The sequence below is a fragment of the Bradyrhizobium sp. CSS354 genome, from assembly GCF_029051725.1.
Classification (GTDB): domain Bacteria; phylum Pseudomonadota; class Alphaproteobacteria; order Rhizobiales; family Xanthobacteraceae; genus Bradyrhizobium.
Window position 1 is genome coordinate 113415 of sequence record NZ_JAACFU010000007.1, and the last position, 56596, is coordinate 170010.

Here is a 56596-nt window from a genome sequence, read left to right on the forward strand (position 1 = left end):
TGTCGTGCTTGCGCCCCTGAAGGAATCTCGCCGACGCGACGCCGATCGAGACGATGACGTCAATCGACCGGTGCGCGTATTTGGTCTTGAGATGACCGACCAGGCTCTCCTCGTAGTCCGGTCCCGGGAAGCGGGCGAGATCCAGGCTTTCGCCGTAGATCACGGTATGGATCTGTCCATTTTCCTTCGCCGCGGTGCGGATACCGGAAAAAATCTCCGAATAGAACGGCGAACGAAAGTCGGCGTCTTCCAGCACCAGGATCGAGCGCTGCCCCGGACCGTCGGCTGCAGGGCAATCATGTGCCAGGGTTGCGAACAGGCAGACGATCAGGAGCCGCTTGATCGCTATGACCATCCGCATTGCTGGACTCTGTGCCTGCCTGTGTCTGCAACGGGCGCCTCCTCAATGAGGACGCATCCGAGCATACCTGCCGGTTCCGAAGTTTCAACGAAAGGATTTGATCCGGCTGTGCCGCGCAGGCGGCAGTTCGCCTCGCCCGCCTCCAGAGCGAAGAAGGGTCGCTACTTGAACGGATCCTGGATCGACGGCGCCGACTGCCTGATACGACGCACGCTCACGGGCGTGCCGTCGGAAACGAACAGCAGTTCGTAGCTGCGGCCCTCGCTGTCGGTGGCAGAGCAGGTGACGTCAGTCACCTTCTTGGCGGCGAAATTGCCGGTCTGGCGGCAGAGGCCGGTGGAGGTCTGCTCGGCCGGCACCGGCAGGCCGTCGACCTTGGGGCGGTCCTTGGAATTGAGCAGCATGCGGTCGATCGGCAGCTCGTAGGAGTTGTCGTCGGCGCGCTTGCCGTTCTCGCCGGAGAACGACACGACGTGATTGTCATCGGCGGGATCGTCGACCGCGACCGCGAAATTGACCCGGCCCTTGTCACCATGGGCGTAGGCGACCGTCTTGCAGGCGAAGGTACGCCCGGCGACCTTCAGCGTCTTGCAGTGGCCGGACATCAGCGCCAGCAGGTCGACGTAAGAGTTTGGGGCCTGAGGGTTGTTGACGGGAATCGACAAGGAAGACTCGGCAAAACAAGGGCTTGCCAAGGCCATGAGGGCGGCGGTGAAGACTGGTCGGCAGAGGCGCATCGGAAGGCTCACATGCCAGGGAACCCCGGAAAAGTTCCGTCCGATAACCAGCGAACCGCAAATTGGTTGCGATCCCGTTTGTTCTGCCGAATCCGTCTGAAATACCACCGCGCCACCCCCAACGGCGATTCGTCCATATCGCCCAACCTATTCCCGACCGGCAATTGCCGCCCGGCCGGTGTTTTTTTCGTGGCGGAGCTAGCCCATCGTCGCCCGCCAGCGCGTATCGCGCAGGGAGGGACGGCGGTGCAGGCGCGCGTCGAGCAGCGCGCGGGCGCGCCGCAGGTCGCCGCCCCGCATGAGGGCAACGACAAAAGTGTCCTCGATCAACTCGCGCTGGGCGTGGCTGCCGCCGACGCGCACGACCTCACCGAGAACCGGCGCGAGCAGTTGCACGCATGCCGCGTAATCCTCGTCCGCAAAGGCTGCCAGCGCGCGGCAGACCGCGGGCACCACGGGACCGGCCGGAAGCTTGCCATCGGCGAGCCGCTGCTCGATCGCGGCAAGACGTGTGGCGAGTGCCTCGCGATTTTGCGTCGCTGCCGCGAACAGCGCCATGTGGATATCGGCGAAGGGCAGGCTCGATTTCGGAAACAGCTTTTGCGCGGTGGCATCGCCTTCGACCCAGAGCGCTCTCGGCACGGCGTGGCCGTAAGCCGAAAGGCGCCAGAGCAGTGACGCGCTGTCGGTGACGGCATTCAGCGGCGGCGCCTGTGTCGCCTTCGGCTGCAGCACATCGGCATAGATCGCGAGCGCCCGCGCGGCATCGCCATGCTCCAGTGCGCCGAGCGCCTGATGCCAGCGGATGTGGCCGTGCAAGATGCCGGCGCGGTCGTAACTGGGGATCCAGTCGTCGACGAGCCGGTCAGCCGCTTCGATCGAACCGTCCTCGAACATCGCATGCAGCACGGCGTGCGCGGCATGGGCATTCTGCCGGCGCAGGTCGAAGCCGCGCTCGGTGACGCCGCGGCCGCGACCGACATTGCCGTTCTCGGTCATTGCCCAGCCGTACATGGTGAGGAACCACCAATCCTCGCCATAGTGATGCGCGACGCGCTCGCACAGCTCTTGCCGCGCGCGGTCGTGATCGGCCATGCCGGAAAACGCGAACAGGCCGAAGGCGCCGAGCGGCAGCGACAGCACCAATGCATCGCGCGGCCACGCCTCGACGTGCTTCATCGTCGCCGCGATCGCCTCGGGCAGCCGGCCCTCGATTGCGAGCGCCAGCGTCTCGACATGCGAACGCTCGCGTTCCGTGCCGCGTGTCGCCACGAGCTCACGCGCGAGTGCCGCCTTCTGCCGTGCCAGATCGCCTTGCTGATAGAAGCCATGCAGGCGGGCGCGGGCGATATGGGCCAGCGCAAAATCCGGATGGGCCGCAATCGCGCGCTCCAGCATCTCTGCCGTGCCGGTCCAGCCCGCGAGCATGAGGTCGATGCCCTCGCGATAAGCGGATGCCGCCTCAGGCGAAGAGGTGGTGATCGGCAGGCCGTAGCGATCTTCGAGGGCCATTCCTGTCTCCGTCTCAAGCCGTTCGCGCGCGACGTCCTTCGATCGGATAGGCCGGGTCGTTGTAGCCCGGCGTCGACGGATGACCCGGCACGACCAGTCTGTCGATCAGCGCCTCGTCCTCCGCAGTGAAGCGATAGTCGAGCGCGCCGGTGTAGCCGTCCCATTGCTCCTCGGTGCGCGGGCCGGCAACGATCGAGGAGACAAAGGCGGAGTTCAGCACCCAGGCGACCGCGAACTGGCCGGCGGTGATGCCTTTCTTCTCGGCGTGCGTCTTGATCTCCTGCGCCAGCTGGAGCGATTCCGGCCGCCATTCGGTCTGCATCATGCGGGTGTCGTTACGGCCTGCGCGCGACTCCTTATCAGGAGCTGCGTCGGGCTTGTATTTGCCCGTCAGCACGCCGCGCGCCAGCGGGCTATAGGGCACGATGCCGAGGCCGTAATAGGAGCAGGCCGGAAAGTGCTCGACCTCGGGCATGCGGTTCATGGCGTTGTAATAGGGCTGGCTCACCGCGGGCCGGTCGATGCCGAGCCGGTCGCAGATGTTGCAGATTTCGGCGACACGCCAGGCGCGGTAGTTGGAGACGCCGAAATAGCGCACCTTGCCGGCGCGGATCAGATCGCCCATCGCGCGCACCGTCTCCTCCAGCGGAGTCGTGTGGTCTTCCTTGTGCAAATAATAGATGTCGATGTGATCGGTGCCGAGCCGCTTGAGGCTCTCATCCGCTGCCTGCAATACCCAGCGCCGCGACAGGCCGACACGGTTGGGATCGGTGCCCATCGGGTTCGCAAGTTTGGTGGCGAGCACCCAGGCGTGACGGTTGTTGCCGATCGCGCGTCCCACGACCTCTTCGGATGCGCCCTTCGAATAGGCATCCGCGGTGTCGATGAAATTGATCCCGGCCTCATGCGCCTTCGCGATGATCCGCTTCGATGCCGCCTCATCGGTCGGCCCGCCGAACATCATGGTGCCCAGACAGATCGGCGATACTTTCAGGCCGCTGCGGCCGAGCTGGCGATATTGCATAGGGCGCGTCCTTGCTGCTTCTTGTGGCATCAGCATAGCGGCCCAGTGCTGTCATTGCGAGCGCAGCGAAGCAATCCAGAAATGCGTATACGGAAAGATTCTGGATTGCTTCGCTGCGCTCGCAATGACGAGCTTGGGAGCACGTCGCTCGTCAACGTCGACCTGGACAAGCGGAGCGCCGATCCAGGACCCATTACCCCGAGAGGAGATTTGACGAAGATTCGCGGTGAGCTGCTCGCGGCACGACGTCTCCCTGGGGTAATGGGTCCTGGCTTTCGCCAGGACGACAGTGGACCCTACCCCGGCCCCTTCAAAATCTTGAACACACCATTGGCCATCACCACGCAACGGCCGTCCACGCTGACCTCCGTGCTCATGAAGATCAGGCTGCGCGTCGCGCGCACCACGCGCGGGCGGGAGATCAGGATATCGCCGATCTGGCCGGCTTCGACGAAATGGGTGTCGAGCTGCACCGTTGCCATGAACTCTTTGCCGGAGACGTAGCGGGCGGTCATGCCGCAGGTACGGTCCGCGAACGTCATCATCACGCCGCCCTGGACCATGCCGCGTCGATTGTGATGCTTGTCTTCTGTCGCCAGCGCGAATTCGTGTTGGCCGTCGACCTTGCGCTCCCACAGAGGGCCGATCAGATGCATGAAGCCCGTGGTCTCCAGGATGGTCCAGCCGTCTGCTTTCAGCCGTGCGGCTGTCTTATTGGTCATGTCGTCCATTCCTGAAAGGGTCTTGCGAACTCATTTCATCGGGGCCGGACGTGGTGTAGTCAAGCATCATGAGACCGTTCGACGATGCCACACGGCGGAATATCGCGGCTGCCTGCGCGGCCTTCACGCGACTGCCGGAGGACGAGCAGCCGGCGGCGTTGAAGCGTGCTGCGGTGGTGATTGCGCTGACCGCGGCCAGCGAGGGCGATGACACGGCGTTGCTGCTCACGCTGCGCGCATCGCATCTGCGCGCCCATCGTGGTCAATGGGCTCTGCCCGGCGGACGCTGCGATGCCGGCGAGACGCCGGTCGAGGCGGCGCTGCGCGAACTCGACGAAGAGCTTGGCCTGCGCCTCACCGGCGCGGAGGTGCTCGGCACGCTCGACGATTATCCGACCCGCTCCGGCTATCTGATCACGCCGGTCGTGGTTTGGGCCGCTGATAGTGCCGCGATCAAACCAAACCCGGACGAGGTCGCGTCCGTCCATCGCATCGCGCTTGGGGCGGTCGAGCGCGAAGATGCGTTCGATTTCGTCGCGATCCCCGAGAGCACGCGCCGTGTGATCCGCTTCCATCATCAGTCGAGCTTGATCCACGCACCGACGGCGGCCCTGATCTACCAGTTCCGCGAAGTGGTGGCAGGACGGCACACCCGCGTCACCGAGCTGGAGCAGCCGGTGTTCGCCTGGAAATGATGCAAGGGGCGAAAAAGAGGTAAACGGCGTGTTAACGTGACGGTTACCGGATGCCTGCTAAGAGGGCAGCATGCATCGATCGATTCGAAATGCCGTGGGACTGGTTCCACTCGCGCTCGTCCTGCTCGCGCCTGCCGCGCGCGGTGGCGAATCCGACGCGCTGCCGCCGGCCGTCCGCAATGCCAAAGCCCAACTGTTGTCGCAGTTTTTCGCGCAAGGCGGCGCGTCGCCCGCCGTGCTCGAATATCGCCGCAAGCTGCAGGAGTATCAGGCGGCGCGTGCAGCCTTCGACGAGGAGGCCGGCGCCTATTGGAGCCAGATCTCCGAGAAGCGGAAAGGTCGCAACGCCAAGCGGCGCAACGGTCAGCAGGTCACGCTCGACGACTACGTGCTGGAGCATCCGCCGCTTTATAACGGGCCGAAACGGCCGGTGAATCCGGAGCCGGAGGAAACCCCGGACCGCCCGACGAAAAAGCCGATCCCCGTGGTCGCCGATCTGCTGCGCGCGGCGCAGGAACTCTATCAGTTCACGCCGCAGCGGCCGGCCAGCGAAGTCGAATTCAAGCGCGTCTATGCACGCTACGCGCTGGCCTCGGGGCTGACGCGCGAGCAGGCGGTGCGGGTCTATGCGTTCGAGACCGGCGGCACCGGAAGTTACGACGTGCAGGCGGGAATCGAGCATGGCGGCAAGCGCGCCATTTCGACCGCGATGGGCTACAACCAGCTGCTGACGACCAACAGCGTCGAGCTGCTGGCCGAGCAAGGCCATGAATTCATCCGCGCGCTCTCTGATAAGGTGGCGAGGACCTCGGGCCCGGCGCGCCAGTCGCTCGAGCACAAGCTCACCGTTCTGAAAAAAATGGTGGCGCACGCCAAGTCGGTGCCCGATACCTGGTCGGAGCACGAGAAGATCGGCAATACCGCGCAGGGCTGGGCCATGCATGCCATGGTGCTCGACATCGATATCGGGCCGATGCTGCAGACCCACAAGCTGCTCACCTCGGTGCTGTTCGCGCGCGCCAAGGGCTATAGCCGCCCGCTCAGCGCGGCCGAACTCGAGATGATGAACCTCACCGGCGACGGCACCGGCCTCGACATGGTGACGATGCCGCAGGCCATGCGCGAGCAGGTGCCGACCTCGAACTTCTTCCAGCGCGGCGGCTACGAGCGCAACCCGGTCGCGATCCGCCACAACACGGTGGCGAAGCTGCTGGCGGTGACGGATACGAGGATGGACAGCAACAGCAACAACGCCGGCGCGCGGGAGCTGGCGGGGGCGTTTTAGACGGCGTCGTCCCGGCGAAGGCCGGGACCCATCACCACAGGGCGTGGTTTGCGAGGACAGTCGTTCGGTACTGCGACCGTCCGCAATCGAGGGATCACGCGGTATGGGTCCCGGCCTTCGCCGGGACGACAGCAATGCGTGGCGTCGCCGCGACCCGCCCTACTGATCCGACCCGAACTTGAACTTGCCGTCGCCTTCCAGGTACGGGCCGCTGCGCATGTAGAGCTGACCGTTGTGGCCGAGGAAGAACAGCGTGCCCTTCGGCACCTTCTTGGCGCCTTTCAGGAGTTCGCCGGCATTGCTGGTGCCCATCTTGTAGGAAAGGGTCTTGCCGTCCTTGTCATAGGCGTAGCCGGTGTCGGGCTTGAGCTCCCAAGGTGTTGCAGCGGTCTGCGCCAAAGCGGGTGTAGCGAACGCGCCGAGCACGGCCGTCACCAAAAAAATCCTTGTCGAAAATGCCATCACCCTATCCTCCCCATCGAGGCTCCCGGCTTGAACAAATCACGAACGGCGTTTCCAGGTCAATTTGCGAAAGCGCCGCAGCGCATCACGTCTTGCCGAGCAGTTTGTGATTTTCCCTTCGTCCCCGCGCGACTATGTTCCGCTTTCCGTCTAGAACGCAATTCGACAAAAACATTGGGTAGGGGATGATTCGAAATGAACCTCGTCATTAAAGCTTGCTGGGCCGCCGGCCTGTTGCTGACGGCACTCGCGCCGGCCGCCCGGGCCGATGATTACCAGCTCAGCCACAACCAGAGGATTTCGTGCAGCCGCGGCCTGGCCCCGGGCAAGCTGAACACCGCGACCTGCAAGTCCTACACCTATCTCTTCAACACCAAGACCTCGGAATATTTCCGCTGCCAGGTCTCGCTGGCGCTGACCCGCGACAACAAGGAAGTCATCAACGTCCAGACCGACGGCGCCTGCACCAAGAAGCCGCGCATCTTCGAGACCGACGGCCATTACGATTTCGACGCCACCGAGACCGAGCCGCCGAACACCAATTCCTTCTTCGGCCCCGGCGGCTACTCGGTCTGGGCCGCCGACGTCAGCGCGCAGAAGGTGCGCGGCTGCATCATCATCTCCTCCGGCCTCGGCTCCGACATCTCCAAATGCCTGGACATGGCCTTCCAGTGAGGGGCTGACCAGACCTGACTGCGCCACCTCGCCGCACCCGCCGAGTTCCCCAAAAATCGAGCCAGGACAGCCATTTACCGCAGTCCTGTTTTGACTTTTGGATGGGTTGACCCGCACCCCTCATCCGGCCAACTTCCCGGCCGGTTTGGGGAGTAGAAAGATCATGAAACGGACGATTTTCGGCGTGGCCACGGCTCTTGCTCTGGCGGCGTCGGCACCTTGCGCGCAGGCGCAATCCTTCATCAACGTGCTGACCGGCGGCACCTCCGGCGTCTACTATCCGCTCGGGGTCGCGATCGGGAAGATCTACGGCGACAAGATTCCGAACGTGAAGACGCAGGTGCAGGCCACCAAGGCGTCGGTCGAGAATCTGATCCTGCTCCAGCAGGGCCGCGGCGAACTGGCGTTCACGCTGGGCGACTCACTGAAAGCCGCCTGGGACGGTGAGGAGGAGGCGGGCTTCAAGACCAAGCTCGACAAGCTCAGGACCATCGGCGCGATCTATCCGAACTACATCCAGATCGTCGCGACCGCCGAGAGCGGCATCAAGACGCTGGCGGACCTCAAGGGCAAGAGCCTGTCGGTCGGCGCGCCGAAATCTGGTACGGAGCTGAATTCGCGCGCGATCCTGGCGGCGGCCGGCATGAGCTACAAGGATCTCGGCAAGGTGGAGTATCTGCCGTTTGCCGAATCCGTCGATCTCATGAAAAACCGCCAGCTCGGCGCGACGCTGCAATCGGCCGGCCTTGGCGTGGCCTCGCTGAAGGATCTGTCGACCTCGAGCCCGATCGTTGTCGTGTCGGTGCCGAAGGAGACCGTCGACAAGATCGGCCTGCCGTTCGTCGCGGCGACCATTCCCGCCAACACCTACAGCGGGCAGGACAAGGACGTGCCGACCGCGGCGGTGATCAACTATCTCGTCACCAGCTCGGCGGTGTCGGACGATCTCGCCTACCAGATGACAAAACTGGTCTACGAGTCGCTGCCCGAGCTCGCCAACGCGCATGCGGCCGGCAAGGAGATCAAGCTCGAGACGGCGGCCAGCGGCAGCCCGGTTCCGCTGCACCCCGGCGCGATCCGCTATTACAAGGAAAAAGGGCTGATCAAGTAATCAGCTCTCGTTATCGGACGTCATGGCCGGGCTTGTCCCGGCCATCCACGTTCTAAGAGCAGGCGAGAAAGTCCGTGGATGCCCGGGACAAGCCCGGGCATGACGGTCTGGAGGCGCTGTGCAATGTTATAAGCGCCACGGCGATCGGCGCGGGGACATATCGATGTTGCAAGCAGAGGGCAGCGAAGCGCCCATCAAGGTCGAGTTCGACAATTTCGAGCACGGTTTTCCGGAAGGCTTTGGCCCGGGCTGGTGGGGCGCTCTTGCGTACTGGATCGGCATCGCCTTCGCGACCTTCCAGCTTTATGTCGCGGCCTTCAACTATCTGCCGAGCCAGGTGGTGCGCGGCGTCCACGTCGGTTTCCTCATTCTCCTCACCTTCGGCCTGATCGGCAACTTCACCGCCAAAAGCGATTTCGGCCGCGCGATCGGCTGGTTGATTGGCGGCGCCGGCTTTCTGTGCGGGCTCTATCAGTGGATCTTCTATGCGGATCTCATCGCGCGTGACGGCGATCCGACGCGCCTCGATCTCGTGGTCGGCACGCTGCTCGCCGTCCTGATCTTCGAGGGGACGCGGCGGCTGATGGGCGCGGCGCTCCCGCTGATGTGCGGCGCCTGCCTCATCTACTGGTTCTTCGGCCAGTATCTGCCGTCGCCGCTCAACCATCGCGGTTATGATTTCGACCAGATCGTCACGCATCTGTCGTTCGGCACCGAGGGCTTCTACGGCGTGCCGATCTACGTCTCGGCGACCTATATCTTCCTCTTCATCCTGTTCGGCTCGTTCCTGGAGCGCGCCGGCATGATCCAGCTCTTCACCGACGTTTCTCTTGGGTTATTCGGCAGGACCCGCGGCGGCCCGGCCAAGGTCGCGGTGTTCGCCTCGGGCATGATGGGCACGATCTCCGGCTCCGGCGTTGCCAACGTCGTCACCGTCGGCCAGTTCACCATTCCGCTGATGATCAGGTTCGGCTATCGCCGCGCGTTCGCGGCCGGCGTCGAGGCGACGGCCTCAATGGGCGGGCAGATCATGCCGCCGGTGATGGGCGCGGTTGCCTTCATCATGGCGGAGACGCTCGGTGTCCAGTACTCGGAGGTCGTGAAAGCGGCCGCGATTCCCGCGATGCTCTATTTCGCCTCCGCCTTCTGGATGGTGCATCTGGAAGCCGGCAAGCACGGCCTCACGGGCATGAAGAAGTCGGAGACCCCGAGCGCCTGGAAGGCGCTGGTGAAGGGTTGGTACCTCGTGTTGCCGCTCGCAGCCCTCGTCTACATGCTGTTCGAAGGCTTTACGCCACTCTATGCCGGTAGCATGGGCCTCGCGCTCACAGTGGGGCTGATCCTTGGCACCGCCATCACGACGGGCGCGTCTTCGATGGCGATCCGCTACATTTTCTGGATCGGGCTCGCGCTCGTCGTTGCCGCGCTGTCGCGCGACGGCCTTCAGATCGTGCCGGTCGCCTGCGTCGTCGTCGCATTGATCGTGATCACCGCGTTCGTGCGTGGCGGATTTTCCGCCTTGCGCGCCTGCCGCGATGCGCTGGCCGAAAGCGCGAAATCCGCCATCACCGTCGGCATGGCCTGCGCCATCGTCGGCGTCATTATTGGCATGATGTCGCAGACCGGCGTCGGCACTATCTTCGGCGGCTGGGTGATCGGCCTCGGCGAGAAGAGCCTGTTCCTGGCGCTGATCATGACCATGCTGCTGTCGATCCTGCTCGGCACCGGCATCCCGACCATCCCGACCTACATCATCACGGCAGCGCTCGCGGCGCCCGCGCTGGCGAAACTCGGCGTGCCCCTGATCGCGAGCCACATGTTCGCGTTCTATTACGGCATCATGGCCGACCTCTCGCCGCCGGTGGCGTTGGCGGCGTTAGCCGCAGCACCGATCGCGAAGGAAAATCCGGACAAGATCGGCTGGGAGGCGATGCGCATCGCGCTCGCCGGCTACGTCATCCCCTTCATCTTCGTCTATTCGCCGGCGCTGATGCTGCAGGCCGGCGATCCCATGGCTGCCAAGCTCGGCTTCTACGGCGCGGTGGCATTGGCGGCCTTGAAAGCCCTGGTGGCGATCGCGCTGTTCGGTATGGTCGCGATCGGATTCCTGTTCACGCGCCTGACATTCCTCGAGCGTTTGGTCGCGCTAGGTGCCGCGCTGTGCCTGCTCGGCGACTTCCCGTTCAGCGATACCGCGGGTTTCCTGCTCGCCGCGGCGATCGTGCTGTGGCAGTGGCGGCGGCGTCCGCCGGCGCCGGTCGAGGCGGTGTGAGCCTCTGCTTCGTCACAGCCTCAGGCGTGAAGGCGCTGGCGCTGTCCGCGTTCACGCTGGTGTGGACGCATTCGATCGCGAAGGTCGACTGGCAGGAAGACTGGCGCGTCACCCCCGCCGGGCTCGAACTGACGCAGGCCCGCGTCAAGGGCACCGGCCCCGGCATGGAGCCGCCGCCCGAGGCGCGGCTGGTCGGCGGCTGGTTTCAGTGGAGGCCCGCGCGGGCGCCGATGCCGGAGGTGGTGCTGGGCAATTCGGGCGCGGCTGGCGAATGGCGGCTATGCCATGACGGCAAGTGCCGGACGTTGTCCGAGATTGTCGGTCATCCCATTGGTGCTAACGTCACAAAGATGAGCGTCTGCAAAGATCCGTAGCCCGGATGGTGCGCAGCGCAATCTGGGGAAAGCGACCCCGGATTGCGCTGCGCTCCATCCGGGCTGCAAGAACAACAACACGGGAGGAACGCGATGGATCGGCTCAAGGGCAAGGTTGCAATGGTGGTGGGCGCCGGCTCGATCGGACCCGGTTGGGGCAACGGCAAGGCCACCGCGGTGACCTTTGCACGCGAGGGCGCGCAGGTGTTTTGCGTCGATCGCAACGGCGCGGCCGCCGAGGAGACCGCGAAGATCATCACGGACGAAGGCGGCAAGGCGAGAGCGTTCACAGCCGACGTCTCGCATGCGCGCGAGGTCGAGGCGATGGTCGCAGCGTGCCTGAAGGCCTACGGCCGCATCGACGTACTCGACAATAATGTCGGCATCGCCGAGATGGGCAGCGTCGTCGAAGTGACCGAGGAGAGCTGGGACCGCGTCTTCAGCGTCAACCTCAAGAGCGCCTATTTCGCCATGAAGCACGTCATCCCTTTGATGGTGAAACAGGGCGGCGGCTCCATCATCAACATCTCCTCGATCGCCTCGATCCGCCACATGGGCATCTCCTACGTCACCTACGGCACCTCGAAGGCGGCGATGAACCAGATGACGCGCACCACCGCGATCGAATTCGCGCGTCACCATGTCCGCGTCAACGCGATCCTGCCCGGCCTGATGAAGACGCCGATGGTGGAGCATTCGGCAGGCCTTGCGAACAGCTATGCGAAGGGCGACGTCGAAGCGATGTGGCGCGCCCGCGACGCGCAAGTGCCGATGGGCCATATGGGCGACGCCTTCGACGTCGCTAACGCCGCGCTGTTCCTGGCCTCAGACGAAGCGAAATATGTGACGGGGATCGAGTTCGTGGTCGACGGCGGGATCACGTGCAAGGCGGGGGCTTAAAGTACTTCAGTCAGTTCCGTCATCCTGAGGCGCGAGCCATGGGGCGCAACGCGCGCCATGGGGAGCCTCGAAGGATGAGCGGCCACGATGCAGCCGGGCCGTCGCCCTTCGAGGGCCGCTGAAGAAGCGGCCGCCTCAGGGTGACGGGTACGTGGGCTTCTTTACTGCGCCAGCGCCAGAATCCCGCCGGCGAATGCATGCCACACTGCAGTTGCGCTGACCGGCCAGTTCAGCACCTTCACCGCCAGCAGCGCGAGCGTGCCGGTGATGTAGACCGGGTGCACGCGGCCCCCGGTGCGCCAGTCGCGCACCATGGCGACGACGAGCAGCAGCGAGGCGACCACGGCCGGCGCGATCGTGACCGGCACCGGCGGCGGCCCGGGCGGTCCGGGAGGTGCGAAGAAGGTGAGAAACCAGCGCGCGATCGCGGCATCAAGGATAGAGACCGCCGCGAGCAGCATCAGACGTTTGTGAATCTCAGGCTTTCGCGTGTTCATGATCGCGAGCACGAATACACCAGCGAAGAACGCGATCCCGCTCATCGGCACGATCGAGAAGGCGATGCCGGCCTCTTTCTGTCCGAGCGCCGCGGAATGCTGCATCACATGCACGGAGGCAAGGAAACCGAAGATCGTCATCGCGGTCGCGAGCGAAACGCCGGCGATGCCGAGCGCACGGTGATTGACCACGCGACCTGAGGCGGCGAGCCAGGTCTGGATCACGAAATAGAGAGACCAGGTGAAGAACAAGAGACCGTGAAAATGAATAACGGGGCTTGCGGACAGTGTCCGTTGCGCGAGCGGCACAAAATAGGTCGGTGCGAAGCCGAGAAAAGCGGTGGCCGCGCAGGCCATTGCCATGTGGAGATAGAAATATCGTGCGGGCGACGCATCTCGCGCGCGCACACGACGGTCGTCGATCAGGGTCGTCATCTGGAGTGTGTCTGAAGAGATGGCGTTTGGTTCAAGCCCCTAACCACCTGTGCAGGGCGCTGGTCGTGTCCAACAGGATTTTAACCGCCGGCGCTCAATTCTGCGCGATCGAGCTCTTCCTCAATCCGATGGAACGCATCGTCGCCGATCACTTCCTTGGCGCGAAGGTCGAAGATCGACTTTCTCGCGGCCGCGATGCCACGACGGCGCAGCGGGTCGGCGGGCAGTTCGCCGTTCGTGATGCCGCCATGGGGATCGTCGTCGGCCTGCATCAGGATGGCGCGATATTCGAGCCGCAGGATTTCCGCTTCCTCCGACGGATCGTCCTCGATCGCGTCGAGCGCCGCGCGATAGGCGACGGCGCGGGCGCGCGCGACCTCGATGCCGACGGGATCGTCGTCCTTGAGGCCGAACGCCAGGATCAGCGGCCGCAGCGTCAGGCCCTGCACGATTAGCGTGCCGAGCACGACGGCAAACGCCGAGAAGACGATGAAGTCACGATGCGGAAAGCTTTCCGGCAAGGCAAAGGCGGTGGCGAGGGTGACGAGGCCGCGCATGCCACACCAGGAGATGATGAGGCCGCCCTTGGCCGAGGCGACCTGCTTCGGATCCTTGGCGTGATAGATCCCGTGCGCGATCAGCGCGCGCAGCGTCGTGCGGTAGAATGTGATCCAGGCCAGGCGCACCAGGACCACCGTGAGCAGGATCCAGGCCGCGGCCACGCAATACTCCCAGCGCACGTCCGCATCGAGCCGTGTCCAGATCGGCCGCATCTGCATGCCGATCAGCATGAAGGCGAGCACGTTGAGCACGAACACCATGGTCTCCCACACCGCATAGGAAGGTACACGCAGCCGCGCAGGCATGCGTGCCCCCGCCGTGCGCGCGATGGTGATGCCGTAGACTACGATGGTGAGGATGCCGGAGAGCCCGAGATGTTCGGCGGCAATCCAGACCATGAAGGTGGTGGCGAACTGCACGATGATCGCGCTCGGCGCTTCCTTCACGCGTTCCATGAAAAGCGGGATGATGCGGCCTGCGACCAGGCCCGCGACGACGCTGCCGACCAGCGCCAGCGCCATGGTCGGCGCGATCTGGCTCCATGCCAGATGCTCGGTGGCGACCGCGCCGACCGCGATGCGATAGATCAGGAGCGCGGTCGCGTCGTTGAGCAGGCTCTCGCCCTCCAGAACCTTGACCATGCGGTGAGGCAGCTTGACCTGGCTCAGGATCGCGACCGCGGCGGCCGCGTCTGGCGGGGCCACGATGGCGCCGAGCGCAACCGCGGCGGCCCAGGGCATGTCAGGCATCAGCCGGTGCGCGACGTAGGCCACAGCGGCCGTGGTCAGGCCGACGGCGGCGACGACCAGGGTGGCGACCGGAACCCAATTGTTGCGGAGATCGCGCAGCGAGGTGTCGAAGGCGGCATCGAGCAGGACCGGTGCGACAAAAAGAGCCAGTGCTAGGTCGGGCTCCAGCGTCCAGGACGGGCTCGACGGCACAAACGCAATCAGCGCGCCCCCAATCGCGAGAAAGGTCGGGTAGGGGACCTTGATCCGCCGCGCCAGCGCCGATAATGCAACGGCGCCGAGCAGAAGCACAATGATCCATTCGAATGTCGACACGTTGATCCCCGAAACCGATTTGAGCGGCGCCACAAGCTAGCACCAATCCGGCCGTATGATGGATAGTGCGAAGGCAAGACCTCAACCCGGACCTTAACTCAAGACTTTCCAACTGTGGCGAGCATGCGTTCTCTCATTCAATGGTCCGGCGTCGGGTTGCTCTTCGCGCTCTCGTTCGCTGCTGCTCATGCTGCGACCGGCGGCGAACCGGCCGCGGTCCCGCAGGTCGACATCGCGCCATGCCTCGCGGCTGCCGCAGCCGACGACATCGACAAGGCCGCCACGGCCTGCGCAGCCGTGATCGACAACGAGAAGATGGCGAAAGGCGACCTGATCAAGGCGCTAACCGCGCGTGGCGGGCTTTATGCGCGGCACGACCAGGTCGACCGCGCGATAGCCGATGACAGCCGCGCCCTGGAGCTCGATTCCGGTCTCGCCGATGTCTTCAACGCGCGGGGCGAGCTCTGGCTGAGGAAGGGCGACAAGCCGAAGGCGGTGCAGGATTTCGGCGCGGCATTGAAAATCGATCCGAACCACGAGAAGGCCAAGGCCAATCACAAGGCGATGGCGCGCGAGATCGAGCGGATCGGCGCGCAGATGGCGGTCGCGGGCAAGCCCAGTTTCATTTGCAAGGGTGCGCGCCGCCCCGTCGAGAAGGCGATCTGCGCCAACCGCGAGCTCGCCGATCTCGATCGCGAGGTCTTTGCGGCCAACGCGCGCGTTTTGCGCGAAGCGCGCAATGCAAGCGAAGCGAAGGCGCTTCAACGCGAGCAGGACGATTTCATCGCCCGCCGCAATGCCGGGTTCGGCCGGCCGGGGTACGATTTGAAGAAGGCGATGCAGGAGCGGCTGCGGCGGCTGAACGGGGCTGACGGGTATTGAGGCTCCTCGTGTCCCCGTAAGGCGGGCGAGCAAGGGAGGGGTCGATACGCCCCTGACACGCCTCGATTTGAACCGATTCTTTGGCCGCGGCGACAATGGTGAAAGCCTGATGTCCCGGAGTCCTATGCCATGTGCGGCACGCATCCTTCCGCGCAAATGTTCTCGTTTGCAAAAATCTCCTTTCGCTCGCTCCTTCTCAGCGCGGCAATGAGCGTCATCCTCGTCGCCCCTTCGTCGGCCGGTGTCGATTGCGTGATGGGGAGCAAGACCGTCCCGGCTGAGCTGATCCCGGCCTGCAGCGCCATCATTGACCAAGCCTCAAATCCATCCTCCGATCGCGCCGCGGCATTGCTGGTGCGCGCCGACGCCAATGCGCGGACCTCGGGCGGCCTCACGCAGGCGCTGCGAGATATCGATCGCGCCATTGCGCTCGATGGCAAAAACGCAAAAACCTGGCGCCTGCGCGGCGATCTCCTCCGGGAGGCCGGCGGCGATCTCAACCGCGCCGCGGCGGACCTCAGCAAGGCCATCGAGCTCGATCCGCAGGATTCGGAATCTTACGAGCTGCGCGGCGTCGTCTACACCAACCAGCGCCGGCTAGATCGCGCGCTTGCCGATTACGACCAGGCGATCAAGCTGAAGCCTGACAAGGCACAGGCTTGGTCCGACCGCGGCGTGACCTATTATCTCGGCGGCGACAACGAGAAGGCGATCCGCGATCTCAGCGAGGCGTTGCGGCTCGATCCGAACCGGCCGCGCAGCTACACCAATCGTGGCGCCGCCTACAAGAAGCTCGGCCAGCTCGAGAAGTCGGTTGCCGACGACGGCGAGGCGATCAGGCTCGATCCGAAGGTGCCCGAATATTACGACAATCGCTGGCTGCGATGGGCGAGTACGACAAGGCGATTGCCGATTACGATCAGGCGCTGCGGCTGGCGCCGCGGCCGAACTTCTTCACCAACCGCGGCGACTCCTATCACCTCAAGGGTGAGCTTGGCGCGGCGCTGAGCGACTACGAGGCCGCGCTGAAACTCGATCCGAATTTTGCGCAGACCTACAACAACCGCGCCGTGCTCTACAAGAAGATGGGCGAGCGCAGGAAGGCGCTGGCCGACTACGAGACCGCGCTCAAGCTCGATCCCGGCAATGACAACGCCGCCGCCGGCCGGCGCGCTATGATCGCGGAGATCGCGAAATTCGGCGGCGAGCCGCTGCGGCCGCTCGCAGCGAATTCCGGCAATGGCCCGTCGTTCGATTGTGCCACTGCGAAGCGCGAGGTTGAGAAGGTAATTTGTGCCGATCCACAGCTGGGCGTGCTCGATCGCCAGATCGCCGAGACCTATGAGCGCGTGCTGAAATCGGCCAGGTCCCGCCCGGCCGGCGACCTCCGTCGCACCCAGCGCGATTTCCTCGCCGCCCGCAATACCAGTTTCGGCCGCCCGGGCTATGATCTGAAGAAGGTCATGCAGGAGCGGCTGCAGCGGCTGAATGCGATGGATAGCTGAGCATTGTTCTTTTGAGCTTGAACCGCGGCCCGTTCCCGGGAAAATACCCCTCAAACAAGGCCGGTACTTGATCCCTGTCATGGCGGAACGTTTGTCCTGCCACAAGGTCAAGGCCAGGCGGATAAGGGAACGGGAGCGCGGGAATGAACGTCCGAGGAAACGTCGACGGAAAAAGCCTCTATCACGAGGTTTATACGCGTTCGCTGGCCGATCCTGAGGGCTTTTGGGCCGAGGCGGCCAAGGAGATCGACTGGATCGAGCCGCCGAAAAAGATCTTCGATCCCTCGCAGGGCGTCTACGGCCGCTGGTACAGCGGTGGCGTCGTCAACACCTGCTACAACGCGCTCGACCGCCACGTCGAACGCGGCCGCGCCGACCAGATCGCGCTGATCCATGATTCGCCGCTGGCAAATAGCGTCACCAAACTCAGCTACGCCGAACTGCTGGCCGAAGTGCAGGCGCTCGCCGCCATCATGCAGGATTTTGGTGTCGCCAAGGGCGATCGCGTCATCCTCTATATGCCGATGGTCCCGGAGGCCGTCGTCGCGATGCTCGCCTGCGCGCGCATTGGCGCTGTGCACTCCGTGGTGTTCGGCGGCTTTGCCGCGAAAGAGCTCGCCACCCGCATCGACGATGCGCAGCCAAAGCTGATCCTGTCGGCGAGCTGCGGCATCGAGCCCGGCCGGATCGTGCAGTACAAGCCGCTGCTCGACGAGGCGATTAGGCTTGCGGGCGCAAAGCCGAAGGCCTGCATCGTGCTGCAACGTCCGCAGCTCGTCTGCGCCCTCACGCCCGGCCGCGACTATGATTGGGCGGGCCTGCGCCGCAAGGCGATGAACGACGGCAAGCAGGCGCCTTGCGTGCCCGTCGCCGCTACCGATCCGCTCTACATCCTCTATACCTCAGGCACGACCGGCATTCCCAAGGGCGTCGTGCGCGACAATGGCGGCCATCTCGTCGCGGTGAAATGGTCCATGTTCAACCTCTATGGCGTCAAGCCGGGTGAGGTCTGGTGGTGCGGCTCCGACATCGGCTGGGTGGTCGGCCACAGCTACATCGTCTACGGCCCGCTGCTGCACGGCGCGACCTCGATCATGTATGAGGGCAAGCCGGTCGGCACGCCCGATGCCGGCGCGTTCTGGCGCGTGATCAGCGAGCACAAGGCTGTCGCCTTCTTCACTGCGCCGACCGCGTTCCGCGCGATACGGAAAGAAGATCCGGAAGGAAAATTCATCCGGCAATACGACCTCTCGACGTTCCGCACGCTGTTCCTGGCCGGCGAGCGCGCCGATCCGCCGACGGTGGAATGGGCGGAGCAGCAGTTGAAAGTGCCTGTCATCGACCATTGGTGGCAGACCGAGACCGGCTGGTGTATCGCCGGCAATCCGGTTGGCTTAGGCCAGCTGCCGGTGAAGCACGGCTCGCCCACAGTGCCGATGCCGGGCTATCAGGTCGACGTGGTCGACGAAGCGGCAAAGCCGGTCGGTCCGAACACCATGGGCTCGATCGTCATCAAGCTTCCGATGCCGCCGGGCTGCCTGCCGACGCTGTGGAATCAGGACGAACGTTTCAAGGAAGCCTATCTCACCGAATTCCCCGGCTACTACAAAACGTCTGATGCCGGCTACAAGGACGACGACGGCTATGTCTTCGTCATGGGCCGCACCGACGACATCATCAACGTCGCCGGCCATCGGCTCTCCACCGGCGGCATGGAGGAGATCCTGGCTTCGCATCCCGATGTCGCCGAATGCGCCGTGCTCGGCGTCAAGGACGCGATCAAGGGCGAGGTACCCTGCGGCTTCCTGGTGCTCAAGGCGGGTGTGAAGCGGGCCCCCGCCGAGATCGAGAAGGAGATCATCGCGCTGGTGCGCGACAAGCTCGGTCCCGTTGCCGCGTTCAAGCTCGCCATCACCGTCGGCCGCCTGCCCAAGACGCGCTCCGGAAAGATCTTGCGCGGCACCATCAAGAAGATAGCGGATGGTGAAGCTTGGACTATGCCGGCGACGATCGAGGACCCCAAGGTGCTCGACGAGATCGGCGACGCGCTGAAGGGGCGGGTGTGAATTTGCTTTGCGAGGATAGCCATTGAGGCGCGACGCCGCCTCTCCAATCCCGCTGTCATCGCCTGCGCCGGCAGGCCATTCCCCGCTTTCGCGGGGAATGACACTGGTAGCGGGAACGGCGTCCAGGGACTTACATTCTCCTCATTCCGCGCTAAACAGAGCGGGCCAATAGGGGACCTCGTATTGCCACTCGCCGCTGCGCCGCGCCTGCTTGCAGCTGTGCTGCTCGCCATCATTCTCTCCGCCTGCTCCGCGCGCTACCAGACGCCGGTGGCGATGGGCGGCGATGATGACGACGCGGTCTGCCAGAGCCGCGGCTATGCGGCCGGCTCACCCGAATACGTGGCCTGTCGCAAGGACCGCGACGTCCAGCGCAGTGCCGCGACCACCCGCGCCGACCGTCGCCAGCGTGACCTCGGCGAATACATGCTGAACCATCCGGACCGGCCATGATGTAAGCTGCGGCATTATCCTGCCGCGACACATCTGCAACGCCGCAGTCGAATCGCAATCGCATTTGTCCTGATTTGATCGGCATCAAATCCTTCACCATCGCCTTTCTGCTCTGACGCTGATGTCGCGCAACGAAGCGCGCACATGGCTGAAGGGGAATGCAATGGACGAAATGATAAGAAGCGTGGCGCGGCTCGCGGCGCTGGGTGCGGCGCTGGTGGGGGCTATTGCCTCGGCGCGGGCCGCCGACTTGCCGATCTACAAAAAGGCGCCGCCGTCGGTAGAAGCCTTCAATCCCTGGATGGTGCGTTTGCGGGTGCTAGGCGTGTTGCCGGATGCGGGCGGCTCCACCGTCAATGTCGCCGGCGTTCCATCGCTGTCTTCGCCGAATTCGGGCCTCTCGATCAGTGATCAGGTCGTGCCTGAGCTCGACATCAGCTATTTCTTCACCAGGAATATCGCGGCCGAGCTGATCCTCGGCGTGACCCGGCATTCGATCAGCGGCACCGGCTCGCTTGCAAATCTGCCGATCGGCAAGACCACGCTGCTGCCGCCGACGCTGACCCTGCAATATCACTTCGACAATTTCGGCGCGTTCAAGCCGTACATCGGCGCCGGCGTGAACTACACCGTGTTCTTCAACAACTCGGCCGCCAATACGCCGGCCGCGATCGTCGGCCCGCCCGCGATCGTCGCCACCACCACGAGCCTGCATGTCAGCAACGCCTTCGGTGGCGCGGTGCAGTTCGGCTTCGACTACATGCTCGATCGGCACTGGGGCCTCAACGTGGACGTCAAGAAGCTCTGGTTGCGGCCGGACTATTCGGCGACGGTCAGTGGTCTGCCGGTCACCGGCACCGCGCATATCGACCCGTGGCTGGTCGGCGGTGGTGTGACGTATAAGTTCTGAAGTTTGCGGAAGCCACAAACAAAAACGCGGCGGGTTGGCCCCGCCGCGTTCGCATTCCCATTCGATGACCAGCAGGGAGCGAAGGATTACTCCTCCTCCTGGTCCTGCTTCTTGCCGCCGAGCGTCTTCAGCTTGGCGAACACGGCATCGACGTTGAGATCGTCGCTGGACCTCTCCGCGGGTTCGTACTCGTCCTTCTTGGTGGTTTCGGAGGCCGGCAGCAGGGTGGCGCCGCCATAGGCTGCGTCGATCGGCTTTTCCTTGGCCGCGCGCGCGACCTCGAAATCGAGCTCGATCTGCGAGCAGAGGCCGAGGGTGACGGGATCAATCGGCGTCAGCTGGGAGGTGTTCCAGTGGGTGCGATCGCGGACACTGGCGATCGTGCTCTTGGTCGTGCCGACCAGGCGCATGATCTGGGCATCCTTGAGCTCGGCATGGTTGCGCAGCAGCCAGAGGATGGCGCTCGGGCGCTCGTGGCGGCGCGAGACCGGGGTGTAGCGCGGGCCCTTGCGCTTGGGCTGCGGCGGCAGCACCACCTTGCTCTCCTGGAGGCGGAGCCGGTAGTCCGGGTTGTTCTCGCCCTTCTCGATCTCCTCGCGGGTCAGCTGGCCATTCGAGAGGGGATCCATGCCCTTGATGCCCTGGGCGGCGTCGCCATCGGCGATCGCGCGCACCTCGAGGGGGTGCATTTTGGTGAAATCGGCGACCTGATCGAAGGTCAGCGCGGTGTTGTCGAGCAGCCAGACGGCGGTCGCCTTGGGCATCAGAGGTGCGTTGCTCATGGCAAATCTCCTTTGTGCTTCGCCCACCCCTTTGGAGGCGAAACCGGTGGTCATCAGCGATGACTGGGAATTCGGGCTATATAAGCCCGGAGGGGGTAGCCACGCAATGGTTCTGCTATAGATAGTGCCTTGACAGCGCCCGAAAGGGGGCCCAATTCCCTCTGAAGTCCCTGTAAGACCGTACCCAAGCCCTATTCATCCATCGACCGCTGCCCGCCCATTTGGCGAGGTGATTCGGTCCCGAGATCGCTCAATGTCAGCCAAACCAGACCTCAAGATCGTGCTTTGTTCTCCCCGTGGCTTCTGCGCCGGGGTGGTCCGGGCGATCGATACCGTGGAACGGGCACTCGATAAATACGGCGCCCCCGTCTATGTTCGCCATGAGATTGTGCACAATAAATACGTCGTCGATGGGTTGAAAAAGAAAGGCGCGATCTTCGTCGAGGAACTCGCCGAGATCCCGGAAAACACCACCGCGCCGGTGGTGTTCTCGGCCCATGGCGTGCCGAAATCGGTTCCGGCCGACGCCACGTCCCGCAATTTGTTCTCGCTGGATGCGACCTGCCCCCTGGTCACCAAGGTGCACCGCGAGGCCGCAATCCATTTCAAGCGCGGCCGTGAGATCTTCCTGATCGGCCATTCCCATCATCCGGAGGTGGTGGGCACGCTCGGGCAGCTCCCGACCGGCGCCGTGACCCTGATCGAGACCGCGGAGGACGCGAAGACCATCGCCCCGAAGGATCCGAACAACCTCGCCTTCGTGACCCAGACCACGCTGTCGATCGACGACACCGCGGAGATCGTGGCGCTCCTGAAGGAGCGCTTCCCGAACATCAACGGGCCGCACAAGGAAGACATCTGCTACGCCACCACCAACCGCCAACTCGCGGTGAAGAAGGTGGCGCCGGTGGTCGACGCCCTGATCGTAGTCGGTGCGCCTAACTCGTCGAACTCGCAGCGCCTGCGCGAAGTCGCCGAGCGCGAGGGTTGCCCGATCGCCGTGCTGGCGCAGCGCGCCACCGAAATCGACTGGAAGCGGTTCGAGAACATCACCAGCCTCGGCATCACCGCTGGCGCCTCGGCACCGGAAGTCATCGTCGAGGAGATCATGGACGCGTTCGCCGAGCGCTTCACGCTGCATGTGGAGACGGTCTCGGCCGCGGAAGAGAACGAGTTCTTCCCGCTGCCGCGTCAGGTGCGCCCCGAAGCCGCCGCCGAGTAGACCTTCATGGCGGTCTACACCGACGTTGCCGCCGACGAGCTTGCGGACTTCCTCAACCAATACGATCTCGGCGAGTTGCTCTCCTACAAGGGCATCGCCGAGGGCGTCGAAAATTCCAACTTCCTGCTGCATACGACCAAGGGATCGTTCATCCTCACGCTCTATGAGAAGCGCGTGGCGAAGAACGATCTGCCGTTCTTCCTCGCGCTGATGACGCATCTGGCCGAGCACGGCGTCAACTGTCCGCTGCCGGTGAAGGGGATGGACGGCGAGGCGTTGCGCGAGCTGTCGGGCCGGCCGGCCGCGATCATCACCTTTCTCGAAGGCGTCTGGCCGCGCAAGCCGAACGCGGCCCATTGCGCCGGCGTCGGCGAGGGGCTCGCCATGATGCATCTGGCCGGCGCGAATTTCGCGATCAGGCGTGCGAACGCGCTGTCGGTCCCGGGCTGGCGGCCGCTGTTCGATGCGGCGTCACACCGGGCCGACGAGATGCAGCCCGGCCTGCGCGCGTTCCTGAGCCACGAGCTCGACTACCTCGAGAGCGGGGTCTGGCCGACACAGCTGCCCGAAGGCGTGATCCACGCGGACCTCTTCAACGACAATGTCTTCTTTCTCGGCGACAAGCTCTCGGGGATCATCGACTTCACTTTCGCCTGCAATGACTGGCTTGCCTATGATGTCGCGATCTGCCTCAACGCCTGGTGCTTCGAGCCGGATCATTCCTTCAACGTCACCAAGGCGCGGGCCTTCCTCAATGCCTATGGCCGCGTGCGAAAGCTGTCCGAGGGGGAAGAGGCAGCGCTGCCGCTGCTCGCGCGCGGCGCCGCGATGCGCTTCCTGCTGACGCGCCTAGTCGACTGGCTCAATGTTCCGCCCGGCGCGCTGGTTCGACCGAAGGATCCGCTGGAATATGTCCGCAAGCTGCGCTTCCACCAGAGCGTTTCCAGCGTGCGCGACTACGGACTGTCGCCGTCGGGGCTGGTGGCGTGAGCGAGCTCCCGATTGTCACGATCTACACCGACGGCGCCTGCTCGGGAAATCCGGGGCCCGGCGGCTGGGGCGCGATCCTGAAGTTCGGCGACAAGGAAAAAGAGCTGAACGGTGGTGAGCGCCATACCACCAATAACCAGATGGAATTGATGGCGGCGATCTCCGCGTTGGAAGCGCTGAAGAAGCCGTGCACTGTCGATCTCTACACAGACAGCCAATATGTCCGTCAGGGCATCACCGGCTGGATCCACGGCTGGAAGCGCAACGGCTGGCGCACCGCCGACAAGAAGCCGGTGAAGAATGTCGAGCTATGGCAGCGCCTCGATGCCGCGCTGAAGGCTCACGACGTGCGCTGGCACTGGGTCAAGGGCCACGCAGGGCATCCCGAGAACGAACGCGCCGATCAGCTCGCGCGCGACGGGATCGTGAAGGCACGGTTGCAAGCACGCGTGGCGGAGTAGGCGCGCGGTCGGCGCTCCACTCTCAAGTGTCATCGCCCGCGAAGGCGGGCGATCCAGTACGCCGCGGCGGCTGTAATGAATCTCGACGTCTCTGGAATACTGTCATGCCCCGCTTTCGCGGGGCATGACAGTGTCACTGGTGGCTGAGAGCGGCGTCTAAAACCTACAGCTGCCCGAGCAGCGTATCGCCGCCGGACACTTCGACCTTGCCGGGCATCGCCTCGAGGTTCAGCTTCTTGACCACGCCGTCCTCGACCAGCATCGAATAGCGCTTGGAGCGGATGCCGAGACCGTTGCCGGAAGCATCGAGCTCCATGCCGATCGCCTTGGCGAAGTCGGCATTGCCGTCGGCCAGGAAAATGGCCTCGTCGCGTTGGTCGGTGTCGCGCTTCCACGCGTTCATGACGAAGGCGTCGTTGACGGAGACGATGGCGATGGTGTCGACGCCCTTGTCCTTCATGGCGTAGGCGTTGAGGAAGATGCTCGGCAGATGCATCTTGTGGCAGGTGCCGGTATAGGCGCCGGGCACCGCGAACAGCGCCACTTTCTTGCCCTTGAATATCTCATCGGTGGTCTTCACCTGCGGACCTTCCGCCGTCATCACGCGGAATTTCGCCTCGGGCAGCTTGTCGCCAGTCTGTATCGCCATCGTTAGTCTCCCTGAAAATCGGTCCCGCTTTTTAGACCGTGCGGCGGGCCTGCACAATATTGCCGACACGGATAGTGATACGGGAAGCGGTGAGGGCGGGACCCTTCACCGTTATGTCATTAGCCGGCGAACCCGCCGCCGTCGAGGAAGGCCTGCTCGTCCGGGGTGGTGTCACGGCCGAGCAGACGGTTGCGGTGAGGAAAGCGGCCAAACCGCCGGATGATATCGGCGTGCTCACGCGCGTATTTCAGGTTTTCGGCATTGTCGGTGTTTTGAAACAGGGCGACGCAGTGCAATTGGTCGGGCAGGTGCTCGGAATGCATGAAGGGCAAATAGAGGAATTCGAGCAGGACCGGATCGATCCTTTGATCTGCACCCCGCGCAATGGCGCGGCGGGCAACGTCGCGCGCCAGCGCGTCGCTGGCAAAGGCCTGCAATGTGCCGCGAAACATGTTGCGCGGAAACTGGTCGAGCACGATGACGAGCGCAAGTGCGCCCTCGTCGGTCGCCTCCCATGACGAGAGCTCGCCGGCGACCGCCTTCTGCCACAGCGCGAGAAAGCGGCGCCTGACCTCCGCGTCGAATGCGTCGTCGCGCTCGTACCAGGCATCGCGGCCGGCCTCGTGCCAGAAGGCGAGGATGCCGGCCGGGCTGATGTTGCCGAAATCAGTCATGAACGAAAGAGGCGCTTAGGCCGCCTCCGCCTTCTTCTCGTCGCGCAGCTGCCGGCGCAGGATCTTGCCGACATTGGTCTTCGGCAGGTCGGTGCGGAATTCGATGTGCTTGGGCACCTTGTAGCCCGTCAGCTGCTCCTGGCAGAACTTGACCAGGGCCTCCGCCGTGAGGTTCGGGTCTTTCTTGACCACGAACGCCTTCACCGCCTCTCCCGACTTGGAATCGGGAATGCCGATGACCGCGCATTCGAGCACCCCCGGGTTGCTCGCGATCACTTCCTCGATCTCGTTCGGATAGACGTTGAAGCCGGAGACCAGGATCATGTCCTTCTTGCGGTCGACGATCTTGGTGTATCCCCTCTCGTCCATGATGCCGATGTCCCCGGTGCGAAAATAACCGTCCGCGGTCATCACCTTGGCGGTCTCCTCCGGCCTGTTCCAGTAGCCCGACATCACCTGCGGGCCCTTGGCGCAGATCTCGCCGGGCTGGCCGAGCGGCATCTCGTTGCCGTCGTCGTCGCGGATCGAGATCCAGGTCGAGGGCACGGGGATGCCGATGGTGCCGTTGAACTCGGGATCGGTCGTGGTGTTGCAGGTCAGCGTCGGAGATGTCTCCGACAGGCCGTAGCCTTCGGCGATGGAGCAGCCCGTGATCGCCTTCCACTGCTCGGCGACCGGGCGCTGCACCGCCATGCCGCCACCGTTCGAGATCTTCAGCTTGGAGAAGTCGAGCTTCTTGAAGTCGGGATGGTGCATCAGGCCGTTGTAGAGCGTGTTCACGGCCGGGAAGTTGTTGACCTGATACTTCGCCAATTCCTTGATGAAGCCCGGGATGTCGCGCGGATTGGGGATCAGGAGATTGCAGCCGCCGGCGCGCACGGCGAGCAGGTAGCAGGCCGTCAGGGCGAAGATGTGATAGAGCGGCAGCGCGCAGACGACCATGAGTTGATCGACACGCGGCGGCGCGGCCATCGCGGGCTGCAGCCAGGCATCGTTCTGCAGGACGTTGGCGACGATATTGCGGTGGAGCAGGGTGGCGCCCTTGGACACGCCGGTGGTACCGCCGGTATATTGCAGGAAGGCGACGTCGCCCGGCGACAGCTTCGGCTTGTTGAAGGCCAGAGAGCGGCCGGCGGAGATCGCGTCGTTGAAGGACACCGCGCCTGGTAGCGACCAGGCCGGCACCATCTTCTTGACGCGGCGGACGACCAGATTGACGATCACGCCCTTGAAGCCGAGCAGGTCGCCCATGCTGCCGACGATGACGTGCTTGACTTGCGTCTTCGCGATCACCTGCTCGACGGTGTGGGCGAAATTCTCCAGCACGATGATGGCTTCGGCGCCGGAATCCTTGAGCTGGTGCTCGAGCTCGCGCGGCGTGTAGAGCGGATTGACATTGACCACCGCGAAACCGGCGCGCAGCACGGCTGCGGTCGCAATCGGATATTGCAGCACGTTCGGCATCATGATCGCAACGCGGGCGCCGCGTTGCAGGCCTCGCCCTTGCAGGTAGGACGCCATCGCCAGCGACATCTGGTCGAGGTCGCGATAGCTGATCGACTTGTCCATGCAGATGAACGCCTTGCGGTCGGCGAACTTGGCGAAGCTCTCCTCCAGGAGGTCGACCAGCGATGAATATTGGGTCGGCTCGATATCGGCGGGGACGCCGGGCGGATATTGCTTAAGCCAGATGCGCTCCATGGAAACTCCCCTCATTGACCAGAGCCCGTTGTGTCTCGGGCTTGCCTCATTGCCGTCAGTATCGAGCCTGCCGGAACGGGTGGCAAGCGGTCGAGGCTTAAGACAAACGTCAGGGAGTGGCTACCGGAATCCTCGCAAACGGCGCTGCCGCAAGTGCGAAGTGCGGCGCGGTCTCGCCTCGCGTCGGCGTTAACTGTTGTTGGCCGGCTTGGCGGGCTTGGTGGCGGCCTTGGGCTTGGCGGGCTTGGCCGCCTGCTCGCCGCCAGCCGCAGGCTTTGCCACTGCGTCGGGCTTGGCTGCGGCGTGCTTGGTGCCGGCCGGCTTGGCTGCGGACTTGCCGTCGGCCGACTTGGCGGCCGCCACTGGCTTGGCGTCGGGCTTCGCCGCCGCCGTCTTTGCATCCTTCGGCTTGTCTGCTGGCTTGTCTGCCGCGTCGGGCCTTTTGGCGACGCGCGACTTCTTGCCACGCGGCTTTGGCGTGACCTGCTGGTCGGCATCGGCCGCGACAGCCGCGATCAGGGCGGTCCCGGTGCGGGTCGGGCCGGTATAGACCAGCACGGGCTCGGCCGCTGCCGGGGCCGAGGCCATCAGCTCGGAGGCCTTCATCAGCGGCGGCTGAAGCCCGGCCGTGAAGAAGGTGACCTGGGCTTCGCCCCCCGTGGCGGAGGCCGATCCGGACAGGCCGCCATTGGTCGCGATCAGCGCGTCGTCATCGTCGCTGGCCGGCCGCTTGCGATGGCTGCCGCACATGTCGTCACGCAGGTTCGGCGGCGAGGCATCGACCGGCACCAGCTTGTCGACGGTGCCGAGTGAGGGCCGGAGCCAGGTGAGATTGTCTTGCGAGAAGCCGCGTTCCAGCAGCTGCGCCGCCTTCACCGCGCGCGCGGTCCCGGAGTTGGCGCCCAGCACGACGGCGATCAGCCGGCGGCCGTTGCGGGTGGCCGATGCGACGAGATTGTAGCCGGAGGCGCAGATGAAGCCGGTCTTGAAACCGTCGGCGCCGGGATAGCGACCGATCAGCTTGTTGAAATTGCCGGTGACGCGCTTGCCGAGGCGGATTGCCGGAATGTGCACGAAATACTCGTACTCGGGCAGATCGCGCAGGAACGAGCGCGCGAGAATGCCGAGATCCCGCGCGGAGGTGATCTGTCCGTCGGCGGGCAGGCCGTTCGGATTGACGTAGCTCGTCTGCGTCATGCCGAGCTTCTGCGCGGTGTCGTTCATCAGCGCCGAGAAGCCGTCGATCGAACCGCCGACGCCTTCGGCGAGCACGACGGCCATGTCGTTCGCCGATTTCACCATCATCATCTTGAGTGCGTTGTCGACGGTAAGCTGCGTTCCCGGGCGAAACCCCATCTTCGAGGGCGACTGCGAGGCTGCCGTCGGCGACACCGTGAGCAGTGTGTCGAGTGTGAGCCTGCCGTCCTTGACCGCCTTCAGCGTCACGTACGCGGTCATGATCTTGGTGACGGAAGCCGGATACCAGGGAATGGTCGCGTTTTCCGCCTGCAGCACCTTGCCGCTATCGGCCTCGATCAGGAGCAGCGCTTCGGCGCTCGCCGCGCGCGGCGCCAGTAATGCGGCACACGCGAGTCCCGCAGCAAGCAGGTTGAACAGGGATTGACGAAGCAGCGGGCGAAGAGCGTGCACTATCCGATTCCGGTCCTTGGAGACCCGCCGGTTCCGGTCGGCTCTCGTGATCTGATGTTCGGTTCTGAAATCCAGCGCCGCCGCTTGCGGCGCCGCAAACCTATACCGGCTCGTGCGTCGCGAATAGGGGCATCACCGGGGTATTCCGCAATGAAATAGGCCGAATTTCGACGATTCTATGAGAACTTGCCAAGGCGGCTTGCTAAGGCGATTTGGCTGCCGTCGCGGCAGCCTCAGCCGCTGTCACGCTGGCCCGTGCGTTCTCCTGAACCATGAACTGAGCCCTGGCGAGGTCGGCGAAATGGCCGCCTTTGGTCACGAGTTCATCAAAAGTTCCGCTTTCGATCACACGCCCGTTCTCGAACACCAGGATCCGCGTAGCATTGCGGATGGTGGAGAGACGGTGGGCGATCACGAAGGTGGTGCGGCCCTTCATCACTTCGTCGAGAGCGGTATTCACCTTGGCCTCGGTGACGGCGTCGAGTGCGCTGGTCGCCTCGTCCAGGATCAGGATCGGCGGATCCTTCAGCAATGCACGGGCGATCGACAGCCGCTGGCGCTCACCGCCGGACAGCATGCGGCCGCGCTCGCCGGCGTTGGTCTCGAAGCCGCCGCTGCGCTCGATGAATTCGAGCGCCTGCGCGCGCTCCGCCGCCTTGCGCATCTCGACCTCGGTGGCGTCCGGCTTGCCGACGCGCAAATTCTCAGCGATCGACCGGTTGAACAGCAGCGCCTCCTGAAAGACCACGCCGATATTCCGCCGCAGCGATGTCAGCGTCACCCCGCGCACGTCCATGCCGTCGATCCTGATGAAGCCGGACTGCGGATCGAACGCGCGATGCAGCAGCGCAATCGCCGTCGACTTGCCGGCGCCGGTCGCGCCGACCAGCGCGATGGTCTGGCCCGGAAGCGCGGTGAAGGAGAGGTCCTCCACCGCCGGCCGCTTGCCGTCATAGGAGAAGGTGACGTCGTTGAATTCGACGAGGCCGGAGAGCCGACCCGCGTCGATCGCATCGTGCCGGTCGTGCACCGCAGGCACCGCATCGAGTACGTTGAAGAACTCGCGCAGGCGCGGGGCTTCCATGAAAACGTTGTTGATGAAGCTCACGACCTGCTCCAGCTTCTGGATCAGCAGCGTCGCGAAGCTCACGAACATCACGATCTCGCCGACCGAGGTCAGCCCCTGGTCGTGCAGCGCGATGCCGAAAGTGAAGATCGCGAGCACAGTGATCGTTGTGGAGGCACGCGTGATGACGGTGACGAGTGCCCACCACGACAGCACCGGCATTTGCGCCGCTAGCAACTGGTCGGCAACGGAGCGCAGGCCCTTCACCTCGGACTCGACGCGGACGAAACTCTGCACCAGTGCGACGTTGCCAAGGGCGTCGGAAGCGCGCGCGGAAAGCTCGCTGTAGTGCTCCTCCACCTCCATCTGCATGCCGAAGGTTCTGCGCACCACGAAGGTGGTCAGCGCGGTGAAGACGATGCAGAGCACGAACAGCAGGATTGCAAGCCGCCAGTTCAAGTAGAGCGACAGCGGCAGCAACACCACGACCGAGAGGATGGCGGCAAAATGCTCGCGGAAGAAGCCCAGCCACAGCCGCCACAGCGCATCGGTGCCGTTGAGCATGACCTTCATCAGCCGGCCCGAATGGGTCCCGGAGTGGAAGGTCAGCGGCAGTTGCAGGATGTGCTCGAAATAGTCCGTCAGGACCGCCTGCCGCTGGCGGTGGGAGAGCCGGTCGGCCTGCAACGCCACGAGCGCGCTGCAGGCGATGGTGAACAGCCCGAATGCGACCCATGCAACCAGGAACGGCCAGGCCGAGTTGGAGCCTGCGACCGTCTTGCCGGAGAGAACATCGACGATCCGGCCGAACAGTACCGGCTCGGCGAATTGCGAGCCCGCAAGCAGGAGATTGACGATCGCGAGCAGCCAGCCCAGCCGTGCCTCCTTGCCGAGCAGCTCGAGAACGCGGGTGTAGAGGCGAAGAATGGGCATGGGCGAGGAGCTCGGGCGGATAGAACGGAGTGAGCCCATACTCTAATCAGGGATCGGCTGCGAGATATAGCGGAAGCTGTCGGTTTTGCTCAGTTGATCAACCGCCCTGCGACTGGCGGCAAGAACCCGCCGTCGAAGATGTCGCCCGCCACCGGCCGTTTGCGGAATTTGAAATCCTGCCCAATCTGGTCGATCGAGCGATCCATGCGCGCCGGGTCGATGTCGCCGAGGCCGTTGCGACGGACCTCGTCAGTCAGGATGTTGTCGACGAGGACGGTGCGCAGGCGCTCCAGCTCAAGATCGCGGTCGCCGTCGTCGATGCGGCTCGCGGCCTCGCCCGCCGCGCGCGCCGGGTCCTTGACGGTCGCGTTGATGCCGGCGATCAATGCGCGGACGAATCCCTTCACGGTGTCCGGCTTGGCCGCGGCGAAAGCCGGGTTGACCACGACGGCAAAGCCGTAGGCCTCGCAACCATAATCGGCATAGCGAAGCACGACGAGATCGCCGCCTGGCACGCCGCGGTCGCGCAGGTTCACTGCCGAGAGATAGCTGAAGCCGGCGACGGCATCGACCTGTCCCGCGGAGAGGATTGGCTCGCGCACCGCGGCGCTTATCTTGTGGAATTTCACGTGATTCGTGTCGATGCCGTTCTGCTGCGCCAGCGCCGGCCACAGCCGCATCGACAGATCGCTATCGGCAACGCCGACGGTCTTGCCGTCCAGGTCGGGCAGGAGGTGGATACCACGGCTCCTGCGGGCGATGATCGCGTAGGGCGCGCGGTTGAACAGCACGAACACCGCCTTGACCGGTGCCGCATCCTTGTCGCGGAAACGGATCAATTCGTTGATGTCGACCAGCGCGAGCTCGCTGTCGCCCTTGGCGACGCGCGCAAGCGCCTCCGGCGATCCGGCCGCGCTGCTGAAGGAGACGTTGAGACGTTCGGCGCCGAAACTGCCGTCCTTTGCGGCAAGAAAGAACGGCGCCATGCTCGCATCGATCGGGCGGTCGAAGGTGAAGTGAATCGCAATGGAGGGCACGACGGTCTCGGCCGCGGTGGCATCGCGCGCAGTCAGCACCGCAAGCGAGATTGCAGCCGCCAGCAGACCGCGAAGAGCAATTGTCGTGAATTCGAACATCAGTCGCGCCGGTCCGGTGTTGTTATGACTTGGTGACGCTCGGAGCGCCGGCTGGCGACAAGCTTGTCCGCGCCAACATGAACGGCGGATGAGCGGGGTTGCGTCACGATCACGCAACCCCGTTCAGCTTGTGTTGGGGTAGGGGAACCCAACATGGGATGCGGGTGTTTGAGAGACACGAGCCTGTCATCAGGCACCATTCGAGGTCCCAAGGAGGGTCCAGGACATGTTTGATAGATTTTCGGGATTTGCCGGCCGTAAGGCCGTTCTCGCTACCACCGCGGTGCTGGCGCTGACCGCAATGGCTCCGACCGCTTCATACGCGGGCGGCCGTCATTGGCATGGTGGCGGCGGCGCGGCCTTTGCCGGCGCAGCCATTGCCGGTGCTATCGGCACCGGCCTCGCAATCGCAGCGACCCGTGACGCCTACGCTTATGATGCTCCTGCCTATTACGGCGGCGGCCCGGTCTACTACGACGACGGTCCGGTCTATTACGGCGGCGACTCGTATATCGGTCCGCGCCCGTATCACCGTTGCGGCGGCCCATACCAGTCCGCGCAGGGCGGCCAAGGTAACCTTTCGACTTGCTACTAGCTTTGGCTAGCAAGGTTTGACCAGCCGGCCGTCGCGCTTGCCGCGACGGCCGGCTTTTTGCTTTTGTTGTCGTGCGTTAACGTCCCCGCTATGGGTTTAGAGTAGCTTTGCGTACATGAGTGATTCGCTTGAGCGGCTATATCTGGCTGTGCTCGCGGCCAAAGATCTCGATCCGGCAACATCGCGTACGGCCCGGCTGTTTCAGCGTGGGCCGTCCAAAATGGCGAAAAAACTGGCCGAAGAGGCCATCGAGGTCGTCATCGATGCGGTCAATGGCGACACCGAGGCCGTGGTCCGGGAAAGCGCCGATCTGCTCTACAATCTCACCGTGCTGTGGGCCTCGGCCGGCGTGCGCCCCGAGGACGTCTGGCGCGAGATGACGCGGCGTGAAGACATGCTCGGCATCGCGGAGAAACTGCCGAAATCGGCGATGAAGCTGCCCAAAGTTGCGTCACCGCGCGTCGCCGCCAGGCGGCCTATCGTCGCGCTCGAAGGCCGCACCGCCCGCAAGCGCCACTAGTATTGGCACAAATCGGTCCCATCTCGGCATGGACAAATCCGTCCCATGGTGCTTCATCGCGGCGCCATGCTGAAACGTATCTACGACTGGTGCATCGACGCCGCTCACAAGCCTTACGCGCTCTGGATCATGGGCGCCGTGGCTTTCGCTGAAAGCTCCTTCTTTCCCGTCCCCCCGGACGTGATGCTGATCCCGATGTCACTGGCGCGCCCGCAGCGCGCCTGGGTCTATGCGGCGATCTGCACTGCCACGTCGGTGCTGGGGGGCCTGTTGGGCTACGCCATCGGTGCGCTGCTCTTCGACTCGGTCGGCCATTGGCTGATCGAGGTCTATGGCCTCGGCGGCAAGGTCGACGCCTTCCGCGCCTCCTATGCCGAATGGGGCGCCGTGATCATCCTGCTCAAGGGCCTGACACCGATCCCCTACAAGCTCGTGACCATCACGTCCGGCTTTGCCGGCTACAATATCGGGCTCTTCATCCTGTGCTCGATCGTGGCGCGTGGCGGGCGTTTCTTTATCGTGGCGATCCTGCTCAACCGCTACGGCGACTGGATCCGGGTCAGGATCGAGAAGCATCTCGGATTGGTGGTGGCAATCGGCGCGGCGGTGCTCGTGCTCGGCTTTGTCGTCGCCGTCAAATTGATCTAACCCCAAGGCGCTTTGCCACCGCGCCAGGTTCGGCTACGGTTGGCGTCATGATGCTTTCATCCGGCATTCCGGTCCTGCGACTGGGGACGCTGACATTTGCGGTGCTTTCGCTCCTGCTGGTTACCGGCCGTACCGGATGGCCGCAATCCGCGCCGCCGGCGCTCGGCTTGCAGGAGCAAGGACAGCAGGCCGCACCGGCGCCCTCGACAGCTCCTTTGTCGCCGCCGACGCATGAGGAAAATCCCGGGCTGATCAACGAAATGGGCAAGCTGTTCGACAAGCTGCCCTCGATTCTGCCGCCGATCAAAAGCCCGAGCGAGACCATGAACGATTTGTCGCGCCTGGCGAAGCCGTCGACCATGGTGTCGGGGCGCGTGGCCTGTCCGGCCTCGTCGAACGGCGCGCCCGACTGCAAGCTCGCCGCCGACAAACTCTGCCAGAGCAAGGGCTACACGGAAGGCAAGAGCCTGAATGCCGATTCCGCGGAAAAGTGCTCGGCCAAGGTTCTGATCCCGGGCAGGCAACGCAAACCCGATGACTGCCGCACGGATACCTTCGTCACCAGCGCGCTGTGCCAGAACTGAGAACGTCGCGCGAGCAAGCAAGGAGCGCCCATGAGCCGCACGGAGCAGGACTTCCTCGGACAGCGTGAGATCGCCGACGACATCTATTACGGCGTCCAGACCATCCGCGGGAAGGAGAACTTCCATATCACCGGCATTCCGATGAACCAGGAGCCTTACTTCGTGAAGGCGCTTGGTTACGTGAAGAAGGCCGCGGCGATGGCCAACCGCGATCTCGGCGCGGTGGACGCCAAAGTCGCGGAAGCCATCATCGTGGGCTGCGATCGCGTCATCGCCGGCGATATGATGGACCAGTTCGTCACCGACTTCATCCAGGGCGGGGCCGGCACCTCCACCAACATGAACGCCAACGAGGTGATCGCCAATCTCGCGCTGGAATCGCTCGGCTTCGCGAAGGGCGACTACCAGCACGTCAGCCCCAACGATCACGTCAATTACGGCCAGTCGACCAACGACACCTATCCGACCGCCTTTCGGCTGGCGCTGATCCTGCGGCTCGAGAGCTACATGACGGCGCTGCGTCAGCTCCAGGAGGCGTTCTTCGCCAAGGGCAGGGAGTTCGATCGCGTGCTGAAGATGGGGCGCACCCATTTGCAGGACGCGGTGCCGATGTCACTCGGCGCCGAATTCCGCGGTTGGGGCACCACCATGGGCGAGGAGGTCGATCGAATCTCCGAGGCCCGCGCGCTGCTGCGCGAGATCAATCTCGGCGCTACCGCGATCGGCACCTCTGTCACCGCGGCGCACGGCTATCCCAAGCTCGCGGTCCGGCATCTGAGCGCGCTTACCGGCGTCGACTTCATCCTTGCAGGCGACCTCGTCGAGGCGACGTCGGATACCGGCGCCTATGTACAGCTCTCCGGCGTCCTCAAGCGCACCGCGAGCAAGCTGACGAAGATCTGCAACGACATCCGCCTGCTCGCCTCGGGCCCGCGTGCCGGATTCAACGAGATCAACCTGCCGCAGCTTCAGCCGGGCTCCTCGATCATGCCCGGCAAGGTCAATCCTGTGATCCCCGAGGTCGTCAACCAGACCAGCTTCCTCGTGATCGGGCTCGACACCACCGTGACGCTCGCGGCATCCGCGGGTCAGCTCCAGCTCAACGTGATGGAGCCGGTGATCTCGTTCGCGCTGTTCTTCTCGATCCGCACCATGGAGCGCGCGGTCAACAGCCTGCGCGAGAACTGTGTCATCGGCATCACTGCCAATGCTGAGCATACCCGCAACATGGTGCTGAACTCGTTGGGTATCGTTACGGTGCTGAAGCCGCTGCTCGGCTACAAGCAATGCGCCGAGATCGCGCGCGAGGGCTACAAGAGCGGCAAGTCGCTGCACCAGATCGTCGTGGTCGAGCGCAAGCTGCTGAGTCAAGAGAAATGGGACGAGATGTTCTCGTTCGAGCGGCTGATCAATCCGGATTTGATTGCGTGATGGCGTCGTCCCGCGCTGAATTCCGCGCGTTGGAATTGCGGTAACGGCGTCCCTCCACGGCGCCAAAACGCAATACTTGACAGTGGAAAGATTGCCTTGTTGGTATGGCCCCCAATTTCATGTGACCGCCAAAAGAGGATCGTCTCGCAATGTCCATGCCTGCCTTGTTCAAGGGACGCCTGTCGATCCCCGTGATCGGTTCGCCGCTCTTCATCATCTCGGTGCCCGATCTCGTGATCGCGCAGTGCAAGGCTGGCGTGGTCGGCTCGTTCCCCTCGCTGAACGCGCGGCCGCCGGAGCTGCTTGACGAGTGGCTGGCGCGCATCACCGAAGAGCTCGCGGCCTATGACCGCGCGCATCCCGACAAGCTGTCGGCACCGTTTGCGGTCAACCAGATCGTGCACAAATCGAACAACCGGCTCGACCACGACATGCAGCTCTGCGCCAAGTACAAGGTGCCGATGATCATCTCGTCGCTCGGCGCGCGCGAGGAGCTCAATCAGGCGGTGCACGGCTGGGGCGGCATCGTCTTCCACGATGTGATCAACCAGAAGTTTGCGCACAAGGCGATCGAGAAGGGCGCCGACGGCCTGATCCTGGTCGCGGCGGGCGCCGGCGGCCATGCCGGCACGATCTCGCCCTTGGCGTTCGTCGCCGAGACACGAAAATGGTTCGACGGCCCGATCGCGCTGTCGGGCGCGATCGGCAACGGCAAGGCGATCCGCGCCGCGCGCATTCTCGGCGCCGACTTTGCCTATATCGGCTCGGCCTTCATCGCCACCAAGGAAGCTAATGCGGTTGAGAAATACAAGGAGATGATCGCGGGCGCGACGGCCGACGACATCGTCTATTCCAACCTCTTCACCGGCGTGCACGGCAACTATCTGAAGCCGTCGATCCTCGCCGCCGGTATGGATCCGGAGAACCTGCCGACCTCCGATCCCTCCAAGATGAACTTCGGCACCGACGCCTCCGGCGAGCGCGCCAAGCCAAAAGCCTGGAAGGAGATCTGGGGTTCGGGCCAAGGCGTCGGCAGCATCGACGGCATCGTGCCCGCCGCCGAAATGATCGCGCGCTTCAAGAAGGAATACGACGAGGCGATCGATCCGCCGTTGTGAACGTAGTCGTCCCGGCCTAGTGCGCAATTGCGCACGGGGGGCCGGGACGACAACTCTTGCTGAGCGCCGGATGTGCATCACGGAGAAACGATGACCCCCATCTACCGCGTCGACGGCGACAGCGTCGTCACCAGCCCGGATGCTGCGGGCCCGTGGGACCGGCGTATGCAGCACGGTTCGGCGCCGGCCTCGCTGGTGACGTGGGCGGCTGAGCGCATTCCGACGCCTGTCACGATGGACATCGCGCGCGTCACCATCGACCTGATGCGCCCGGTGCCGGTGGCGCCGCTCACGATCGCGACCGAAATCTTGCGCGAGGGCCGCAAGATCCAGCTCTGCGGGGTCAAGCTGCTCGCCGATGGCGTACAGGTGGTCGGCGCCACCGTGCTCAAGATCAAGCGCCAGGCGCTGACGCTGCCCGAGGATGTCAAGGCGCTGCCGGTTACGCTGCCGTCACCGGAGGACTCGCTGCTCGAGGACGGTCATGCCGCCACCAGCCCGTTCGTGCGCTCCGTCTCGATGCGCGCCGCGCGCGGCCGCTTCGGCCAAGCCGGCGCCGGCGCGATCTGGTTTCGCGTCGACCATCCCCTGATCGCAGGCGAAACGCTCTCGCAGGCGATGCGCGCCGTGGTCGCGGCCGATTTTTCCAACGGCACCGCCTCGACGCTCGATTTCCGCGCCTGGACCTACATCAACGCCGACCTCACCGTGAGCTTTGCGCGCCAGCCGGTCGGCGAATGGATCCTGCTCGACGGTGATTCCTGGATCGGCCCCGATGGTGTCGGGCTTGCGATGTCACGGCTGGCGGACCGGACGGGGTATTTTGGCCGCGCGGTGCAGAGCCTGGTGATCGAGAAGCGGTGAGGGGCGGCCTGAGACTGCGTGGCGTCCCGGGCAGGAGCTATCCCACCATCCGGTCCCGCCCGCTCCAGAATTCCCCGCGCAGCACTTTCTTGTCGACCTTGCCGACGCCGGTCATCGGCAAGTGCCTGACGAACTTGATCTGCTTGGGCGCGTGAGCCGAGCCCTTTCGCGTCCTCACCATGCTGATCAGCTCATCGGCATCGGGCGTAGCGCCCTCACGCGGCACGACGACGGCCGCAACGGCCTCACCCCATTTCTCGTCGGGGATGCCGACGACCGCAACCATGGCCACATCGGCGTGCTGTGACAGCACGTCCTCGATTTCCCGCGGAAAGATGTTGAAGCCGCCGGAGACGATCATGTCCTTCTTGCGGTCAAGGATGAACATGTAACCGCGTTCGTCCTTGCGCGCGATGTCGCCGGTATGAACCCATCCGTTCTTGAGCGTCTCGGCGGTGGTGTCGGGCCGCTTCCAGTACTCCGCCATCGCATGCGGGGCGCGCACGCAGATCTCGCCGGCTTCGCCCGTCTTTACCTCCCGATCGTTGTCGTCGAGGATCCGGACCTCGCAGGCCGCGATCGGGAAGCCGCAGGACAGGAACAGTTCGGGCGCCTTGGGATCGTGATCCGCCTTGCGCAGCACCGAGATTGGATAGCATTCGGTCTGGCCGTAAAGCTGTGAGAACACCGGCCCGATTCGTTCGATGCCCTCGATCAGCCGGCTCGGCGACATCGCGGAGGCGCCGTAGAGCACCAGCTCGAGCGAGGAGAGGTCGGTCCTGCTGAATGCGGGATGTTCGAGCAGCACATAGATCATGGTCGGCACGAACAGAGTGAAGTTGATGCGCTCGCGCGCGATCGTCGCCAATACCGCCTCGGGATCGAAACCCTTCAGCATGTGCACGGTGCCGCCCCGCATCAAGGTCGGCAGAACCTTGGTGCCGGCGACATGGCTGATCGGTGCCACCGCGAGGTAGCGTGCGCCATCGGGGATCTCGAAATCGGCGAGGATCGCGGCCGCGGCCCCGGCATTTTCGCGGTGGTAGCGCAACGCGCCCTTGGATTTGCCGGTCGTGCCACCGGTGTAATTCAGCGTGGAGAGATCGTCGGGGCCGGCGAGGCATTGCGCGCTGGCATGGCCTTCGATCTCGATCGCCTGCAAGAGATCGACGCCATAGTCGGCCGGTCCCACGGTGAAGACCGCCTTGAGCCAGCCCGCCTGCGCGGCGAGCTCGCCGCCGCGATCGCGGAAGGCGGCCGCATCGACCACCAGCACCTCGGCCTCGGAATCCTCGAGCTGGAACAATTGGTCTCCCTGCGACCCCAAAGGATGCAGCCAGGTGACGCAGAGCCGCGACAATTGCGCGGCGACGCCGGCGCACCAGGTGTCGGCGCGGTTCGCGGTGAGGAAGGCGACCCGCGCGCCGGGCTGCAATCCAAGCCGCATGAACACGCCTTGGATGCGCCCGATCAGGTCGATGGTGCCCTGATAGCTCAGCGATCCGCCGGGCCACGCGAACGCGGTTCGGCCCGGATAGCGCGACAGCGCCCGCAGCGCCTGCGCGCAAGTCGGGGACGATGCGTGGAGCGGATCGGACATATGTTTCCTCGCTGCTTTGTTATCGGCTTCTGGCGTGCCAATGTTTACCGCGACGCTAGCACAGGGAATGCGGGATGGAACGACAAAGCCCGCGCGAGGGAGGCATGCGTGACGTCAGATCGGCTGCAACGTTTCCACGGTCGTCTCGCCCTGCCGCTGATTGCCGCGCCGATGTTTCTGGTATCGGGCGTCGAGCTCATGGTCGCGGCCTGCCGCAACGGCGTGATCGGCAGCTTCCCCAGCGTGAATTGCCGTAGCACCGAACAACTCGATGAATGGCTCACTGACATCGAAGCGCGGCTGCGGCGGCATGAAGATCGAACCGGCCGCAAGGCCGCGCCGCTTTGTCCAAACCTGATCGTGCACCGCTCCAATGCACGGCTGGAGCAGGATCTCGCCGTGTTGCTGCACCACAGGCCGGAGATCGTCATCACCTCGGTCGGCTCCCCCACGCCGGTGCTCAAGCCGTTGCACGATGCCGGCGCATTGGTGCTTGCGGATGTTGCCTCGATCCGCCACGCCGAACGCGCGGCGGAAGCAGGTGCCGATGGACTCGTGCTGCTCACTGCGGGCGCGGGCGGGCAGACCGGCTGGCTCAACCCGTTCGCGTTCGTCCGCGCAGTGCGCGCGTTCTACGATGGCATCATCGTGCTCGCGGGTGGCATCAGCGACGGCCACGCATTGCGCGCGGCCGAAGTGCTCGGCTGCGATCTCGGCTACATGGGCACGAAGTTCATCGCGACCCACGAGAGCATGGCGGACGAGCGTCACAAGCGAATGCTGGTCGACGGCACCGCGGACGACATTCTGCTGACCACCGCGTTCACGGGCCTGCAGACCAGCATGCTGAAGCCGTCGATCGTCGCCGCGGGTCTCGATCCCGACGACCTGCCGGCGCGCGGGTCCATCGACATCGCCAAGGACATCGACGTTACCGCACGGGAGAACCGGCCAAAGCGCTGGCGCGATATCTGGAGCGGTGGGCACTCGACATCCGGCGTGACCGACGTGCTCGCGGTTGACGATCTCGTCGCAGGGACGGTCGCCGAGTATCGAGGGGCGGGTGGCCGCGTCTCCCCGTGAAAATGCGGAGGCCGACAGGGCCCGTCGTCCCATCACAGTTAATCGAGCGCTCCTCCGAAGCCCCCACTTAACGGCAGATTAACCAACCCCCGGCAAGAATCCCCTCAGGCGCCAATCAGGACCGAGAGGGACAGGCGATGGACTTCGACTTTCTCAACGCCAAGACGGCGGCTTCGCTGGACGAAATTCGCGTTCGCGTGGCCCACGCGCTGGCCCGCCACCCGCTATGCCGCAACGTGCGCTTCGACATCGTGAGCGTCCCCCGCACCCGCCGGGGCGGCAATTGGACGGTAGCGCTGCAGTCGGTCGAGCCGCGCGGAGTCTGGGAGGCCTCGGAGATCGTGGCCGACATCCAGGACGCTTATGATCTGGCACTAGCCGCCTGATTTTGTTTATCTTTCCGGGCAATGTCGCTGCAGTCCGCGCGATTGCCGCCGCAATGGCACGGTTAAGCCTTAATTATCGCCCAGTTTCCGGGCAGTGATCACGTGGACTTGAAGCCGGTTGCGGAGAGACGTTTGTCGAAAGCCATCACCATCGTCGTGTTGACCTGCTTCCTCGTCCTCGGCGCCGCCACCACCGCCATTCTCGGCCGCGACAGCGTGCCTAGCGTCAGCGCCGAAATGATCACGCAGGCGCCGGCAGCCAAGCCGCTTGCAACCAATCGGGCCGCCAAGGCCGATCGTCTGGTTCCGACGCTGGCGCTGGCCTCGGCCGCGTTCGACCCGGTCCAGGTTCCTGCCGACAAGCTCTCGCAAATGCCCGTGCTGACCGAGCCGCTGCGCCAGGCGTTTGCCGCCGCCACGCCATCCGATTTCCCGATGCCCAAGGCGAGCGTGAACGAGGCTCCGGCCGCTGCAGAGATTCCTGCCGTCGAAGTCCCGGCCAAGCCGAAGGTCGTCGCCAAGCCGCAGCCGCAGAAATCCTATTCGCTGCTGTCCGACGTGCAGATCGCGGGCATCAGGGACCGTCTGAAGTTGTCGTCGTCGCAGGAATATTACTGGCCGTCGGTCGAGACCGCACTGCGCAACGTTGTCCGCAAGATCTCGGCAAACAAGCTGTCCAATCCGAACGTGCAGGGCGTGCCGATCGATCCCAATTGCGACGAGGTCCAGCAGCTGAAGTCCGCCGCGATGCCGTTGCTGTTCCAGCTGCGTGACGACCAGAAAGAGGAAGTGCGCAAGCTCGCCCGCATCATCGGGCTCGAGAAGGTGGCACAGCAGATCTGACGCGCAAGTTCCTTCCGGAACTGCGCCTGTATCGGGAACATCCGGCAATCGACAAGCGTTGCCCGCTCCAAAGAGGGAGTGGACCAATGCGCGCCTCGACAGCCTATTTCGTCGGTGCAGGAACCATCGTCGCAGCCATCGCCATTGGTCTCGGCGGCGGCATTGTCGCCGGCAATATCATGAATCCGGTCTCGCCCAAGCAGGGGCCTGATACCAGCAAGATTGCGCAGCGCGCCGACGCCAAGCCCGCTACGACGAACGCGCCATCCGAGAGCCTGCAATATCTCACCGGCTCGCAGGCCTTCGGGGCCATGGTGGCCGCGCCAGCGCAGGCCGAAACCAAGCCTGAAGCAAAATCCGAAGCTGTGAAGCCCGACACGCAGGCCACTCAGGCCAACGCTGAACAGACAGTGCAACAGCCTTCGCAAGCGGCCGCGGTGGAGCCGCCGAAACCGGCACCGGCATCGCCTCCGCAAGTCGCAAAGCCTGCCGAGCGACAAGCATCGACAGAGCCGTCATCCACACCCGACAACGCCTATGCCAAGGCCAGGGATTCTGACGTCAAACGCGCCACGTCTGAACGGCGCCGGACGGAGCGCCGTGAGCGGTGGGCCGAGCGCCGCCACTACGATTCCCGCGAGCCGCACGGCATGCGCGACCGCACCGATTGGGACGATGTCGCGCGCAACATCCGCGAGGATTCCGATGCGCGCGATGTCGCCAGCCGGCCGCGCAGCGGTTTCCCGCAGATCAGGCTATTCGGCGACGACGATTAGCATCCATCCTCGCCATCGCGCACGCGCCCGACTTATGACCGGTGCATCGACGTCTATGGCCTGACGGCATTGGCGCCGGCGAGAATTGTGCCGCGGACGGCGACCACTCACCCGCCGTGCGACTCAACGACCTTGCGGCAGCCATCCGAAAGCTTCGACTTGTTCTCGCGTAGGCAGGCATTCATCTGCGGCGGCTTGCCGATGTGTTCGGCGCAGAATTTGCTCGCGTCGCTACGGCAGGTCATCTGCTCCTGTGGCGTCGGACCGGATTGTGCAGCGGCGGTCTGAGCGGTAGCGGCGAGCAGCAGCACGGCAAGAACCGAAATCTTCATAAAGCACCTCCTTGGGAATGTCGTTGGTCCCGCCTGGGATCAAGCGGGCCGGACCATCTCGCGAGGGCCGGGCGCAGGTCCATGCCATGTTCATGGCATCGGCCAGTCCGCCCCGCCGCCGTACCCCCATTTTCATGGCATGTATCAGCGCGCCGTCTTTTGTCATTCAGGCTGCACGTCGGCTGCGAGACCCGGTGATTGCATCGGGACGCCGAACGGGAAGCAGGAGAGCAAGATGTCGAAAAGAGCGGGAGCGCTGAGCGCCGGGTTGACGATTTTGGCGCTGGCAGGTGCGGCGATGGTTTCGCTGGGCACGAGCCCGGCGCAGGCGGTGGTCTATTGCAAGACAGTTGGCATACCCAAGGGCTGCGTGGTGCGGCCGACAGCGGCAGTGGTGGTTGCGCCGGCCGCCGCGGTCGCGGTCGCGACACCCGGGGTCGGTGCGCCCGGTGTCGGCGTGCGCGCAGGCACGCCGATGAATCGCGGTGGTCCGGTCAATCGCGTCGGCGTGCGCTGAGAAAGACGAAAGAGTTCGGGCGAAGGAGCATTGCGGACGAACCCCCCGTCCTCCGCAAGCAAATCATCCGGCCCGTCCCTCTCTCCGCGCGTCCCACACGTTCGGAGAGGGGGCTTTTCAGCCGACGGCGGCATCGCTGTCGGGGAAAATCTGCGGCAATTGTAACCGCACACGCGTGCCTGACGAATCTGAACTCAGATCTAGCGTCGCCCCGCAGCGCGCGGCACGGCTCCTCATGTTGCGAAGGCCTCGCGCGGTCTGGCTCGCGTCGGCGGCCCCGCCGCTGCCGACCGGCGCAGAACGATTCGCAAAGCCCCTGCCGTCATCCGCGATCCTGATCACACCGTACGGTCCCTGACCTTCGTCGACCGTCTCGATGGTGACCGCGATGCGGCGGGCGTCTGCGTGCTTGACTGCATTGGTCACGGCCTCGTCGAGGATGCGCACGATCTGGATGACATGCCATGGCCTGAGCTCGGGATGCAGCGGCAGCCCCTGCGGCGTCGCCACGTGCCAGTCGAGCGCGATGTCGTGCGGTCGCAATTGCGCGGTCGTGCGCTCGCGCCAGGAGCCGAGCGCGAGCATCAGGTCGCCGCCGATGTCGTCCATGGAATCGATGACGAGGCGGAGGTCCTTCAGCGCCGCGCGGGCGGCGTCGGTGATCGTCGCGCCCTCGTGGCCGCGCTCGGACAGTGCCACGATACTGATGAGCTGGCCGCCGAGGCCGTCATGCAGATCGCGCATCAGCCGCGTGCGCTCATTGGCGAGCGCGGCGGCCCGTGCACGCTCCTCCTCGCGGGCAAAGCTCGCCTTCAGCCGCTCCTCGGCCTCGCGAACGCGCGTCACGAGCTGGCCGGCAAAGCTGTCGACCTGGTTCAGCGCGCGCGCGAACCGCCAGGTCAGGCCGGCGCCGATCGCGACCAGCATCGCCGAATAGGACAGGCGCGAGAGGAAGATGCGCTCGTCGGTTACGATCTCGAACACCGACAGCATGTCGTGGACCCAGCAGATCAGCACGATAGTCACCGCGCAGCCGAGCGTGAAGCTTGCCGCGTCCTGCCGCCGCACCACCGCGGCAGCTGTGACACAGGCCATCAGGATCAGGCAGAGCCCGACGGTGGGAATCCCGAGCACGAGAAACAGAATGCGCGGCAGCGGCGGGCCGGCGATCAGCCCGACACCGAACACGATGAGCCCCGGCGTGAACAGCAACATGCCGTAGCGCGGCCAGCGCCAGCCGAAGAACAGCACGCCGAAGACGACGACCAGGGCGCTCTCGATCGGTGCGGACGCGAGCAACACTGCGGCGAGCCGGGAGGTGCTGACGGGGGGCACCGGTGGCGGCGCGAAGGCCTGCACCACGCCGAGTACCATCGCCACGGCCAGCACGCCGTAAACCGGCTCGCGGCGGCGCATCAGCCACATGATCGCCAGGATGACGGCGAGAATCGACTGCCAGGCGGAGAACACCACGGGCAACGTGACGAACATCAGCGTGCGTGTCTCGTAGGCGGGCCGCAAGGCCGTATCCGGCCCGACATAAACGGTGTCGAGAAATCCCTTGAGCGGTCCCCAGACCAACAGCCGCACCGTGATCTCGTTCGCGCCCTCGCGCAGCAGCGAGGACGGGATCGACCCGATCTGCGGGGTGTTGCGGTCGGGCCGGTTGGCATTGGCATCGCGTCGGGAATCCAGGACGACGACGCCGTTGATTGCGACTTCCACCGCGTTGCTGAAGCGCGGCAAGAATACCGACCATCCGGTCGTCCCATCGCTGCGGCGGAACGTGAAGGCGCCGGTGTAGAGCGGCGGGTCGGCCAGGGAATAGCGTGACGACGTGAAATGCGGCAGCGTCACGGGACGCGCCACGCCGTCCTCGCGCAGCGAGAATTCGCTCAATGCAAAGTCGTCGGGGTCGCTGGGCTGGAGCAGCCGCAGCCCGAGGATGGTCGCGACCAATATCAGCGCCTGGAGCAGCAGATAGGGCACGAGCCGCGAGACCAGCAGCCGGCGGCGCGCGGGTTTGACCGGTGCCTTCGCCGCGATCTCGCTCACAGCTTGATCAGGCCCTGCTGGACCGCTTCGAACACCGCTTCGCTGCGGGTGTGCACCTCGAGCTTGCGATAGATGTTCTTGATGTGACCGGGCACGGTCTGCCGGGACAGGCCGAGATGGCTCGCGATCTCGGCGTAGCTGAAACCCTTCGCGATCCCCCAGAGGATGTCGATCTCGCGTGGGGTGAGCCTGGCGGTGTTGAGCGCGGGACCGGGCGGAGGCTCGGCCGCATTCTGCGCGGTACCTTGTGTTCTGCGCACGATGAAGCGAGCGATCGAGGCCGAGATCGGCGAATGACCGGCGACCAGATCGCGCACGGTGGTGGCGATATCCGTGGGGAACGCATCCTTCAGGAGATAGCCGGTGGCGCCGACCGTGATCGCGGAGATCACGCTCTCTTCGTCGCCGAGGGCCGAGATCACCATGATCTCGGTGTCGGGAAAGCGTTGCCTTGTCTCGCGGATCAGCTCGACACCGTGGCCGTCGGGCAACCGCAGATCGGTGAGCAGCACGCGCGGCGCACGCTCGCCGAGCCCGGAGCGCGCCTCTGCGAGCGTGCCGGCACTGCGGACCTCGTAGCCGGCCTTGACCAGCGCGTCGTGGAGCCGCCAGCAGGTCGGCGCGTCGTCCTCGACGAGGAGGATGGTGATGGCTTCACCCGTCTCGCCATGTTCGGTCATGATCATCGTCCTGCACCGCGTGTCCCCCGCGGCGCAGGGCCAAGTTTAGCCGCGGTGCGGGCGCCGCGACACCCATAATCATGGGGGCGCGACGACTGTCGTCTTGTACCGGCCGCAAGCGTATGGCGACATTGCGCGCTGCTACTTGCTCGCCAGCGGCGATGCCGTCTTCGCCGAGGGCAGCGGAGGTGCGGGCAGGCGCTGCACCGTGATCTTCGCCGTGCCGGTGTTGTTGTGGTAGTACAGATCCGGCGGCCCCTGGATGATCTGGAGCCAGGACGGGACCATCCATTCCGGCATGAGCTGCGGCAAGATTTGCACCGCATCGTTTACGTAGAAGAACAGCTCGCCGGAGTCGGGCGCGACGAACTCGGCGACGACGCGGTCGGTCAGCCCTTCCTTTTTCCAGACCTGCCCTGCATCATCGAGCATGGCCTGCGGGATTGGCTCGAAATTTCCAAGCGTTTTCAGCCCGGCCTTGAACTGGTCGATGTCGTCGAGGCTGACTGGGTATTGATCCTGTCCTTCGACGTCGTCCTCGGCAGGAACCGTCGGCTTCGTCCGGCGCGGCAATGCGTCAGCCGGGATCACGTTGACCGCCTGCAACGGTAGGTCATTCATTCCTTTCGTTCCGATGCGGACCACTGGTTGGAACCAGTTTGCTGCGTACAGACGCAGCTCGGGCAAAGCGACATAATGGCGTAGCCCGTGGGTCTGGAAGCCGTTCGCTCCACTCATGGTGGTGCGGTCGAACCAAGGGTCTTTGACCTCGACAAAGACGCGGTATTTGCGACCCTTCTCGACGGCGAGCCCGCTCCACCAGCAGAAGGCCTTGGTGTCGAACAACGCAATTGCGTCGGTCGGCTCGTCGCGGACCGGCGTGCCGATGCGAGGTACAGCAGGATCCTGGCTCGTCGTGCAGACCTTTCCAAGGGCAACGCGCCCGGTGAAGAGGCTGTTCGACAGCAGAAGCGCCGCCGAGCCGAAGACCGCAACCAGAAAGACTGCGGGCACCACGCCCTTGGCTATGAACAGCCGCGCCGGACCGGCATTCATCCGCATCCAGTGCCCGAACTTCAGGAGAGGGCCTGGCTCGTCGAAGTGACTGCGGCTTGCCTTGCGGCGCGGCGTATTCCAGGCAAGACGCGCTCGCTCCTGGATCGTGTCGCGCAGCTCAGAGTTCTTGTTCCAGGCCCACCAAGTCAGTGCCGCCACGAGCGAGGTCAGGAAAGGATAGTAAATCGCGACGTTGAGCCAGGGCGCTGCATAGGACGGCAGTACCTCCCTGGCGAGATTGGCGAGCGGGGCCACCACGGCGCCAAACACCCAGTCGATGTTGGCGATGATGGAGATCCCCTGGTGACCCACCGGATGTTTGGACCATTGCACCAGCGGATGCGCGATCAAGGGCCAGACGGCGATCACGCCAGCCATGAACAGCAGCGAGAAATAGGCGACGCGCCGCCACCATACGGTGTCGCGCGCGAGCGAGGCCATCTCGGCGTCCGGCATGCTCATCGCGGTGAAGGCATGGGCCTCCTTCTGCCGTCGTGGTCCCCTGGCCTTGGCCAGATAGGCCGTCTTCACCGCCTCGCGAGTCTCCTCGTCGGCGAGGTCGAGCTTGTCGCCATTCGGCATCAGCACCCGGGCATCGGCCGGAAGCATGATCGGCGCATAGTCGTCGCAGCCGTGCAGCATGCGCTCGACCACGGCGAAGTGCACCACAGGCGCACCGCCATTCGCCGCGCCTGGCAGGACCGGGCGCGGCCCGTAGCGATACAGCACCGCGGCGCCGCTGCGTGAATCATGCATCGGCCCGATCGCCGATTGATAATCCTTGAAGTGCTGGATGGTACCGTTCTGGAAGCGGAGCCGGCCGTCGAGCTGATCAGCCATCCAGACCAGGGGCACAAAGGACAGCGTGGATTCCGGATAGCCGCCGCCGATGTCGGAATGGACGCCGGTGAACCACACCTCCTCGACCGCCTGGCTGGGCGCCAAATGGCTCTGGTCGATCCGCAACGGATGGAAGGTGGTACGCTCGTCGTCCAGCGCCAGCGCATGCGAGATGTGCTTCACCTTGCGCGAGGGCCGATGATTGCGGAACGAGATCGGCCAGATCGCCCAGTCGATCGCGACGCGCAGCTCCTCGATCGGGACGCCGAAGGCCTCGACCGTGTCGAATAGCCCGAGAAATTCGATCTCGATCTCCTTGCGGCCGTTCATCGCCGCGCGGACGTCGGCGTACGTGCGATGCCGGAAGATCGCATGATAGAGATAGAGCAGAGCATCGCGGATGAAGCGCGCGATCCAGATCGTCGGCAGGCTCTTCTTCAACGGAACGGTGTTGCGGCGGTATTCCCGCCACGCGGCCATGGCGTTGCGCTCCATCTCCGCGTGAGACACCGGCGTATCGTCGATCTCTGCCGGCACCAGGCCCTGGCTCGCGATCAGCGACGCCAGCGTGCGCGCGGTGAAGGCGCCGCGGCTGAAGCCGAAGATGTAGATCTCGTCGCCCTCGCGCCAGTTCCAGCACAGGAAACGGTAGAGCTTGCGGACGTTGCCGGGCACGCCAATGCCCGTGGCACCGTCGAGCGCGGCGAGCGGCGCCCAGCCGGCGGTGCCGACGCCCTTGATGTAGTAGGCAATCTGGTCCGGCTGGGTGTGGTCGAGCGCCTCGTAGAGTCGCCAGACGCTGGATTCCTGGACGGTAAACGCATTGCCGGTGCCGTCGGCGAACAGCACCAGCTTGCGTTTTGCCGGGATGGCGGTGGTCGTCGCGTCGGAATGCATCTCGATATGCGCGCGTTCTGGTCCGGCAGAATCAGCGTTCGGCGCGCCATCATGGTGCGGCATGAGCCCCTCCGGCAATTCGACGGGGACGCGCTTCAGGCCCGAGCCGGGCAGCACTCCCCAGCGTCAATCAATGGTTGCAATAGTTGCGTCGTGAAAATGCAGGTGCATTCTGCACACAATCCCGCTGAGGTAGCAAGCAGGAAGCGCGGCCGCGGGACGATATGGGTGAAGCAGGCCAGTGATACGGCGTTGCTCGCCCTGGGTTGATGGGCTGGCGAGATCCGCGCGTTCGTCCAGGATGGCCCCTCTACGAAGCCTCTCCCCGCGGCGGCGGATATCGTCGGGCCAGCGCCGACAATGGCAAGTGTCGCTCGCCCTCCGGCAGCTCCAGATAGGCGAGCACGAGCGGCCGTTTCCAGTCACCGACGCCGAAATCCATTGCCATCCATTTCTGCGGTTCGGGGCCCTCGAGACCGCGCACCCAGACGAAATAGCGGGGGAGATCGTCGGCTTCCGTTTCCGTCGCGCGTCTCCTGGCCATCGAAGCTGCTCGCTGCATCAATACATGTTGCCCCACGATATAGGGACTGGCACGGCGAAGTCGAACCGGCGAGAGAGGGCATGCCGGAAAGCACGCGGCCCTCTCCTGGCGAAGTGTCCCAGGGATGCGGATGCGAGCCGTACGGCCGCCCGCTCTCGTCACTGCCAGAGTTCGCAGGTCGCAACCCGGTTGATGTCCGCGAGCCGCCGGCTGGTGTCGCCCTCGAGGTCGAGGCTGGCGACCAGCGTCAGCAGGCGATGATAGGCCCCGTCAGCGACCGCGACGGGCAGTGGAGCCTCATCGAACGTCTCGACATAGCTGCCGACGAGACCGCTCAACAGACGGCACAGGCCGCGCTGTTCGGGGTCATCGCGGCCGAGCGTCTCGAGCTTTTGCTGAAAGATACGGAAGGTCCGCAGGCCGTGGTGCTGTTGCGAAAGCCACGTGTGCAGGTCGTTCATATAAGCTCCTTCGAATTGCGGAAGAAGCTACCGGTTTATACAGGTGGGATGTGACGATTGCTAGGGAGGGGAAAGTCGAGACAGTCCGTCTTCGCCAAGAGGCTTCGCCGGACACGCTTCACCCTTTTGGGCTTGGCGCGGGCTGCGCCACGCGAAGCCCGAAAGGGCGAAGCGTGGTGCCCCTGGCCGACAATCGCATAGTCGAATAACGAGTTGAATTTGCGATAGTTTTAGTCGCCGATTGCTGCGGATACCAACAGGAATACCAACAAGATTACGGACGGCAGTAGCTCGCAAAAATAAATCAGCAAGCGCTCGGCAGCAGGGAGGGCCCCATGCCGTTCCGGTCTCCACAATCGCCGACCGGGATCGAACCCGGCTCAGACTCGAAATCTTTGGAGGAGGCAGGCGAGCGCTTACTCAGCAGCTTTCAGTCTTCTTCGAAGTGGAATGATTGAAAATCGTGAGTTTGACTCCCACTCCCCTCCGCCATTTGAACGATTTTGTGCGCCAACCTACGATTTTGAACTGTTTCCTGCGCGATAGAGCGCTAGAGCGCTATTGGCCTTCGACGCCTGCGCGGGGCGCGATAATGCAGGAATCGATGCCCACCCAATGATGGCTCAGGCCCAAAATGCGATCGTGCGATCAGTACGGCCGGATACCTATTGTTCAGGTCTCAAAAACTTCGTCGCAGCGCTCAGCGTCGTTTCTGGTGCGATACGCTTCGGAGTTGCAAAGGACCGCTTGTGGCGCCAAGCGGCCGTTCGTACGCCGACATTCGGCCCGCGACTGATAAGGACACATCACTTTGAAACCAGGCTTGGGAAGGGGCCCACAGTATCACGCACTTCATTGCGCCGTGTGGGTCTACTTCGAGACATTCAAGAGCTGGATCTTCGCTATAGAGCCGGCCAGAAAAGCCTATGTCAGCCTGCCTCGGTGGCTTTCGATAGAAAGGAGTGATTCAGCCATTTGTTCAAATTCGACAACGGTCGGTGAGCACCGGTTTCCCGGTTGAGTGAGCGAGCTGTCTCCGGCGTGTGTAGGTGGTTAGCGTATTTTCACAAATGGTTGTTGTGCAGGCCTCATTCCACCCCTCCTATTCACCGGCCCTGCTGTTGCAATGCGACTCCGGGCCTTTAGAGGAAGTGAACGCACTAAGGGAGATAGAGGATGCTCGTCCGTCTCATGACATCGCTGATGATGGTTGCCCTACTAAGTTGCGTGGAGGCTTCGGCTCAGGTGCAAGCGGATTTTAGGAAGGAGAGTTTCAATTACAGTGAATGGACTAAGGGCAAGTTCTCGGAGGTCGTGACCGTCACAAACGCGAGCAAGTTCATTTTCCTTTCTGGGACAGGGGCTGAGCGCGAGGGGGACGGCGAGATCCTGTTTCGCGACGACTTCATGGCGCAATGCAAATACGCGTACTCAAAGATCAAGAAGGCCCTGCAGGCACAAGGCGCCACAATGAACGACGTGGTACGGCTCGTTACCTACACCACCGACGTAAGGTTCTTCCAGGATGCGCTGAAATGCAGAGCAAATGCTTTCGGGAGTGCTCCAATCCCCGCCTCCACCTTCTTGGTCGTCAGTCAGCTCGCGTGGCCTTTCATGAGCATAGAAATCGACGTAACGGCCGCCCTTGGAAAATAGTGCTCGGCTCTCTGTCGACGGCTTGGTCGCCACCAACAGTCGGACGTGATTCTCGTGACGACTGCCCCTGTTGCTCGATGTGCCCCATGCCCTCCGCGCTGTTTTGCCATCGATGAAATCGGTCCGTCTATCGACCGAAGGCTGGTGACATTTAGCGGACGGTATTCACCACACCAAGGCGTTTGACGTATGCGGTCTTTGCATTGCTGATTTATTGTAGTTGCTGAGGGATCAAACCGAATTTGGTACGCGTCTGCGTGCTGCGGTTCTAGGGGGCCCGGTTTTGAGAAAATGGTCGTTGTGGCGATAAGACGTGTCCTGCACTGTTTCGGTCTCGGATCGAAGGACCAACAAGCTGGGAGTTGAGCGATGAACGCTAGGCCGGAAGACGTCGTCAAGAATCTGGGCCGGCCGTTTACCGGTGCCGAGTATCTTGAGTCTCTGCGAGATGGCCGGGAGGTCTGGATTTACGGTGAGCGGGTCAAGGATGTCACCAAACATCCCGCCTTCCGAAACTCCGCTGTATCGGTGGCTAAGCTCTACGATGCTCTGCATGACGACCGGACCAAGGGCATTCTCACGACCGAGACCGACACAGGATCCAAGGGTTACACCCATCGCTTCTTTCGCTATGCGCGATCTCGCGAAGATATGCTGGCGCAACGCGACGCCATCGCGGCTTGGTCGCGGATCACATATGGCTGGATGGGCCGAAGCCCCGACTACAAAGCGAGCTTCACAAGCACGCTCGGCGCAAACGCCGAATTCTACGGCAAGTTCGCCGACAACGCCCGTGCCTGGTATGGCCGCGCGCAAGAGGCCGTTCCGTTCATCAATCACACGCTGGCAAATCCGCCGATCGACCGAAACAAGGCCGCCGATCATGTAAAGGATGTCTATGTCAGCGTTCAAAAAGAGACTGACGCCGGCATATACGTCTCAGGTGCCAAGGTGGTCGCAACGTCATCCGTCATCACGAACTACAATTTTCTCGGCCAGAACATGGCGGCCGAGATCACTGACGATAGCTTGGCTGTAATGTTTATGGTCCAGATGAACACGCCCGGCGTCAAACTTATATGCCGTCCGTCCTACGAGCTTAGTGCGGCTGCCACGGGCTCTCCGTTCGACTATCCCCTGAGCAGTCGGTTCGACGAAAACGATTCGATTTTCATCTTCGATAACGCCTTCATCCCGTGGGAAAACGTGTTCGTATATCGTGATATCGAGATGCTCAAGAAGTTCTATCCCCGTTCGGGCTTCTTGAACGGCTTTACTTTCCATGGTTGTACCCGATTGGCCGTCAAACTGGATTTCGTAATCGGGTTGCTGCAGAAGGCGCTGCGCGCTACCGGCGTCGAAGAGTTTCGCGGAATCCAGGTTCAGATGGGTGAGATCGTGGGATGGCGCAACCTTTTCTGGGCGCTCACCGATGCCATGGCGGGAGCTCCGGACAGGTGGGTGGGAGATGCCTACCTGCCGAACATCAAGGCAAGTACATCCTATCGCATCTTCGCCACAGAAGCCTACCCGGCCATCAAGTCGATCGTTCAGCAGATCGTAGCCTCTGGCTTGATCTATATCCCTTCGAGTTCTCGAGATTTCAAGAATCCGGAAGTCGATAAGTATCTCGCGAGATATGCTCGCGGCTCGAACGGGGTCGACTACAAGGAGCGTATCAAGATCATGAAAGCTCTTTGGGACGCTGTAGGCTCCGAGTTCGGAGGTCGCCATGAACTGTACGAACGAAACTATGCCGGCAACAACGAGGCCATCCGGATGCAGGCGCTTATGCACGCGAAAGGCTCGGGCGCCTTAAAGGAGATGGAAGCGCTCGCGACCGCCTGCCTCAGCGAGTACGACGAAAATGGCTGGCGCGACTCTGCATACTATAACAACGACGACGTCTCCATCCTAAACCGCATTGCGGGATAATGCACATGTCGATCGACAAAAAGTCCTTTCGGAATGCAATGGCTCGCCTAGGTGCTGCCGTCTCGGTGGTCACGACCGACGGGCCGGGAGGCAAATGCGGCTTCACGTGCACAGCAGTATGTTCCGTGACCGACGAGCCTGCCACGCTGTTGGTCTGCATCAACCGCAGCAGTCAAATGAATCCCGTCTTCAAGAAGAATGACGTCTTCTGCGTCAATGTCCTGAGCGCCGAGCAGGAGCATTTGTCGGGCATTTTCGCAGGGTCCACGGGAGTCGCCATGGGGGAGCGTTTCTCGGACGGAACCTGGGGCACGCTCACGACCGGCGCGCCGGCGCTGTTGGACGCGGTCGAAGCGCTGGACTGCCGGGTAATCGACATCAAGGAAGTGGGAACCCATACGGTTCTATTCGGGCGTGTTGACGCCGTCAGCTTCCACGAGAGTCCGAAATCGCTGATCTATCTGAACAGACAATATCACTCGTTGCCGATCGCTCTTTCGGTCGAGCGGCAGTTGTCCCGCGCAGTCGTCTGAAATGGCTCAGTAGTCTGCAACCGAAAGCGGAGATCGTGCAATGCACAGCGCGCTCAAAAATCTGCCCATTAACCTGGACGCTTGGATCGAGAAGAACAAGGACACGCTGAAACCACCGATCGGCAACCGACAGTTCTGGAAGGGCGACTGGCAAAATCTTATGGTGATGATGGTCGGAGGACCGAACTATCGTCCAGATTACCACGATGATCCCGGCGAGGAGCTGTTCATTCAACTCCGGGGCGATGTTACGCTGAACCTGATTGACCCGGTGACGCGCGTCCGAAGCCAGGTAGTTGTCCGGGAGGGCGAAATATACCTCCTGCCTTCGCACGTTCGGCATTCCCCGCAACGTCCCGAGGGCTGCATCGGTCTCGTCATCGAACGTTACAGGCAACCCGGCGAGGTCGATGCGTTAGAATGGTACGACGAGGCCGGCAATCTTGAGTTCAGGGGAGAGTTTCTGATCGAAAACATCGAGGAAGACCTAGCCATGGTCCAAGCCGCTTGGGCGGAGTGGAAACAGCACAATGATCGTATCGTGCCGACCGTCTGGCGAGCCGGAGCTATCTAGGATTCAGTTTAAAATGCCGGAAGCCCGATGAAGAAGGTCAGTACGAAAGGAAAGAGCCCGCGCCGAAATGCCGTCAAGGGAAATTCCTCAGCCGTTCTGAACGTGCCCGCCTACAGGCTCTACGGCGAAGATCGCACACAATCGATCTTCGGATTCTTTCACATCGAGCCGTTTTTCGTGCGCAACATACCCAACAATTGGCGTATCAGCCCGCATCGGCATCCGGACTTCGATCAGTTGTCCATACTCCTTGGCGGCCAATGCAACTTTCAGCACGACGGTCGCAAGGAATCCGTTGGCGCGCCATCTTGCGTCTATACGCCTGCCAATGTCGTGCATGAGTTCGTCTATGAACCTGATGCGAAAGGTTTCGTGATCAGCGTGTCCTCCGATTTCGCGGCGGGGCTTCCCTCAGTGGAAGGTGCACTGAACGCAGCGCTGCTGCGCCTTTCCTCCCACCGGATCGTCCTATTTCCGCCCGACGCAGCCGCAACGTCGCTGCAAAGTCTTGTCAACCAAATTGCCGCGAACTTCGAACGAGCCCATCGGTACCGACGTGATGTTCTGCGATACCTTTTCGCTTGCCTTCTCCTGGAAATCGACGGCGTGGTGTTGCGGGCTCAGCCCGATGCCTTGGGACTCCGACCAGAGGGTGTGGCCGCCGAGCTTTTTCAACGCTTCAAGGATCTCCTGCGATCGGTAATCGGAGCTGTCGGATTTTCCGAGAACGAGCGGCCCCAGGCGCACACCGTCGAGGTCTTTGCCGAGCGTCTCTCGACGACAACGTACGTGCTTAACTCGGCGTGCCAAAGGGTGAGCGGCGCCAGTGCGCGCGAACTCATCCATGCGGCCGTTTTGGAGCAGGCAACCCGGCTTCTTCTCTATTCGAGCAAGCCGGTGAAGGAAATCTCGTTCCTGCTCGGCTACTCCCACGCATCTCACTTCGCTCGATTCTTCAAGCAGCGGAGGGGGACCACCCCCGAAATATTCAGGGCAAGCTTCCTGGCTGGTTCCGACGCCTAGCGTTTCTCGACCTCGTCGCTTCAATAGTTCGCGTTTCAATATGGGAGAAATCAGTGGCCCGCATCGTAATCAACAATCCTGCGCTTCCGCGATCTAAATCTCCGCATTCCAATGCGGTGCGCGTAGGTAACCTTATCTTCGTTTCGGGCTTTCCCGGTTACGACGAGAACGTCCAAGTGGCAAAGGGCGATTTCGCGGCCCAGATGCGTCTGGCGTTGAAGAACGTTAAAGCCACTCTCGAATACGCTGGCAGTTCGCTCGAAAAGGTCGCGAAAGTTAACGTGTACCTCGATCGGCGCGCCGATTTCGACGAACTAAATGAAATCTACAAAGAGTTCTTCGGCAACGAGCCGTCGCAGTGGCCCGCTCGCACGACGGTCGAGGCGCGGCTTCCACGGAAGGACTTCCTGCTGGAGATCGATTGCATCGCGGAAGTCTGATGGACCGATATTCCAACCACAAACGGAGCAAATAGTGTCAATGTTGACCCGCAGATCACGCGAAGGCAGCCGATATCTTGATGGCAGCCGAAAGCCAACGAAAGCAAGCGAAGCAGATTTCCACGACTTGGCCCGACATCACATTCGAATTTCGGTCGCGCGGCGCGGCAGTCGACGTCGATCAGATCTGCTTTGGGTTGGCGTCCGGACCATCGTTCCTGCGGGCCATCTGCTCGATTCCGTCGTTCGGAATAGCGAAATTCGCCGCGATCATTTGATTTCCTGATGCCAACAAAAATACCAACAATTGGACGGCGGGACTCGCTTTCTAACCAGTGTTTTCAACGAGTCTTGAAAATTCTCCCAAAAAACGGAATCGAACAGATGGTTTAACTTATTATTTCTATTGGTGTTTTCATCTTGGTGCCCCTGGCCGGAATCGAACCAGCACTCCTTGCGGAACTCGATTTTGAGTCGAGCGCGTCTACCAGTTCCGCCACAGGGGCCTTCGGTCAGCCCCAAACAGGGCGTCGCGAAGCCGGCGGACTATAGCCATGGACAAAGCGGGGTCAACCCGCGCCAAAGTGATCCCGGCCGTTCTCGACAGCCGCGTGAGCCGGGGTTACAGCCTTGGAAAGGGACCATCGAAAAGGGGCTGCCGTGACGACCCAGAGTGCCGCAATACCTGCATTCAAATCGGCGGCCACCAGCCCTGCTCTGACTGCCTCGCTCGCTGTGACCCTGGTTGCGGCTGCCACGATCGCAGGCGCCTGGTTCTTCCAGTTGGTGCTCGGGATCGTGCCCTGTCCGCTCTGCCTGGAGCAGCGCTACGCCTATT

The 56596-nt window shown here is 63.5% G+C and carries 55 protein-coding genes, 1 tRNA gene and 1 pseudogene (2 of these 57 only partly in view); 34 read left to right on the forward strand and 23 right to left on the reverse strand.

Annotation, left to right across the window (positions count from 1 at the left end):
* The 5 genes from GWG67_RS18810 to GWG67_RS18830 form a co-directional block, all read right to left on the reverse strand.
* Window positions 1-361, reverse strand: partial view of a hypothetical protein gene (locus tag GWG67_RS18810; RefSeq protein WP_275170849.1) — the 5' portion only. It extends 146 nt beyond the left edge of the window; 361 of the gene's 507 nt are visible here — the first part of the coding sequence; the start codon lies at window positions 359-361; its stop codon lies off the left edge, out of view.
* A 161-nt stretch (window positions 362-522) separates the two neighbouring features.
* Window positions 523-1098 carry a hypothetical protein gene (locus tag GWG67_RS18815; protein ID WP_275170850.1) on the reverse strand — a complete coding sequence of 192 codons (576 nt, stop codon included), beginning with the start codon at window positions 1096-1098 and terminating at the stop codon, window positions 523-525.
* 198 nt (window positions 1099-1296) lie between these two features.
* A complete protein-coding gene (locus GWG67_RS18820; RefSeq protein ID WP_275170851.1) occupies window positions 1297-2610 on the reverse strand; it encodes a tetratricopeptide repeat protein in 1314 nt (437 codons plus the stop codon).
* Between the two features lie 13 nt (window positions 2611-2623).
* A complete protein-coding gene (locus tag GWG67_RS18825; RefSeq protein WP_275170852.1) occupies window positions 2624-3634 on the reverse strand; it encodes an aldo/keto reductase in 1011 nt (336 codons plus the stop codon).
* Window positions 3635-3930: 296 nt separating this feature from the next.
* Window positions 3931-4356: a PaaI family thioesterase gene (locus GWG67_RS18830; protein ID WP_275170853.1), complete on the reverse strand. Its 426-nt coding sequence runs from the start codon at window positions 4354-4356 to the stop codon at window positions 3931-3933.
* 68 nt (window positions 4357-4424) lie between these two features.
* On the opposite strand from GWG67_RS18830, the gene GWG67_RS18835 reads away from it, so the two are divergent.
* Window positions 4425-5051, forward strand: a complete 627-nt coding sequence (locus GWG67_RS18835; protein ID WP_275170854.1) for a CoA pyrophosphatase — start codon at window positions 4425-4427, stop codon at window positions 5049-5051.
* A gap of 70 nt (window positions 5052-5121) precedes the next feature.
* Window positions 5122-6336 (forward strand): hypothetical protein, encoded by a 1215-nt coding sequence (locus GWG67_RS18840; protein WP_275170855.1) that lies wholly within the window; start codon window positions 5122-5124, stop codon window positions 6334-6336.
* 159 nt (window positions 6337-6495) lie between these two features.
* On the opposite strand, the gene GWG67_RS18845 is transcribed toward GWG67_RS18840, so the two are convergent.
* Window positions 6496-6798 (reverse strand): hypothetical protein, encoded by a 303-nt coding sequence (locus GWG67_RS18845; protein ID WP_275170856.1) that lies wholly within the window; start codon window positions 6796-6798, stop codon window positions 6496-6498.
* Window positions 6799-6993: 195 nt separating this feature from the next.
* Between GWG67_RS18845 and GWG67_RS18850 the strand changes: the two genes are divergently transcribed.
* The 5 genes from GWG67_RS18850 to GWG67_RS18870 all read left to right on the forward strand — a co-directional run bounded on the left by GWG67_RS18850 (window position 6994) and on the right by GWG67_RS18870 (window position 12130).
* Window positions 6994-7473, forward strand: coding sequence for a hypothetical protein (locus GWG67_RS18850; protein WP_275170857.1), 480 nt, complete (start codon window positions 6994-6996; stop codon window positions 7471-7473).
* A gap of 163 nt (window positions 7474-7636) precedes the next feature.
* Window positions 7637-8584: a TAXI family TRAP transporter solute-binding subunit gene (locus tag GWG67_RS18855; RefSeq protein ID WP_275170858.1), complete on the forward strand. Its 948-nt coding sequence runs from the start codon at window positions 7637-7639 to the stop codon at window positions 8582-8584.
* Between the two features lie 163 nt (window positions 8585-8747).
* On the forward strand, window positions 8748-10856 hold the full coding sequence (locus GWG67_RS18860) for a TRAP transporter permease (protein WP_275170859.1): 2109 nt from the start codon (window positions 8748-8750) through the stop codon (window positions 10854-10856).
* Window positions 10853-11230 carry a DUF1850 domain-containing protein gene (locus GWG67_RS18865; RefSeq protein WP_275170860.1) on the forward strand — a complete coding sequence of 126 codons (378 nt, stop codon included), beginning with the start codon at window positions 10853-10855 and terminating at the stop codon, window positions 11228-11230. Before GWG67_RS18860 ends, GWG67_RS18865 begins: the two co-directional genes overlap by 4 nt.
* A 93-nt stretch (window positions 11231-11323) precedes the next feature.
* A complete protein-coding gene (locus GWG67_RS18870; RefSeq protein ID WP_275170861.1) occupies window positions 11324-12130 on the forward strand; it encodes an SDR family NAD(P)-dependent oxidoreductase in 807 nt (268 codons plus the stop codon).
* 161 nt (window positions 12131-12291) lie between these two features.
* On the opposite strand, the gene GWG67_RS18875 is transcribed toward GWG67_RS18870, so the two are convergent.
* Both GWG67_RS18875 and GWG67_RS18880 read right to left on the reverse strand, forming a co-directional pair.
* Window positions 12292-13062: a hypothetical protein gene (locus tag GWG67_RS18875; protein ID WP_275170862.1), complete on the reverse strand. Its 771-nt coding sequence runs from the start codon at window positions 13060-13062 to the stop codon at window positions 12292-12294.
* Between the two features lie 80 nt (window positions 13063-13142).
* The gene (locus tag GWG67_RS18880; protein WP_275170863.1) at window positions 13143-14720 is read right to left on the reverse strand and encodes a sodium:proton antiporter; all 1578 of its coding nucleotides are present in this window, start codon (window positions 14718-14720) and stop codon (window positions 13143-13145) included.
* Between the two features lie 90 nt (window positions 14721-14810).
* Here GWG67_RS18880 and GWG67_RS18885 point away from each other — a divergent pair, with 90 nt between their 5' ends.
* The 5 genes and pseudogenes from GWG67_RS18885 (at window position 14811) to GWG67_RS18905 (ending at window position 20503) form a co-directional block, all read left to right on the forward strand.
* Window positions 14811-15569: a tetratricopeptide repeat protein gene (locus tag GWG67_RS18885; RefSeq protein ID WP_275170864.1), complete on the forward strand. Its 759-nt coding sequence runs from the start codon at window positions 14811-14813 to the stop codon at window positions 15567-15569.
* Window positions 15570-15698: 129 nt separating this feature from the next.
* A pseudogene (locus tag GWG67_RS18890) lies at window positions 15699-17074 on the forward strand (tetratricopeptide repeat protein).
* Between the two features lie 143 nt (window positions 17075-17217).
* On the forward strand, window positions 17218-19140 hold the full coding sequence (locus GWG67_RS18895; RefSeq protein ID WP_275170865.1) for a propionyl-CoA synthetase: 1923 nt from the start codon (window positions 17218-17220) through the stop codon (window positions 19138-19140).
* A gap of 183 nt (window positions 19141-19323) precedes the next feature.
* Complete coding sequence (locus GWG67_RS18900; RefSeq protein ID WP_275170866.1) at window positions 19324-19593, forward strand: hypothetical protein; 270 nt, start codon at window positions 19324-19326, stop codon at window positions 19591-19593.
* A 163-nt stretch (window positions 19594-19756) separates the two neighbouring features.
* Window positions 19757-20503, forward strand: coding sequence for an OmpW family protein (locus GWG67_RS18905; RefSeq protein ID WP_275170867.1), 747 nt, complete (start codon window positions 19757-19759; stop codon window positions 20501-20503).
* Window positions 20504-20589: 86 nt separating this feature from the next.
* Here GWG67_RS18905 and GWG67_RS18910 read toward each other — a convergent pair whose 3' ends face one another.
* A complete protein-coding gene (locus GWG67_RS18910; protein ID WP_027565675.1) occupies window positions 20590-21285 on the reverse strand; it encodes a DUF1013 domain-containing protein in 696 nt (231 codons plus the stop codon).
* A 253-nt stretch (window positions 21286-21538) separates the two neighbouring features.
* Here GWG67_RS18910 and ispH point away from each other — a divergent pair, with 253 nt between their 5' ends.
* The 3 genes from ispH to rnhA are packed head-to-tail and all read left to right on the forward strand — an operon-like array spanning window position 21539 to window position 23958.
* Window positions 21539-22507: a 4-hydroxy-3-methylbut-2-enyl diphosphate reductase gene (gene ispH, locus GWG67_RS18915; RefSeq protein ID WP_007597506.1), complete on the forward strand. Its 969-nt coding sequence runs from the start codon at window positions 21539-21541 to the stop codon at window positions 22505-22507.
* Between the two features lie 6 nt (window positions 22508-22513).
* Window positions 22514-23497 carry a homoserine kinase gene (locus GWG67_RS18920; RefSeq protein WP_275170868.1) on the forward strand — a complete coding sequence of 328 codons (984 nt, stop codon included), beginning with the start codon at window positions 22514-22516 and terminating at the stop codon, window positions 23495-23497.
* Window positions 23494-23958: a ribonuclease HI gene (gene rnhA, locus GWG67_RS18925; RefSeq protein WP_007597503.1), complete on the forward strand. Its 465-nt coding sequence runs from the start codon at window positions 23494-23496 to the stop codon at window positions 23956-23958. The genes GWG67_RS18920 and rnhA overlap by 4 nt, the downstream gene beginning before the upstream one ends.
* A 163-nt stretch (window positions 23959-24121) precedes the next feature.
* On the opposite strand, the gene GWG67_RS18930 is transcribed toward rnhA, so the two are convergent.
* The 6 genes from GWG67_RS18930 to GWG67_RS18955 form a co-directional block, all read right to left on the reverse strand.
* Window positions 24122-24607, reverse strand: a complete 486-nt coding sequence (locus GWG67_RS18930) for a peroxiredoxin (RefSeq protein WP_275170869.1) — start codon at window positions 24605-24607, stop codon at window positions 24122-24124.
* Between the two features lie 119 nt (window positions 24608-24726).
* A complete protein-coding gene (locus GWG67_RS18935) occupies window positions 24727-25281 on the reverse strand; it encodes a DUF924 family protein (RefSeq protein ID WP_275170870.1) in 555 nt (184 codons plus the stop codon).
* A 15-nt stretch (window positions 25282-25296) separates the two neighbouring features.
* Window positions 25297-26982 carry a long-chain fatty acid--CoA ligase gene (locus tag GWG67_RS18940; protein WP_275170871.1) on the reverse strand — a complete coding sequence of 562 codons (1686 nt, stop codon included), beginning with the start codon at window positions 26980-26982 and terminating at the stop codon, window positions 25297-25299.
* A gap of 189 nt (window positions 26983-27171) precedes the next feature.
* Window positions 27172-28632: a serine hydrolase gene (locus tag GWG67_RS18945; protein ID WP_275170872.1), complete on the reverse strand. Its 1461-nt coding sequence runs from the start codon at window positions 28630-28632 to the stop codon at window positions 27172-27174.
* A gap of 202 nt (window positions 28633-28834) precedes the next feature.
* Complete coding sequence (locus tag GWG67_RS18950; protein ID WP_275170873.1) at window positions 28835-30631, reverse strand: glucan ABC transporter ATP-binding protein/ permease; 1797 nt, start codon at window positions 30629-30631, stop codon at window positions 28835-28837.
* Window positions 30632-30720: 89 nt separating this feature from the next.
* Window positions 30721-31767 carry an ABC transporter substrate-binding protein gene (locus tag GWG67_RS18955; RefSeq protein ID WP_275170874.1) on the reverse strand — a complete coding sequence of 349 codons (1047 nt, stop codon included), beginning with the start codon at window positions 31765-31767 and terminating at the stop codon, window positions 30721-30723.
* A 226-nt stretch (window positions 31768-31993) separates the two neighbouring features.
* On the opposite strand from GWG67_RS18955, the gene GWG67_RS18960 reads away from it, so the two are divergent.
* The 7 genes from GWG67_RS18960 (at window position 31994) to GWG67_RS18990 (ending at window position 37527) form a co-directional block, all read left to right on the forward strand.
* Complete coding sequence (locus GWG67_RS18960; RefSeq protein ID WP_275170875.1) at window positions 31994-32362, forward strand: hypothetical protein; 369 nt, start codon at window positions 31994-31996, stop codon at window positions 32360-32362.
* A 115-nt stretch (window positions 32363-32477) separates the two neighbouring features.
* Window positions 32478-32882, forward strand: a complete 405-nt coding sequence (gene hisE / locus GWG67_RS18965; RefSeq protein WP_275170876.1) for a phosphoribosyl-ATP diphosphatase — start codon at window positions 32478-32480, stop codon at window positions 32880-32882.
* 45 nt (window positions 32883-32927) lie between these two features.
* The gene (locus GWG67_RS18970) at window positions 32928-33530 is read left to right on the forward strand and encodes a YqaA family protein (protein ID WP_275170877.1); all 603 of its coding nucleotides are present in this window, start codon (window positions 32928-32930) and stop codon (window positions 33528-33530) included.
* A gap of 47 nt (window positions 33531-33577) precedes the next feature.
* Complete coding sequence (locus GWG67_RS18975; RefSeq protein WP_275170878.1) at window positions 33578-34114, forward strand: hypothetical protein; 537 nt, start codon at window positions 33578-33580, stop codon at window positions 34112-34114.
* Window positions 34115-34144: 30 nt separating this feature from the next.
* Window positions 34145-35545, forward strand: a complete 1401-nt coding sequence (locus tag GWG67_RS18980) for an aspartate ammonia-lyase (RefSeq protein WP_275170879.1) — start codon at window positions 34145-34147, stop codon at window positions 35543-35545.
* A gap of 149 nt (window positions 35546-35694) precedes the next feature.
* The gene (locus tag GWG67_RS18985; RefSeq protein WP_275170880.1) at window positions 35695-36663 is read left to right on the forward strand and encodes a nitronate monooxygenase family protein; all 969 of its coding nucleotides are present in this window, start codon (window positions 35695-35697) and stop codon (window positions 36661-36663) included.
* 90 nt (window positions 36664-36753) lie between these two features.
* Window positions 36754-37527: a thioesterase family protein gene (locus GWG67_RS18990; RefSeq protein WP_275170881.1), complete on the forward strand. Its 774-nt coding sequence runs from the start codon at window positions 36754-36756 to the stop codon at window positions 37525-37527.
* Window positions 37528-37564: 37 nt separating this feature from the next.
* Here the strand turns inward: GWG67_RS18990 and GWG67_RS18995 are convergent, their stop codons facing one another.
* The gene (locus GWG67_RS18995; RefSeq protein WP_275170882.1) at window positions 37565-39127 is read right to left on the reverse strand and encodes an AMP-binding protein; all 1563 of its coding nucleotides are present in this window, start codon (window positions 39125-39127) and stop codon (window positions 37565-37567) included.
* 108 nt (window positions 39128-39235) lie between these two features.
* Here GWG67_RS18995 and GWG67_RS19000 point away from each other — a divergent pair, with 108 nt between their 5' ends.
* From GWG67_RS19000 to GWG67_RS19015, 4 genes are all read left to right on the forward strand, one after another.
* A complete protein-coding gene (locus GWG67_RS19000; RefSeq protein WP_275170883.1) occupies window positions 39236-40210 on the forward strand; it encodes a nitronate monooxygenase family protein in 975 nt (324 codons plus the stop codon).
* 137 nt (window positions 40211-40347) lie between these two features.
* Window positions 40348-40596 carry a hypothetical protein gene (locus GWG67_RS19005; RefSeq protein ID WP_018453152.1) on the forward strand — a complete coding sequence of 83 codons (249 nt, stop codon included), beginning with the start codon at window positions 40348-40350 and terminating at the stop codon, window positions 40594-40596.
* Window positions 40597-40728: 132 nt separating this feature from the next.
* Complete coding sequence (locus tag GWG67_RS19010; RefSeq protein WP_275170884.1) at window positions 40729-41439, forward strand: hypothetical protein; 711 nt, start codon at window positions 40729-40731, stop codon at window positions 41437-41439.
* 86 nt (window positions 41440-41525) lie between these two features.
* Window positions 41526-42215 (forward strand): hypothetical protein, encoded by a 690-nt coding sequence (locus GWG67_RS19015; protein WP_275170885.1) that lies wholly within the window; start codon window positions 41526-41528, stop codon window positions 42213-42215.
* Between the two features lie 107 nt (window positions 42216-42322).
* On the opposite strand, the gene GWG67_RS19020 is transcribed toward GWG67_RS19015, so the two are convergent.
* Window positions 42323-42547 (reverse strand): cysteine rich repeat-containing protein, encoded by a 225-nt coding sequence (locus GWG67_RS19020; RefSeq protein WP_007597470.1) that lies wholly within the window; start codon window positions 42545-42547, stop codon window positions 42323-42325.
* A 235-nt stretch (window positions 42548-42782) separates the two neighbouring features.
* On the opposite strand from GWG67_RS19020, the gene GWG67_RS19025 reads away from it, so the two are divergent.
* Window positions 42783-43064, forward strand: coding sequence for a hypothetical protein (locus GWG67_RS19025; RefSeq protein ID WP_007597469.1), 282 nt, complete (start codon window positions 42783-42785; stop codon window positions 43062-43064).
* A 117-nt stretch (window positions 43065-43181) separates the two neighbouring features.
* Here the strand turns inward: GWG67_RS19025 and GWG67_RS19030 are convergent, their stop codons facing one another.
* The 5 genes from GWG67_RS19030 to GWG67_RS19050 form a co-directional block, all read right to left on the reverse strand.
* Window positions 43182-45119: an ATP-binding protein gene (locus GWG67_RS19030; protein ID WP_275170886.1), complete on the reverse strand. Its 1938-nt coding sequence runs from the start codon at window positions 45117-45119 to the stop codon at window positions 43182-43184.
* Window positions 45116-45799, reverse strand: a complete 684-nt coding sequence (locus GWG67_RS19035; RefSeq protein ID WP_275170887.1) for a response regulator transcription factor — start codon at window positions 45797-45799, stop codon at window positions 45116-45118. Before GWG67_RS19035 ends, GWG67_RS19030 begins: the two co-directional genes overlap by 4 nt.
* Window positions 45800-45940: 141 nt before the next feature.
* Window positions 45941-48655 (reverse strand): DUF2235 domain-containing protein, encoded by a 2715-nt coding sequence (locus GWG67_RS19040; protein WP_275170888.1) that lies wholly within the window; start codon window positions 48653-48655, stop codon window positions 45941-45943.
* 247 nt (window positions 48656-48902) lie between these two features.
* Window positions 48903-49136, reverse strand: a complete 234-nt coding sequence (locus GWG67_RS19045; protein WP_275170889.1) for a hypothetical protein — start codon at window positions 49134-49136, stop codon at window positions 48903-48905.
* Window positions 49137-49294: 158 nt separating this feature from the next.
* Entirely contained in the window at window positions 49295-49597 is a 303-nt protein-coding gene (locus tag GWG67_RS19050) for a hypothetical protein (protein ID WP_275170890.1), read from the reverse strand.
* A 1176-nt stretch (window positions 49598-50773) separates the two neighbouring features.
* Between GWG67_RS19050 and GWG67_RS19055 the strand changes: the two genes are divergently transcribed.
* From GWG67_RS19055 to GWG67_RS19080, 6 genes are all read left to right on the forward strand, one after another.
* Complete coding sequence (locus GWG67_RS19055; RefSeq protein ID WP_275170891.1) at window positions 50774-51253, forward strand: RidA family protein; 480 nt, start codon at window positions 50774-50776, stop codon at window positions 51251-51253.
* Between the two features lie 369 nt (window positions 51254-51622).
* Entirely contained in the window at window positions 51623-53188 is a 1566-nt protein-coding gene (locus GWG67_RS19060; protein ID WP_275170892.1) for a 4-hydroxyphenylacetate 3-hydroxylase N-terminal domain-containing protein, read from the forward strand.
* Between the two features lie 5 nt (window positions 53189-53193).
* Complete coding sequence (locus GWG67_RS19065) at window positions 53194-53721, forward strand: flavin reductase (RefSeq protein ID WP_275170893.1); 528 nt, start codon at window positions 53194-53196, stop codon at window positions 53719-53721.
* 40 nt (window positions 53722-53761) lie between these two features.
* Window positions 53762-54295 (forward strand): 3-hydroxyanthranilate 3,4-dioxygenase, encoded by a 534-nt coding sequence (gene nbaC, locus GWG67_RS19070; RefSeq protein ID WP_275170894.1) that lies wholly within the window; start codon window positions 53762-53764, stop codon window positions 54293-54295.
* A gap of 27 nt (window positions 54296-54322) precedes the next feature.
* The gene (locus GWG67_RS19075; protein ID WP_275170895.1) at window positions 54323-55318 is read left to right on the forward strand and encodes a helix-turn-helix domain-containing protein; all 996 of its coding nucleotides are present in this window, start codon (window positions 54323-54325) and stop codon (window positions 55316-55318) included.
* Between the two features lie 53 nt (window positions 55319-55371).
* Window positions 55372-55758, forward strand: coding sequence for a RidA family protein (locus GWG67_RS19080; protein WP_275170896.1), 387 nt, complete (start codon window positions 55372-55374; stop codon window positions 55756-55758).
* 421 nt (window positions 55759-56179) lie between these two features.
* On the opposite strand, the gene GWG67_RS19085 is transcribed toward GWG67_RS19080, so the two are convergent.
* A tRNA-Leu gene (locus GWG67_RS19085) sits at window positions 56180-56264 on the reverse strand.
* Window positions 56265-56418: 154 nt separating this feature from the next.
* Between GWG67_RS19085 and GWG67_RS19090 the strand changes: the two genes are divergently transcribed.
* A protein-coding gene (locus GWG67_RS19090; protein WP_275170897.1) for a disulfide bond formation protein B crosses the window boundary here: on the forward strand, window positions 56419-56596 show its 5' portion. It continues 362 nt past the right edge of the window; only the first 178 of its 540 coding nucleotides appear in the window; its start codon is at window positions 56419-56421; the stop codon falls past the right edge of the window.

Coding starts and splice junctions, on each gene's coding strand:
- GWG67_RS18855 (WP_275170858.1), top strand. CDS start 7,637: ATGAAACGGACGATTTTCGGCGTGGCCACGGCTCTTGCTCTGGCGGCG.
- GWG67_RS18990 (WP_275170881.1), top strand. CDS start 36,754: ATGACCCCCATCTACCGCGTCGACGGCGACAGCGTCGTCACCAGCCCG.
- GWG67_RS18870 (WP_275170861.1), top strand. CDS start 11,324: ATGGATCGGCTCAAGGGCAAGGTTGCAATGGTGGTGGGCGCCGGCTCG.
- GWG67_RS19035 (WP_275170887.1), bottom strand. CDS start 45,799: ATGACCGAACATGGCGAGACGGGTGAAGCCATCACCATCCTCCTCGTC.
- GWG67_RS18875 (WP_275170862.1), bottom strand. CDS start 13,062: ATGACGACCCTGATCGACGACCGTCGTGTGCGCGCGCGAGATGCGTCG.
- GWG67_RS19040 (WP_275170888.1), bottom strand. CDS start 48,655: ATGCCGCACCATGATGGCGCGCCGAACGCTGATTCTGCCGGACCAGAA.
- GWG67_RS19005 (WP_018453152.1), top strand. CDS start 40,348: ATGGACTTCGACTTTCTCAACGCCAAGACGGCGGCTTCGCTGGACGAA.
- GWG67_RS18830 (WP_275170853.1), bottom strand. CDS start 4,356: ATGACCAATAAGACAGCCGCACGGCTGAAAGCAGACGGCTGGACCATC.
- GWG67_RS18985 (WP_275170880.1), top strand. CDS start 35,695: ATGTCCATGCCTGCCTTGTTCAAGGGACGCCTGTCGATCCCCGTGATC.
- GWG67_RS18825 (WP_275170852.1), bottom strand. CDS start 3,634: ATGCAATATCGCCAGCTCGGCCGCAGCGGCCTGAAAGTATCGCCGATC.
- GWG67_RS18930 (WP_275170869.1), bottom strand. CDS start 24,607: ATGGCGATACAGACTGGCGACAAGCTGCCCGAGGCGAAATTCCGCGTG.
- GWG67_RS19025 (WP_007597469.1), top strand. CDS start 42,783: ATGTCGAAAAGAGCGGGAGCGCTGAGCGCCGGGTTGACGATTTTGGCG.
- GWG67_RS19015 (WP_275170885.1), top strand. CDS start 41,526: ATGCGCGCCTCGACAGCCTATTTCGTCGGTGCAGGAACCATCGTCGCA.
- GWG67_RS18955 (WP_275170874.1), bottom strand. CDS start 31,767: ATGTTCGAATTCACGACAATTGCTCTTCGCGGTCTGCTGGCGGCTGCA.
- GWG67_RS19045 (WP_275170889.1), bottom strand. CDS start 49,136: ATGGCCAGGAGACGCGCGACGGAAACGGAAGCCGACGATCTCCCCCGC.
- GWG67_RS19060 (WP_275170892.1), top strand. CDS start 51,623: ATGAACGCTAGGCCGGAAGACGTCGTCAAGAATCTGGGCCGGCCGTTT.
- GWG67_RS18905 (WP_275170867.1), top strand. CDS start 19,757: ATGGACGAAATGATAAGAAGCGTGGCGCGGCTCGCGGCGCTGGGTGCG.
- GWG67_RS18850 (WP_275170857.1), top strand. CDS start 6,994: ATGAACCTCGTCATTAAAGCTTGCTGGGCCGCCGGCCTGTTGCTGACG.
- GWG67_RS18885 (WP_275170864.1), top strand. CDS start 14,811: ATGCGTTCTCTCATTCAATGGTCCGGCGTCGGGTTGCTCTTCGCGCTC.
- GWG67_RS18980 (WP_275170879.1), top strand. CDS start 34,145: ATGAGCCGCACGGAGCAGGACTTCCTCGGACAGCGTGAGATCGCCGAC.
- GWG67_RS18970 (WP_275170877.1), top strand. CDS start 32,928: ATGGTGCTTCATCGCGGCGCCATGCTGAAACGTATCTACGACTGGTGC.
- GWG67_RS18845 (WP_275170856.1), bottom strand. CDS start 6,798: ATGGCATTTTCGACAAGGATTTTTTTGGTGACGGCCGTGCTCGGCGCG.
- GWG67_RS18975 (WP_275170878.1), top strand. CDS start 33,578: ATGATGCTTTCATCCGGCATTCCGGTCCTGCGACTGGGGACGCTGACA.
- GWG67_RS18835 (WP_275170854.1), top strand. CDS start 4,425: ATGAGACCGTTCGACGATGCCACACGGCGGAATATCGCGGCTGCCTGC.
- GWG67_RS18910 (WP_027565675.1), bottom strand. CDS start 21,285: ATGAGCAACGCACCTCTGATGCCCAAGGCGACCGCCGTCTGGCTGCTC.
- GWG67_RS18995 (WP_275170882.1), bottom strand. CDS start 39,127: ATGTCCGATCCGCTCCACGCATCGTCCCCGACTTGCGCGCAGGCGCTG.
- GWG67_RS19020 (WP_007597470.1), bottom strand. CDS start 42,547: ATGAAGATTTCGGTTCTTGCCGTGCTGCTGCTCGCCGCTACCGCTCAG.
- GWG67_RS19075 (WP_275170895.1), top strand. CDS start 54,323: ATGAAGAAGGTCAGTACGAAAGGAAAGAGCCCGCGCCGAAATGCCGTC.
- GWG67_RS18820 (WP_275170851.1), bottom strand. CDS start 2,610: ATGGCCCTCGAAGATCGCTACGGCCTGCCGATCACCACCTCTTCGCCT.
- GWG67_RS19065 (WP_275170893.1), top strand. CDS start 53,194: ATGTCGATCGACAAAAAGTCCTTTCGGAATGCAATGGCTCGCCTAGGT.
- nbaC (WP_275170894.1), top strand. CDS start 53,762: ATGCACAGCGCGCTCAAAAATCTGCCCATTAACCTGGACGCTTGGATC.
- ispH (WP_007597506.1), top strand. CDS start 21,539: ATGTCAGCCAAACCAGACCTCAAGATCGTGCTTTGTTCTCCCCGTGGC.
- GWG67_RS18940 (WP_275170871.1), bottom strand. CDS start 26,982: ATGGAGCGCATCTGGCTTAAGCAATATCCGCCCGGCGTCCCCGCCGAT.
- GWG67_RS18860 (WP_275170859.1), top strand. CDS start 8,748: ATGTTGCAAGCAGAGGGCAGCGAAGCGCCCATCAAGGTCGAGTTCGAC.
- GWG67_RS18920 (WP_275170868.1), top strand. CDS start 22,514: ATGGCGGTCTACACCGACGTTGCCGCCGACGAGCTTGCGGACTTCCTC.
- GWG67_RS18815 (WP_275170850.1), bottom strand. CDS start 1,098: ATGCGCCTCTGCCGACCAGTCTTCACCGCCGCCCTCATGGCCTTGGCA.
- GWG67_RS18960 (WP_275170875.1), top strand. CDS start 31,994: ATGTTTGATAGATTTTCGGGATTTGCCGGCCGTAAGGCCGTTCTCGCT.
- GWG67_RS19055 (WP_275170891.1), top strand. CDS start 50,774: ATGCTCGTCCGTCTCATGACATCGCTGATGATGGTTGCCCTACTAAGT.
- GWG67_RS18935 (WP_275170870.1), bottom strand. CDS start 25,281: ATGACTGATTTCGGCAACATCAGCCCGGCCGGCATCCTCGCCTTCTGG.
- GWG67_RS18840 (WP_275170855.1), top strand. CDS start 5,122: ATGCATCGATCGATTCGAAATGCCGTGGGACTGGTTCCACTCGCGCTC.
- GWG67_RS18950 (WP_275170873.1), bottom strand. CDS start 30,631: ATGCCCATTCTTCGCCTCTACACCCGCGTTCTCGAGCTGCTCGGCAAG.
- hisE (WP_275170876.1), top strand. CDS start 32,478: ATGAGTGATTCGCTTGAGCGGCTATATCTGGCTGTGCTCGCGGCCAAA.
- GWG67_RS18895 (WP_275170865.1), top strand. CDS start 17,218: ATGAACGTCCGAGGAAACGTCGACGGAAAAAGCCTCTATCACGAGGTT.
- GWG67_RS19050 (WP_275170890.1), bottom strand. CDS start 49,597: ATGAACGACCTGCACACGTGGCTTTCGCAACAGCACCACGGCCTGCGG.